The sequence below is a fragment of the Vibrio sp. PSi01 genome (genome assembly GCF_054960695.1).
This window is the reverse complement of sequence record NZ_JBHNYN010000022.1, coordinates 1-57,067: the sequence shown is the minus strand read 5'-3', so window position 1 is coordinate 57,067 and position 57,067 is coordinate 1. Positions and strand designations below refer to the sequence as shown.

General features: G+C 43.6%; 55 protein-coding genes and 1 riboswitch. Of the genes, 38 read left to right on the top strand and 17 right to left on the bottom strand.

What is annotated here, in order from left to right:
• Nucleotides 1-621 precede the first annotated feature (621 nt).
• The 4 genes from ACFI6G_RS20205 to hemC are packed head-to-tail and all read right to left on the bottom strand — an operon-like array spanning nucleotide 622 to nucleotide 4,718.
• Complete coding sequence (locus ACFI6G_RS20205) at nucleotides 622-1,803, bottom strand: heme biosynthesis protein HemY (protein ID WP_010438807.1); 1,182 nt, start codon at nucleotides 1,801-1,803, stop codon at nucleotides 622-624.
• Nucleotides 1,803-3,029 carry a uroporphyrinogen-III C-methyltransferase gene (locus ACFI6G_RS20200; protein WP_016793356.1) on the bottom strand — a complete coding sequence of 409 codons (1,227 nt, stop codon included), beginning with the start codon at nucleotides 3,027-3,029 and terminating at the stop codon, nucleotides 1,803-1,805. Before ACFI6G_RS20200 ends, ACFI6G_RS20205 begins: the two co-directional genes overlap by 1 nt.
• Nucleotides 3,030-3,048: 19 nt before the next feature.
• Nucleotides 3,049-3,777, bottom strand: coding sequence for a uroporphyrinogen-III synthase (locus ACFI6G_RS20195; protein ID WP_462710443.1), 729 nt, complete (start codon nucleotides 3,775-3,777; stop codon nucleotides 3,049-3,051).
• 2 nt (nucleotides 3,778-3,779) lie between these two features.
• Complete coding sequence (hemC, locus tag ACFI6G_RS20190; RefSeq protein ID WP_010438801.1) at nucleotides 3,780-4,718, bottom strand: hydroxymethylbilane synthase; 939 nt, start codon at nucleotides 4,716-4,718, stop codon at nucleotides 3,780-3,782.
• A gap of 344 nt (nucleotides 4,719-5,062) precedes the next feature.
• On the opposite strand from hemC, the gene ACFI6G_RS20185 reads away from it, so the two are divergent.
• Nucleotides 5,063-7,591, top strand: a complete 2,529-nt coding sequence (locus tag ACFI6G_RS20185) for a class I adenylate cyclase (protein WP_010438799.1) — start codon at nucleotides 5,063-5,065, stop codon at nucleotides 7,589-7,591.
• A gap of 68 nt (nucleotides 7,592-7,659) precedes the next feature.
• Here the strand turns inward: ACFI6G_RS20185 and cyaY are convergent, their stop codons facing one another.
• Entirely contained in the window at nucleotides 7,660-7,974 is a 315-nt protein-coding gene (cyaY, locus tag ACFI6G_RS20180) for an iron donor protein CyaY (RefSeq protein WP_010438796.1), read from the bottom strand.
• A 75-nt stretch (nucleotides 7,975-8,049) separates the two neighbouring features.
• On the opposite strand from cyaY, the gene lptM reads away from it, so the two are divergent.
• The 8 genes from lptM (at nucleotide 8,050) to ACFI6G_RS20140 (ending at nucleotide 18,021) form a co-directional block, all read left to right on the top strand.
• Nucleotides 8,050-8,166: an LPS translocon maturation chaperone LptM gene (gene lptM, locus ACFI6G_RS20175; RefSeq protein WP_022570868.1), complete on the top strand. Its 117-nt coding sequence runs from the start codon at nucleotides 8,050-8,052 to the stop codon at nucleotides 8,164-8,166.
• 42 nt (nucleotides 8,167-8,208) lie between these two features.
• Nucleotides 8,209-9,462 (top strand): diaminopimelate decarboxylase, encoded by a 1,254-nt coding sequence (gene lysA / locus ACFI6G_RS20170; protein ID WP_010438789.1) that lies wholly within the window; start codon nucleotides 8,209-8,211, stop codon nucleotides 9,460-9,462.
• A gap of 11 nt (nucleotides 9,463-9,473) precedes the next feature.
• Complete coding sequence (dapF, locus tag ACFI6G_RS20165) at nucleotides 9,474-10,304, top strand: diaminopimelate epimerase (RefSeq protein ID WP_462710442.1); 831 nt, start codon at nucleotides 9,474-9,476, stop codon at nucleotides 10,302-10,304.
• A 45-nt stretch (nucleotides 10,305-10,349) separates the two neighbouring features.
• Nucleotides 10,350-11,048, top strand: coding sequence for a DUF484 family protein (locus tag ACFI6G_RS20160; protein WP_010438784.1), 699 nt, complete (start codon nucleotides 10,350-10,352; stop codon nucleotides 11,046-11,048).
• Entirely contained in the window at nucleotides 11,017-11,949 is a 933-nt protein-coding gene (gene xerC / locus ACFI6G_RS20155; protein ID WP_010438782.1) for a tyrosine recombinase XerC, read from the top strand. Before ACFI6G_RS20160 ends, xerC begins: the two co-directional genes overlap by 32 nt.
• Nucleotides 11,950-11,964: 15 nt before the next feature.
• A complete protein-coding gene (gene yigB / locus ACFI6G_RS20150) occupies nucleotides 11,965-12,681 on the top strand; it encodes a 5-amino-6-(5-phospho-D-ribitylamino)uracil phosphatase YigB (protein ID WP_016791841.1) in 717 nt (238 codons plus the stop codon).
• Nucleotides 12,682-12,849: 168 nt separating this feature from the next.
• A complete protein-coding gene (locus tag ACFI6G_RS20145; protein WP_016791842.1) occupies nucleotides 12,850-15,348 on the top strand; it encodes a bifunctional diguanylate cyclase/phosphodiesterase in 2,499 nt (832 codons plus the stop codon).
• Nucleotides 15,349-15,540: 192 nt separating this feature from the next.
• Complete coding sequence (locus tag ACFI6G_RS20140) at nucleotides 15,541-18,021, top strand: bifunctional diguanylate cyclase/phosphodiesterase (protein WP_462710441.1); 2,481 nt, start codon at nucleotides 15,541-15,543, stop codon at nucleotides 18,019-18,021.
• A gap of 132 nt (nucleotides 18,022-18,153) precedes the next feature.
• Here ACFI6G_RS20140 and ACFI6G_RS20135 read toward each other — a convergent pair whose 3' ends face one another.
• Entirely contained in the window at nucleotides 18,154-18,750 is a 597-nt protein-coding gene (locus ACFI6G_RS20135) for a tRNA-uridine aminocarboxypropyltransferase (protein WP_010438769.1), read from the bottom strand.
• Between the two features lie 2 nt (nucleotides 18,751-18,752).
• Entirely contained in the window at nucleotides 18,753-20,297 is a 1,545-nt protein-coding gene (locus ACFI6G_RS20130) for a COG3650 family protein (protein WP_010438767.1), read from the bottom strand.
• A gap of 39 nt (nucleotides 20,298-20,336) precedes the next feature.
• Between ACFI6G_RS20130 and ACFI6G_RS20125 the strand changes: the two genes are divergently transcribed.
• Nucleotides 20,337-20,804 carry an EVE domain-containing protein gene (locus ACFI6G_RS20125; protein ID WP_004740480.1) on the top strand — a complete coding sequence of 156 codons (468 nt, stop codon included), beginning with the start codon at nucleotides 20,337-20,339 and terminating at the stop codon, nucleotides 20,802-20,804.
• 87 nt (nucleotides 20,805-20,891) lie between these two features.
• Here the strand turns inward: ACFI6G_RS20125 and ACFI6G_RS20120 are convergent, their stop codons facing one another.
• Both ACFI6G_RS20120 and ACFI6G_RS20115 read right to left on the bottom strand, forming a co-directional pair.
• On the bottom strand, nucleotides 20,892-21,719 hold the full coding sequence (locus ACFI6G_RS20120; RefSeq protein WP_462710440.1) for a Cof-type HAD-IIB family hydrolase: 828 nt from the start codon (nucleotides 21,717-21,719) through the stop codon (nucleotides 20,892-20,894).
• A gap of 186 nt (nucleotides 21,720-21,905) precedes the next feature.
• Complete coding sequence (locus ACFI6G_RS20115) at nucleotides 21,906-22,886, bottom strand: alpha/beta fold hydrolase (RefSeq protein WP_016790961.1); 981 nt, start codon at nucleotides 22,884-22,886, stop codon at nucleotides 21,906-21,908.
• A gap of 81 nt (nucleotides 22,887-22,967) precedes the next feature.
• Here ACFI6G_RS20115 and rhtB point away from each other — a divergent pair, with 81 nt between their 5' ends.
• The 7 genes from rhtB (at nucleotide 22,968) to ACFI6G_RS20080 (ending at nucleotide 29,369) form a co-directional block, all read left to right on the top strand.
• The gene (gene rhtB / locus ACFI6G_RS20110) at nucleotides 22,968-23,585 is read left to right on the top strand and encodes a homoserine/homoserine lactone efflux protein (protein WP_016787982.1); all 618 of its coding nucleotides are present in this window, start codon (nucleotides 22,968-22,970) and stop codon (nucleotides 23,583-23,585) included.
• A gap of 45 nt (nucleotides 23,586-23,630) precedes the next feature.
• Nucleotides 23,631-24,851: an EAL and HDOD domain-containing protein gene (locus ACFI6G_RS20105; RefSeq protein ID WP_010438750.1), complete on the top strand. Its 1,221-nt coding sequence runs from the start codon at nucleotides 23,631-23,633 to the stop codon at nucleotides 24,849-24,851.
• Between the two features lie 99 nt (nucleotides 24,852-24,950).
• Nucleotides 24,951-25,292, top strand: coding sequence for a metalloregulator ArsR/SmtB family transcription factor (locus ACFI6G_RS20100; RefSeq protein WP_010438748.1), 342 nt, complete (start codon nucleotides 24,951-24,953; stop codon nucleotides 25,290-25,292).
• A gap of 41 nt (nucleotides 25,293-25,333) precedes the next feature.
• Entirely contained in the window at nucleotides 25,334-26,335 is a 1,002-nt protein-coding gene (locus ACFI6G_RS20095; protein ID WP_016768437.1) for an ArsJ-associated glyceraldehyde-3-phosphate dehydrogenase, read from the top strand.
• A gap of 23 nt (nucleotides 26,336-26,358) precedes the next feature.
• Nucleotides 26,359-26,868 carry a cyclin-dependent kinase inhibitor 3 family protein gene (locus ACFI6G_RS20090; protein WP_016784001.1) on the top strand — a complete coding sequence of 170 codons (510 nt, stop codon included), beginning with the start codon at nucleotides 26,359-26,361 and terminating at the stop codon, nucleotides 26,866-26,868.
• A 97-nt stretch (nucleotides 26,869-26,965) separates the two neighbouring features.
• Entirely contained in the window at nucleotides 26,966-28,186 is a 1,221-nt protein-coding gene (gene arsJ / locus ACFI6G_RS20085) for an organoarsenical effux MFS transporter ArsJ (RefSeq protein ID WP_010438743.1), read from the top strand.
• 169 nt (nucleotides 28,187-28,355) lie between these two features.
• Nucleotides 28,356-29,369 carry an acyltransferase gene (locus ACFI6G_RS20080; protein WP_010438741.1) on the top strand — a complete coding sequence of 338 codons (1,014 nt, stop codon included), beginning with the start codon at nucleotides 28,356-28,358 and terminating at the stop codon, nucleotides 29,367-29,369.
• A 74-nt stretch (nucleotides 29,370-29,443) separates the two neighbouring features.
• On the opposite strand, the gene ACFI6G_RS20075 is transcribed toward ACFI6G_RS20080, so the two are convergent.
• Nucleotides 29,444-29,773 (bottom strand): DUF2500 domain-containing protein, encoded by a 330-nt coding sequence (locus ACFI6G_RS20075; RefSeq protein WP_010438739.1) that lies wholly within the window; start codon nucleotides 29,771-29,773, stop codon nucleotides 29,444-29,446.
• 244 nt (nucleotides 29,774-30,017) lie between these two features.
• Between ACFI6G_RS20075 and ACFI6G_RS20070 the strand changes: the two genes are divergently transcribed.
• The 4 genes from ACFI6G_RS20070 (at nucleotide 30,018) to ACFI6G_RS20055 (ending at nucleotide 33,067) form a co-directional block, all read left to right on the top strand.
• On the top strand, nucleotides 30,018-30,392 hold the full coding sequence (locus ACFI6G_RS20070; RefSeq protein WP_010438737.1) for a hypothetical protein: 375 nt from the start codon (nucleotides 30,018-30,020) through the stop codon (nucleotides 30,390-30,392).
• Nucleotides 30,393-31,319: 927 nt separating this feature from the next.
• On the top strand, nucleotides 31,320-31,940 hold the full coding sequence (locus ACFI6G_RS20065; RefSeq protein WP_016790199.1) for a lysoplasmalogenase: 621 nt from the start codon (nucleotides 31,320-31,322) through the stop codon (nucleotides 31,938-31,940).
• Nucleotides 31,941-32,030: 90 nt separating this feature from the next.
• Nucleotides 32,031-32,267 carry a YecH family metal-binding protein gene (locus ACFI6G_RS20060; protein ID WP_010438731.1) on the top strand — a complete coding sequence of 79 codons (237 nt, stop codon included), beginning with the start codon at nucleotides 32,031-32,033 and terminating at the stop codon, nucleotides 32,265-32,267.
• A gap of 215 nt (nucleotides 32,268-32,482) precedes the next feature.
• The gene (locus tag ACFI6G_RS20055) at nucleotides 32,483-33,067 is read left to right on the top strand and encodes a YhgN family NAAT transporter (protein ID WP_010438728.1); all 585 of its coding nucleotides are present in this window, start codon (nucleotides 32,483-32,485) and stop codon (nucleotides 33,065-33,067) included.
• A 117-nt stretch (nucleotides 33,068-33,184) separates the two neighbouring features.
• Here the strand turns inward: ACFI6G_RS20055 and ACFI6G_RS20050 are convergent, their stop codons facing one another.
• Entirely contained in the window at nucleotides 33,185-33,451 is a 267-nt protein-coding gene (locus ACFI6G_RS20050) for a DUF1145 domain-containing protein (RefSeq protein ID WP_009848233.1), read from the bottom strand.
• Nucleotides 33,452-33,461: 10 nt separating this feature from the next.
• Nucleotides 33,462-34,064, bottom strand: coding sequence for a 16S rRNA (guanine(966)-N(2))-methyltransferase RsmD (rsmD, locus tag ACFI6G_RS20045; protein WP_016787986.1), 603 nt, complete (start codon nucleotides 34,062-34,064; stop codon nucleotides 33,462-33,464).
• 230 nt (nucleotides 34,065-34,294) lie between these two features.
• Between rsmD and ftsY the strand changes: the two genes are divergently transcribed.
• The 6 genes from ftsY to glpG all read left to right on the top strand — a co-directional run bounded on the left by ftsY (nucleotide 34,295) and on the right by glpG (nucleotide 39,909).
• Complete coding sequence (gene ftsY, locus ACFI6G_RS20040) at nucleotides 34,295-35,524, top strand: signal recognition particle-docking protein FtsY (RefSeq protein ID WP_016783998.1); 1,230 nt, start codon at nucleotides 34,295-34,297, stop codon at nucleotides 35,522-35,524.
• A gap of 77 nt (nucleotides 35,525-35,601) precedes the next feature.
• Entirely contained in the window at nucleotides 35,602-36,279 is a 678-nt protein-coding gene (gene ftsE, locus ACFI6G_RS20035; RefSeq protein ID WP_004736585.1) for a cell division ATP-binding protein FtsE, read from the top strand.
• Complete coding sequence (ftsX, locus tag ACFI6G_RS20030; RefSeq protein WP_010438718.1) at nucleotides 36,266-37,234, top strand: permease-like cell division protein FtsX; 969 nt, start codon at nucleotides 36,266-36,268, stop codon at nucleotides 37,232-37,234. Before ftsE ends, ftsX begins: the two co-directional genes overlap by 14 nt.
• Nucleotides 37,235-37,411: 177 nt before the next feature.
• Nucleotides 37,412-38,269, top strand: coding sequence for an RNA polymerase sigma factor RpoH (rpoH, locus tag ACFI6G_RS20025; protein WP_010438716.1), 858 nt, complete (start codon nucleotides 37,412-37,414; stop codon nucleotides 38,267-38,269).
• Between the two features lie 418 nt (nucleotides 38,270-38,687).
• Complete coding sequence (gene glpE, locus ACFI6G_RS20020; RefSeq protein ID WP_010438714.1) at nucleotides 38,688-39,011, top strand: thiosulfate sulfurtransferase GlpE; 324 nt, start codon at nucleotides 38,688-38,690, stop codon at nucleotides 39,009-39,011.
• A gap of 55 nt (nucleotides 39,012-39,066) precedes the next feature.
• A complete protein-coding gene (glpG, locus tag ACFI6G_RS20015; RefSeq protein WP_462710439.1) occupies nucleotides 39,067-39,909 on the top strand; it encodes a rhomboid family intramembrane serine protease GlpG in 843 nt (280 codons plus the stop codon).
• Nucleotides 39,910-39,999: 90 nt separating this feature from the next.
• Here the strand turns inward: glpG and ACFI6G_RS20010 are convergent, their stop codons facing one another.
• Entirely contained in the window at nucleotides 40,000-40,407 is a 408-nt protein-coding gene (locus tag ACFI6G_RS20010) for a flagellar basal body-associated protein FliL (RefSeq protein ID WP_010438708.1), read from the bottom strand.
• 162 nt (nucleotides 40,408-40,569) lie between these two features.
• On the opposite strand from ACFI6G_RS20010, the gene ACFI6G_RS20005 reads away from it, so the two are divergent.
• Both ACFI6G_RS20005 and ubiA read left to right on the top strand, forming a co-directional pair.
• Nucleotides 40,570-41,112 carry a chorismate lyase gene (locus ACFI6G_RS20005; protein ID WP_010438706.1) on the top strand — a complete coding sequence of 181 codons (543 nt, stop codon included), beginning with the start codon at nucleotides 40,570-40,572 and terminating at the stop codon, nucleotides 41,110-41,112.
• Nucleotides 41,113-41,967 carry a 4-hydroxybenzoate octaprenyltransferase gene (ubiA, locus tag ACFI6G_RS20000; protein WP_010438705.1) on the top strand — a complete coding sequence of 285 codons (855 nt, stop codon included), beginning with the start codon at nucleotides 41,113-41,115 and terminating at the stop codon, nucleotides 41,965-41,967.
• A 101-nt stretch (nucleotides 41,968-42,068) separates the two neighbouring features.
• On the opposite strand, the gene plsB is transcribed toward ubiA, so the two are convergent.
• On the bottom strand, nucleotides 42,069-44,492 hold the full coding sequence (plsB, locus tag ACFI6G_RS19995; protein WP_016791847.1) for a glycerol-3-phosphate 1-O-acyltransferase PlsB: 2,424 nt from the start codon (nucleotides 44,490-44,492) through the stop codon (nucleotides 42,069-42,071).
• A 221-nt stretch (nucleotides 44,493-44,713) separates the two neighbouring features.
• Here plsB and ACFI6G_RS19990 point away from each other — a divergent pair, with 221 nt between their 5' ends.
• The 4 genes from ACFI6G_RS19990 to dinF all read left to right on the top strand — a co-directional run bounded on the left by ACFI6G_RS19990 (nucleotide 44,714) and on the right by dinF (nucleotide 48,241).
• On the top strand, nucleotides 44,714-45,076 hold the full coding sequence (locus ACFI6G_RS19990) for a diacylglycerol kinase (RefSeq protein WP_010438699.1): 363 nt from the start codon (nucleotides 44,714-44,716) through the stop codon (nucleotides 45,074-45,076).
• A gap of 94 nt (nucleotides 45,077-45,170) precedes the next feature.
• Complete coding sequence (gene lexA / locus ACFI6G_RS19985) at nucleotides 45,171-45,791, top strand: transcriptional repressor LexA (protein WP_022570862.1); 621 nt, start codon at nucleotides 45,171-45,173, stop codon at nucleotides 45,789-45,791.
• Between the two features lie 98 nt (nucleotides 45,792-45,889).
• Entirely contained in the window at nucleotides 45,890-46,768 is an 879-nt protein-coding gene (locus ACFI6G_RS19980) for a class I SAM-dependent methyltransferase (RefSeq protein WP_016768444.1), read from the top strand.
• A gap of 117 nt (nucleotides 46,769-46,885) precedes the next feature.
• A complete protein-coding gene (dinF, locus tag ACFI6G_RS19975; protein ID WP_016768445.1) occupies nucleotides 46,886-48,241 on the top strand; it encodes an MATE family efflux transporter DinF in 1,356 nt (451 codons plus the stop codon).
• Between the two features lie 189 nt (nucleotides 48,242-48,430).
• Here the strand turns inward: dinF and sthA are convergent, their stop codons facing one another.
• Nucleotides 48,431-49,831 carry a Si-specific NAD(P)(+) transhydrogenase gene (gene sthA / locus ACFI6G_RS19970; protein ID WP_010438694.1) on the bottom strand — a complete coding sequence of 467 codons (1,401 nt, stop codon included), beginning with the start codon at nucleotides 49,829-49,831 and terminating at the stop codon, nucleotides 48,431-48,433.
• 327 nt (nucleotides 49,832-50,158) lie between these two features.
• Here sthA and fabR point away from each other — a divergent pair, with 327 nt between their 5' ends.
• Nucleotides 50,159-50,800: an HTH-type transcriptional repressor FabR gene (gene fabR / locus ACFI6G_RS19965; protein ID WP_010438693.1), complete on the top strand. Its 642-nt coding sequence runs from the start codon at nucleotides 50,159-50,161 to the stop codon at nucleotides 50,798-50,800.
• Nucleotides 50,800-51,171: a YijD family membrane protein gene (locus ACFI6G_RS19960; protein ID WP_004736696.1), complete on the top strand. Its 372-nt coding sequence runs from the start codon at nucleotides 50,800-50,802 to the stop codon at nucleotides 51,169-51,171. The genes fabR and ACFI6G_RS19960 overlap by 1 nt, the downstream gene beginning before the upstream one ends.
• An 80-nt stretch (nucleotides 51,172-51,251) precedes the next feature.
• Here ACFI6G_RS19960 and trmA read toward each other — a convergent pair whose 3' ends face one another.
• A complete protein-coding gene (gene trmA / locus ACFI6G_RS19955; RefSeq protein WP_016783992.1) occupies nucleotides 51,252-52,361 on the bottom strand; it encodes a tRNA (uridine(54)-C5)-methyltransferase TrmA in 1,110 nt (369 codons plus the stop codon).
• Nucleotides 52,362-52,515: 154 nt separating this feature from the next.
• Nucleotides 52,516-52,719: riboswitch (cobalamin riboswitch) on the top strand.
• Nucleotides 52,720-52,759: 40 nt separating this feature from the next.
• Between trmA and ACFI6G_RS19950 the strand changes: the two genes are divergently transcribed.
• Genes ACFI6G_RS19950 through murI form a run of 3 tightly spaced genes read left to right on the top strand, consistent with a single transcriptional unit; the run spans nucleotide 52,760 to nucleotide 56,161 of the window.
• The gene (locus ACFI6G_RS19950; protein ID WP_010438683.1) at nucleotides 52,760-54,580 is read left to right on the top strand and encodes a TonB-dependent receptor domain-containing protein; all 1,821 of its coding nucleotides are present in this window, start codon (nucleotides 52,760-52,762) and stop codon (nucleotides 54,578-54,580) included.
• A gap of 48 nt (nucleotides 54,581-54,628) precedes the next feature.
• On the top strand, nucleotides 54,629-55,294 hold the full coding sequence (locus tag ACFI6G_RS19945; protein WP_016793352.1) for a Dph6-related ATP pyrophosphatase: 666 nt from the start codon (nucleotides 54,629-54,631) through the stop codon (nucleotides 55,292-55,294).
• A gap of 60 nt (nucleotides 55,295-55,354) precedes the next feature.
• The gene (murI, locus tag ACFI6G_RS19940; protein WP_016768449.1) at nucleotides 55,355-56,161 is read left to right on the top strand and encodes a glutamate racemase; all 807 of its coding nucleotides are present in this window, start codon (nucleotides 55,355-55,357) and stop codon (nucleotides 56,159-56,161) included.
• Here the strand turns inward: murI and ACFI6G_RS19935 are convergent.
• On the bottom strand, nucleotides 56,124-56,576 hold the full coding sequence (locus ACFI6G_RS19935) for an RNA recognition motif domain-containing protein (protein ID WP_010438674.1): 453 nt from the start codon (nucleotides 56,574-56,576) through the stop codon (nucleotides 56,124-56,126). The two genes, murI and ACFI6G_RS19935, sit on opposite strands and share 38 nt — an antisense overlap.
• Between the last annotated feature and the right edge of the window lie 491 nt (nucleotides 56,577-57,067).

The following is a 57,067-nucleotide window of genomic DNA, read 5'->3' as shown; positions in this document are numbered from 1 at the left end:
GTGTTTTGCTTTTAGATTGTATGAGTGCGGTAAAGGCATCGAGCCCCTGCACTTAACGCTATGCCGGCACATATTAGAAAGCCTAGTCTGACGACTAGGCTTTCGTCGTTTACGACGTATGAGTTTGAATATTCGTTTCCGAGTTCTGTCGAAGTGTTGTTCGCTGATCATGACCTTTCATTGGTTAACCTTTCAGAGTGTCTAAGAACGGCTTACTTATTATTAAGCTGAGCGTCGATAAAAATAACAAGCTTTTAACGTTCTATAGCTGGATATGGATAGTTACTTAATGGCTAACTTACCCGTGGTTTGAATTTACTGGTAAATATCTTTAAACATCTTCTGTTACTCTCGAAATGAACGTCATTCACTGTGGGGGTATAGGTATCACTTCATCGACTAAGCTTCTTGAATCTCTTTTAAAGAGCTTGCTCAAAAAAAACGAGACACAGCTAAAGTAGCTTTCCGTGTGTTTAGGTGCCTCTATTGAATAATACTTGTTTTGGTTATTTTGGGTGTGTAGGGAGGTGGTTTATAGATAGTGTAGAGGCGATCTTGGGATAAACAGAAGATACAAAAAAGCCGATGCTAGGCATCGGCTTCGTGTTAGTTATTATTAGCTTAAGATGGTTGAACTAAAGTCAGAGCTTTACGAGAAACTTCGTGGGCTGCTTTCGTTAAGTTCTGTTTTTCTAACGCGTCGGATAGGTATCCGTAATCTGATACGTTTGAGCGAAGTGCCAATGCCTTTTCAAAATGGTTTTGTGCTTCCGCCCATTTCTGTTCTCTGAGGTAGAATTGAGCTAATGCGCTATGCGCTTCAGCATTGCTATCATCCTTACTGATAGCACGTTCTAACATCACTACTATTGGGTGGTGATCGGCCAGGTTAAGCTCAGGTAAAAGCATGTAAAGCTCATTTGAACCATTCTTCGCAATGTTCTCTTTAATCACTGTGAACGCTTCTGAGTCAGCTTTACGAGCTATCAGTTGTTTAACAAAACATGACACTAAGTGTGAGCTTTGTTTCTGTTTTCTAGAAAGCCTATTCCAATGGCTGATTAAACCTTCGCTGCCTTGTTGTTGTGCGACATCGTGAAGCAAACCACACTGAGCTTTCTGTTCTAACTCAACTTGCTCATCAGCCGTAAGAAGCTTGTTTTTAGCTAGCTTAGGCGTTAACTCTAGTAATGGCTGCCAGAGTTTAAGCTGCGTGTAAGTGGCTTTTAGTAGGCCAAGTACAGCCGTGTTGTTTGGGTAGGAGCCTTTTAGGGTAGAAAGTGTATCGAATGCGGCTTCGTAGTTCGACTCACTGATCTGTTGTTTTGCTTTAGTTAGCTCAACGGCTAGTAGAGAGTCCTCTTGTTGGCTAGCAAGTTCGATGTACTTATCACGGTCACTGGTATTACCTTGTTCATGAGCAGCTTGAGATGCGACTAAATAACAAAGCAGAGGCATGTCGTGATGGTTAGCCCAACGAGTCACTTTTTTCTCTGCGCCTTTCCAGTCACCTTCCAGAAGTTTGATGATTCCTTCATTGGTATAACGACGAGAGCGTTTTAGCTTGCGTACGCTGAACCAGTTCCAAGTTGTTGAGCTTGCGTAAATTAGCTTTTTAAATAGGTACTCTAGGCCGAATAAAGCGGCTAAAAGAGCAATCACAAAAATAACCAGGGTCGTTACACTCATCTCGATAGTCTTATTAGCAATCGAGATCAATACATAACCTTGTTGACCTGAGAACTGGGTACCAACAAACAGACCTGCACCCAGTATGAGAAAAAGAAAAATCCAACGAATCATTATTTTTCCTCCGTGGTCATAACGGTCATTTCACGACGCAGACGTTCGCGTATTACATCTGACAACTCATTTTGAGAATCAAGTTTCACTGGGTATTTTACAGAGATGTTTTGTTCGCTTAACTGTTTGATAGCCTTCTCAAACTCGATTACCGACTGGTTGTCTTGGTTTAGGTAAGCCGTCGACCATTCGTTAGCCGTTTTAAGCGCTGCGTTATAAACATCACCTTGTTCTTTGTACACAGCACGAATAGCGGTTTCGAGTTTGCCTTTAATGTTTTCACGTAGGTAGAAGTGTTGTTCTGGAGACAGTAGTGGTATTACTTCGCCATCACGGCTACGAAACGTAATAAAGTTTTCTGAGAAGTCTTTCATCGACGTCATTAGGTTGTTTTGCCAATCATTAATATCACCTGATACCGCTTTTTTCTCAACAACGGCAGCCTCAGGCAGGATTGCATTGGCAAGCGGTAGGTGGTCGACTTGTTGTTGAAGACTTGTAATTCGCAATACTAGGCCATCACGATCGATCAGAGGGATCGTACGAAGCTTGGTAATGTCATTAGTCATTGATTGACGGAGAGATACTAAGCTAGGGTCATTTAACGCTGCGATACGTTGATCGGCACTTTCCATGAGTTTGGTTGCGCTAACGGCATCATGTTCGAGAAACAACTTGCGGCCAGCAAGTTTCACAAGGTAATCGGCTTCGGCAAGTAACCAGTCATTAGGGCGACGGCCTTTTACATCAGCAACGGCTAGTTGAAGGCTTTGAATGCTCTTTTGCTGTTGGGATTGCACTACCTGAGTTTTCTCTACTGCATGTGATGCTTCTTGGATGGTCTCTTGCTTGATAGTTTGGAGATCTTTATTTACTGCAGACTGAGTATTTTTCAGTTCAACTTGTAGGGCTGCAATTTCCGCCGAGTATTCAGCACTCTTTTGCTGCATTTGAAATGCGATACCGCCACTGAAAATAATAGAAATAGCGATCGCAATTGCGCCTAATTTGACACCGCGCTTACCTTGTTTCTCGGCTTTTTCTATTTGCTCTTGGTGCTCTGCTTGAGTCTCATCATTTTGAGCTACATTTGACACTGAGCCATCAAGCTTATCTTCTGGCTGTTTTGTCTCTTCAGATTCAGCTTTTTCGTTTTCAACAACTACTGTCTGAGTCTCTTGTTTCTTTTCAGGTTCAATATGCTCGTTATTTTTTTTGCTTGTCATGCTTATTTCCTGTTTCTAGCTAAGGCCGGAGAGCAGCCAGTAATATTTGGTTCGTAGCACTGTGAGTATTAGTTACGTCAGCGAAACCGAGTTGTTGTGCTCGTTCCACTATGCGCTGGCTTGGGACAAATAGTTGTCTTGTTGAAAGCCAAGCCAAATACTCATCAGGAGTAATTGAGCGGAGATATTCCAATTGCTCCTGACTAGTGATGACAACTTTGGATGTTTTTTCGTTTATCCATGCTTGATAGGTATTGTGGTCGCTAATAGGAATATATTCTCTACGGTAGGTCTCACAATAAGAGACTTGTGCGCCTCTGTTAAGTAAAGAGTCTCTAATGAGCTCGCGTCCACCATTACCACGCAGTATCAAAATGGATTTATTATTTACATCATTAAGTTCAGTAAGTTTAAGAAGATGTTCACTATCACTAACTTGAGGATAGTTTACTTTTTGTTTACAGACTTTGCTTAAAACGTGCGCAGTTTTTTGACCAACGCCAAGATAAAGCGGCGAAGATGGCCAAATAGATGCAGTTTTAGAAAGGATGTTTTGGGCCGCGGTCACAGCGTGATGGCTGACGGCGATTATAATATCGCTGTTCTTAAGCAGGGTGCTTAAATTCGATGAGGGTGGATTATCAACGATGCGAATAAGCGGATGGTGGATTGCTTGAATCCCTTCATCCGCTAGTTGTTGGCAAAGCGATTGTCCCTCTGGGCCGGGACGAGTTACCAACACTGTCATGGCTAATCTTGGTCTGCGTATAGTTTGGTTAAGATTTCTCTCGCACCGTCATCTAGCAATTGATTTGCCAGAGTAACGCCAAGTGCTTCTGCATCTTTGCGAAGGCCAGAGATCTCACCACGAACCATTTTAGAACCATCCGGTTCGCCAACTAACGCACGTAGCCAGATATTATCGCCATCTAGTAGTGAGTAGCTGCCAATAGGAACCTGACAACCACCTTCTAGGGTAAGGTTCATTGCACGTTCGCATAGTACGCGATCAGCGGTATCTTTGTGGTTTAGTGGTTCAAGAAGCTTAATTAGACGTTCATCATCAAGACGGCATTCAATACCGACAGCGCCTTGGCCTACTGCTGGTAAAGACTGCTCTGGTTCGATAAAGCTACGGATACGCTCTTCTAGCTCTAGTCGCTTAAGACCAGCTGCCGCTAGGACGATAGCATCGTATTGGCCGTCATCGAGTTTACCTAGACGAGTTCCTACGTTGCCGCGTAGTTCTTTGATGATCAAGTCAGGGCGGTATTCCAGTAGCTGACATTGACGACGCAGGCTGCACGTACCAACGACAGCGCCTTGTGGCAATTCATCAATGTTGTTGTATGTGTTTGATACGAAAGCGTCACGAGGATCTTCACGTTCACAAATCGTCACCAGACCTAGACCTTCAGGGAAGTCGACAGGCACATCTTTCATTGAGTGAACCGCTAGGTCAGCACGACCTTCTAGCATGGCTACTTCGAGTTCTTTAACGAACAACCCTTTACCACCTACTTTCGCAAGAGGAGTGTCTAGGATGATGTCACCTTTGGTCACCATAGTTACCAACTCAACCTCTAAACCAGGGTGAGCAGCTTGCAGTGCATCCCTTACAAAGTATGCCTGCCAAAGGGCAAGAGGGCTTTTTCTGGTTGCGATACGGATTGGTGCTGAATTTGTCATGGTGTTTCCGATATAGGTTCTGTAATAACCTAATCCTACCATTGTGAGGCGAAAATTCTTACTGTTTGATCGCTTCCCCCTTTTATAGCTGAGGGATTTTCACTAGTTCACCAAAATAGTGTGATTGGTATCTCATTTGAAACATGGGCTATTATTAGAAATAGTCAATACAGAGGACACTACGGCGCCGTGAGTTTAACTTTTTGTCATTAAAGAATTGGCCAGCATGACAAGCTCCTTTGCTTTACCATTAGGGGTAAAAGTGTTAAATTGATCACGTTTTGTTGCTCCTTTCGTTCAGTAACTAAACAGAAGTGCATTTAATCTCAAACCAAGGACTTACCTTGCAGGCTTACACTCAGACTTTGATTCAACGATTAGACAATCTAAATCAGCAGCGCATTGATCGTGCGTTGGCGTTGATGAATGTCCAAGGTCAGCGAGTTTTTAACCTTATTCCCACACTGCTTCATTTCAATCATCCCATGATGCCTGGTTATTACGACCAGCAAGTTCCTTTTGGAATTCATAGCTTCACGCTTAACTCATTCCAAAAGCAATTTGTCTCAGATACTGAATTAACACTTGGTGGCAAGCTGACCAAAGCGGCTGAACCTGCAATTCTTGGTCTTTACACCATGGGTAGCACTTCTTCTATTGGCCAAAGTACCTCAAGCGACCTCGATATCTGGGTTTGTGTTTCTCCAGATATGGACGGTGCATCGCGCGATAGCCTGACTAACAAATGTTTGCTTATTACCGATTGGGCTGAAACCTTAGGGGTTGAAGCAAACTTCTTCTTAATGGATGGAGAACGTTTTCGTTCAAATCATTCTGAAGAGATGACTGGCGATAACTGTGGTTCTTCACAACATTTGCTATTACTTGATGAGTTTTATCGCTCTGCAGTTCGTTTGGCTGGCCAGCGTTTGTTATGGCAGATCATTCCACCAGAAATGGAGGAGTGTTACGACCAATATGTTCAAGGTTTATGTCAGGATGGTTATCTTGATTGCTCGCAGTGGATCGACTTTGGTAAGTTGAATCGCATTCCTGCCGAAGAGTACTTTGGTTCAAACCTATGGCAACTTTATAAGAGTATCGACTCACCGTATAAATCGGTTTTGAAGGCTATTCTGTTAGAAGCTTATTCATGGGAATACCCACATACTCAACTGCTTAGCATTGATACCAAGCGTCGCTTCTTTGCGGACGAACCTGATCTTTACGGCATGGATAGCTATTATCTGATGCTTGAGAAGGTAACGCGCTATTTAGAACGCATTAACGACCATACTCGATTGGATTTAGTTAGACGTTGTTTCTACCTCAAGACCCACGAAAAGTTGTCGCGCGAAGCAGGTAATGGTTCTGTTGCATGGCGTCGTGAAGCCTTGACCGAGATGACTAAATCTTGGAATTGGGGACATGAAACGATCGCTGAGCTCGACAACCGCCGTAACTGGAAAGTTGAGCAAGTTAAAGTGGTGCACCATGCACTGCTTGATGCCTTGATGTTGAGCTACCGTAACCTCATTCAATTTGCACGTCGCAATGACATTACTTCAGCTATCAGCCCACAAGACATCAGTATTTTAGCTCGCAAGCTCTATGCTGCGTTTGAAGTTTTACCTGGCAAAGTGACGCTATTGAACCCTCAAATTTCCCCTGATTTACATGAATCGGATTTGAGTTTTATTGAGGTGCGCCAAGGCCAGGCGAACAAAGCGGGCTGGTACTTGTATAAACAACCATTGATTGCACACCGCATTCTTGGTCAGCCATCTTTAGAGCATCATGAGTACTTGAGTAAGTTGGTTGCTTGGTCATTCTTTAATGGTTTGATTACCGAATCGACTCGTTTACATTCTGTTGTTCGTGATGCTCATATTGATATTGATAAGTTCTATCAAATGGTCAGTGACCTGAGAAATACTTTTTCTTTGCGTAAGCGCCGCCCAAGCATGCAAGCGCTGGCCAGTCCATGTGAAATAAGCCAGCTGGCGATGTTCATCAACTTTGAGAATGATCCGACTTCTGAGTTGAGTCCTCGTGAATTGAAGCTTGATCTTAAGAATGCCGATATCTTCAGTTTTGGTGAAGAAGGTAAGAGCTTGGTTGGGAGTGTTGATCTGGTTTATCGTAATTCTTGGCATGAAGTGCGTACGCTTCATTTTCAAGGTGATACCGCGATGTTGGACGCCCTTAAAACTGTACTGGGTAAAATGCACCAAGATGCTTTACCGCCAGAATCAGTTGATGTGTTCTGTTACAGCAAAAACCTACGTGGTGTGATGCGTAACATGGTGTATCAGTTGTTGGCTGAGTGCATTGATTTGCGATTGAAACCGATTGAGCCTGAAAAGCGTCGTCGTTTTAAGGCTATCCGTTTAGCTAACAAAATGTTTGGTCTGTTCTTTGAACGTCGTGGTGTCTCGGTACAGATGCTGGAAAACTCGGTTGATTTCTATCGTAGTATTTCAACCAACAAGCTGAAGGGCTCGCCTTTACAGATGCTAGATAAAGAGCAAGAGTATCAATTACCCGAAGTGGTTGATGGTTTTGCTAGTGAGGGTTTAATCCAGTTCTTTTTTGAAGACACGGATAAAGGCTTCAATATTTATGTATTGGATGAATCGAATCAAGTTGAGGTGTACCACCAATACAGTGGTGAAAAAGATGAGATGATCGCAAGCGTGAACTCTTTCTACACTTCAGTAAAAGATGAAACGAAGGTGTCCTCTAGGTTGATTAATTTCAATCTACCTCAGTACTATCAAATTGTTCATCCGGAAGAAGGCAACTCTTATGTCGTGCCTTATCGTAACGATGCTACTTTGTCTTCTCGTAGCTCGAAGATAGTCAATATCTAAGTTTTTGAGCCGACAGATATTAAAAAGGAGTGATTGATTCACTCCTTTTTCCTTTCGCTTACAAATGATTAGACCCAATTGATCTCTTCACCTGCATGTTTCACGCATTCTTCTTTCACCATCTCAAACAATTCCATGCCTGTTTTTGAGCATGTCCATTTGTCATCAATTAACTTGAAGTGAAAGCCACCAGATTTAGAGGCTAACCAGATTTCACGCATTGGTTCTTGGCGGTTGATAATAATTTGGCTGCGGTTTTCAAACTCTAGTGTCATCACGTTACCAGTCACTTCGTAATCAACATCTGCCTCTGATTCATCGATAGCTTCTTCGATGTTTTGCATCTGTATATCGACCAGTTGATGAAATTCAGTATCGTTCATCCTTTCTATCCTATTGCTTTTCCTGAGTGTGGTGCGATTATAGGGGGCATTGAGTTAATAATCACGATATGCAAAATGAAAAAATTAATTACCGCTCTGTTTATGGTGTCCGTTATTGGACTTTCTGGTTGTGGTCAAACGGGTCCGTTGTACGATCCTGAAGATGTTCAACAGACCGAACAACCACAATAAGTGAAAACACGCAGAAATCGTTATTTATAAGGGATAAGAACTTTGGATTACTTCAACTATCAGGAAGATGGCCAGCTTTGGGCTGAGGACGTCGCACTTTCACAACTAGCAGAGCAATATGGTACGCCGCTGTATGTATATTCTCGTGCAACATTAGAACGCCACTGGAATGCGTTTGATTCATCGGTTGGTGAGCACCCACACTTAGTGTGTTATGCCGTTAAAGCTAACTCAAACCTCGGCGTATTGAATACTTTGGCTCGTTTGGGCTCTGGTTTTGATATTGTTTCTGGTGGTGAGTTAGAGCGTGTGGTTGCTGCAGGTGGCGATCCAGCTAAAGTTGTGTTCTCTGGTGTTGGTAAGACAGCCGCAGAAATGAAGCGTGCGCTTGAGTTAAACATTAAGTGTTTCAATGTAGAGTCTGAGCCAGAACTAGAGCGACTAAATAAAGTGGCAGGTGAACTTGGTGTTAAAGCGCCGATTTCTCTGCGTATCAACCCAGACGTTGATGCGAACACTCACCCTTACATTTCTACAGGTCTGCGTGACAACAAGTTTGGTATTGCGTTCGACCGTGCCCCTGCCGTCTATGCTTTTGCAAAAACACTCGATAACTTGTCTATCCATGGTATTGATTGTCACATCGGTTCTCAGTTAACCGATATCGAACCTTTTATCGATGCCACTGATCGCCTGCTCGCGCTGATTGATCAGCTGCGTTCTGATGGGATTAACATCAAACACCTTGATGTCGGCGGCGGCCTTGGTGTGGTTTATCGTGATGAATTACCACCACAGCCTTCAGATTACGCAAAAGCTTTATTGGCTCGCTTAGACAATCATTCTGATCTAGAGCTGATTTTCGAGCCTGGAAGAGCGATTGCTGCTAACGCTGGTGTATTATTGACGAAAGTCGAGTTCCTCAAGCCAACAGAGCATAAGAACTTTGCCATCATCGATGCGGCAATGAACGACCTGATGCGCCCCGCACTTTATCAAGCTTGGCAAGATATTGTGCCAGTCAGCCCTCGTCAGGGTGAAGCCGTGACTTACGACTTGGTTGGTCCGATCTGTGAAACGGGTGACTTCTTAGGTAAAGATCGTGACCTTGTTCTCGAAGAAGGCGACCTACTAGCAGTTCGTTCAGCTGGTGCTTATGGCTTCGCGATGTCATCTAACTACAACACTCGTTCGCGTGCGGCTGAAGTGATGGTGGATGGCGATAAAACTCACTTGGTTCGTCAGCGTGAAGAGCTTACGAGTTTGTGGGAACTTGAAAACATTCTTCCGGAGTAATTTTAAGCGTTATGCACTTCCATTTTTCTAAAATGCATGGTTTGGGCAATGATTTCATGGTCGTGGACTGCATTACTCAAAATATTTTCTTTTCTCCAGATTTGATCCGTCGTTTGGCGGATCGTCACACTGGTGTGGGGTTTGATCAGCTACTTGTGGTTGAGGCTCCTTATGACCCAGAAACTGACTTCCATTACCGCATATTCAATGCGGATGGCAGTGAAGTGGAGCAGTGTGGCAATGGTGCTCGTTGTTTTGCACGATTCGTTCGCATGAAAGGCTTAACGAATAAGTACAGCATCAACGTAAGCACTAAGAAAGGTAAAATGGTTCTTAAGATTGAAGACAATGACCAGATCACCGTAAACATGGGTGTTCCTGAGTTCGAACCAGGCAAGATTCCATTCAAGGCGAAACAGTCAGAGAAGACATACATCTTAAGAACGGATGCCCACACTTTATTCTGTGGTGCCGTTAGCATGGGTAATCCACATGTGGTTACCGTTGTTGATGATGTTGATACCGCTGACGTAGACACCTTGGGCCCACTTCTTGAAGCGCATGAGCGTTTCCCAGAGCGAGTGAATGCTGGCTTTATGCAAGTGATCAGCCGTGATGAAATTCGTTTGCGTGTTTACGAACGTGGTGCGGGTGAAACTCAAGCATGCGGTAGCGGTGCATGTGGCGCCGTTGCGGTTGGTATCACTCAAGGCTTATTGGCTGAGAATGTGAAAGTTCGTCTGCCTGGAGGTGATTTACAGATCAGCTGGCAAGGTCCGGGTAAGCCTTTGTTTATGACTGGCCCTGCAACGCATGTGTTTGATGGTCAACTTTCTTGCTAAGAACGATTCATCACTCATCGATTCATAAAACATAAAGGATAGGTTTTGTCTTACGTTGAAGCCGACGCACTCACCGCAGAAGTGGTCGCGGAATATTTACGTGATAACCCAGATTTTTTTCAAGACAGGAAAGATTTGGTTGATCGCCTTGCTATCAATAACGTTGAGCAGGGGGCTGTTTCTCTGGTTGAGGTTCAGCTAAAACGCCAACGCCACAGAATCGAAGAGCTCGAAGAAGAGATCACCGGTTTGATGTCGTTGGCTGCAAATAACGATAAAACCTTCTATGAATTTATGGATCTGCAAGCGCAGGTGCTGAAATGCAGTGACTTCATGCAGGTGATAAAAGCTGTTGAGCAAAAAGCGTTAGATCTAGGGCTTAAGGCTCATGTTCGAATCCTTTCGCAATCAGGTTTTTATCAGCTCAATGAAGAGCGTTACTCTAAGTTCTCACTTAACCATTTCAATGGTAAAGATGCTTACTTAGGGCGTTTGAGAAAAACCGACAGACACGATTTGTTTGGTGATTTTCCCGTTCCAGAGCTAGGCTCTTATGTAGTACTACCGCTCGCTAAGCTGTCTCCATTGGGTTTGCTCGCCTTTTCTAGTGAAGATGGCGGACATTTCCAACCCCATATGGACACGCTCTTTTTACGCCATTTAGCGCTGGTAGTAGCTCATTTGGCGGATACCTTACCTTGGCAGATAAATAATGAGCCTAGAGCCCAAAACACCTCTTCCTAGCAGCCTTCAAAAGCCACTTTCTCGCTTCTATGAATATCTCAGAAGCGAGAAGGGACTCAGCCTACACACCCAACGTAATTACAAACAACAGCTTGAAACCATGGCCGCTCATTTAGTAACTCTTGGCCTAAAAGACTGGGGCCAAGTCGATGCGGCGTGGGTAAGACAACTTGCCAGTAAAGGCATGCGAGAGGGAATGAAGGCGAGCAGTATTGCGACGCGCTTATCTTCACTGCGCAGCTTCTTTGATTTCCTTGTGTTACGTGGTGAAATGAACGCTAACCCAGCAAAAGGGGTTTCAGCTCCACGTAAACAACGTCCTTTACCTAAGAACCTCGATGTTGATGAAGTGGGTCAACTGCTTGAAGTGAACGGAGATGACCCATTATCGATTCGTGATCGAGCGATGATGGAAGTGATGTATGGTGCAGGCTTGCGACTCGCTGAATTAGTCGGAATCAACCTTAAAGATGTATTAGGCCGGCAGGGTGAAATCCGAGTGATTGGTAAAGGTGACAAAGAACGTAAAGCGCCGTTTTCTGGTTTAGCTAAAGAGTGGGTCGATAAATGGCTTAAAGTTCGTGGTGAATTGGCTTCACCGGGTGAAACCGCCCTGTTTGTGTCAAAACTAGGGACCCGTATCTCTCATCGCAGCGTACAAAAGCGTATGGAAGAGTGGGGTAAGAAGCAATCCGTCGCGAGTCACATTAGCCCACATAAATTGCGTCACTCTTTTGCAACACATGTGCTTGAGTCGAGCCAAAATCTTCGCGCAGTTCAAGAGTTACTTGGACATGAAAATATCTCGACGACCCAAGTGTATACCCACTTAGATTTCCAGCACCTGGCACAAGCTTATGATCAGGCTCATCCGAGAGCTCGTAAGAAGAATAGAGACTAGATTAAAGGGTTTACTATGCGAATTTATCGAGGGTTAAAGCCCATCAAAGCCATGACCTTTGACTTAGATGACACCTTGTATGACAACTGGCCTGTGATCATGAAGGTTGAGAAGGAGATGGCACAGTGGCTTTATCAAAAGCACCCTGTGTCGGCTTCTTTATCGCTCGAAGAGTGGCAGGGCATCAAGCAGCAAGTCGCATCTGAAAATCCAACCTTAAAACATGATGTCACTGTGTGGCGTGAAACTCAGATTAAAATTGGTTTGCTGCAATTGGGCTATTCTCTGCGGCAAGCAGAACAAGCGGCTCGAGAGGGTATTGAGCATGCCTTGTGGTTGCGTAATCAAGTCGATGTGCCTCAAGAAACACACCGAGTGATGACAGAACTCAGCCAGCGTATTTCGCTCGTTGCGATTACTAATGGTAACGTCGATCCGCATAAAATAGGGTTAGGACAGTACTTTCAGTTAATCCTCAAAGCTGGTCCTGACGGCAAAGCAAAGCCTTACCCTGATATGTTTGATACCGCTCAGCAGTACTTAGAGTTCGATGCTGAGAATATCCTTCATGTTGGTGACCATCTCAGAACTGACGTCTATGGGGCGAAGCGAAATGGCTTCCAAGCATGCTGGTTTAATGATACGGGTTCCAATTTATATCTATCTTCTAAGGCAAGTGTGTTACCTGATGTTGAAATAGATCAGCTCAGCGACCTTATGCGACTCATTTAATCGCCACTATAAGCTTATCGTGTCGCATTTATGATAATGAATTGTTACAGTGGTCGCCATTAAAAGCCGGTTTAGGCTAGGATAATTGGCGGCTATTTTTATAGATTCATTTCAGTCAAGCAGAGGTTGCGGGTTATTCAATTCACTCGATTTTGAACAAGGGTTGGCATGCAAACATTTACATTTCTCGCAAATACTGAGGAGTTATTTAAGTCTCAATTTAATCTGCGAGAGTGGAGTGACAACAAACAATACCTTATCCAGCTCTTTTCTGCTCAATCTTCTGATGTCGCTCGTGGAATCGCGAGTATTGCCTTAAAGCGTTTAAATCGTGCGACGCTAATTGGGCAAAGTGCACGCCATGTTATTTGTGACAACTGCCTTGAAAGTACGTGTACGTTAATCATTATCAGTGAATTTAACGAAACTCGTTTATCTACTGCTGTTCAGCCTTTTACTGGCAACCCTAATTATGACAGCCAAGCGTTAACTGCTCAGTTAAACCTATCTGAAGATACCAAGACCGTGATCAGTCTATGTGATCAGGTTGAAGGTCGTGATTACCCTATCTATAACGCCTTTGAGAATCTGCCTTACGCTTTGCCGGTGGCTGGTGGGTTATGTCATGAGAATGAATTTGGTCGTTGGGTGATGCACAACGAAGAAATTTATCAGCACGCTTGTGTCGCTGTTGCTTTGAGTAACCCTAAATTAAAAGTTTGGTCAGATGCTTATTCTGAGTGGAACCCGATCGGGATGAAGCTGCGAGTAACGCGCGCTGAGGGTCATCGCTTATATGCATTAAATGATAAGCCTGCCATTGAGGTTTTCAAACATTACCTTGCCGATGGAAAAGATCTTCCCTTTAGTCAACTGATGAGCTTTCCACTTTATCGAGAACTTGGCAGAAAGAAGGGGATATCGACACCTTTGCGTATCAACGATGATGGAAGTATCGAGTTTGATAGCCCTTGGCATATCGGTGAAGAAGCGCAGTTCTGCTATAACCATCCGTCTTTGACCGCAGAAAAGGTGCGCCACGGTGCCGAGATGCTGGCCATCCATCAGCCTGAGTCTGTGATTATCTATAACTGCGTCTCTCGACTTGAATTCATCGATAGTAAACTTGAACTGAAGCCATTCGAAGGAATCGTGAATACGTGCGGAGCATACTGCATGGGTGAGCTATATCGTAATGAAGATCGCCAAGAGATACTTCATCATAGTCTTACTTATATTGCGATGAGAGAGTCGGACGAGATCGATGAGTTTCGCTGTGGGGGTTATCAGCGTGACTCTACAGTATCACCATTGCTTAATTTAGTAAGAAATGCCGTTGCTGATCTCGATAGCATGAATATTCAGATGGAGGAAAAACTTCATCAACAGGCACGTCGTTTAACGGAAAGTTATCGTATTGACTCTCGTACCGGGCTGCCTAATCGCATTGTATTAAAAGAACGCCTCAATATGATTCTCTTCACTGAGCACCTGTTGACGCTCAAACTGACCAATTTCCACCAAGTGAACGAGAAATATGGCTACCAAGTAGGGGATCAGTTATTACAGGATCTCTCTAATTACTTTGTAGAGCGATTGCACCTTCGCGTGGTTAAGGAATCCAAGGTAAAGGTAGAGCTGTTCAGTATTGGTGTTGGTGAGTGGGCTATCATCTTTAATGCAAGTGTTGATAGTACAAAGATAGAGCAACGTTTCGTCGAGTTCGCTGATGATATCGAACACACCAACTTTGAACCCTATGGACTCACTGATATTGATTATCTCTCAGTATCGTTATGCGGTGGTTTTGCGAGCCGTTGTGATTTCTTAAGCGACAGCGGTGATCAGATCTTATTAAAGGCCATTGAAGCTCGTCGTTATGGTGTGCGAAATAATACTCACATTACTAATGCTAAGAATATTCAAGTCAGCGAAGAAGATCGTAAGGAGCAACTTGGTTGGTTGAGTTGTGTAAGCCGAGCGATCTTAGATCAGAACATAATTACCTACTCACAACCTATTGTAGCGGCGGGGACTCATGAAATGATCGCTCAAGAGTGCTTGGTCAGAATCATGGAATCAGATGGCTCGATTATCCCTCCTGGTAAGTTCTTACCTATCATTGCTGATACGCATCTTTATACTCGTCTTAGCCGACATATGATTAAAAGCACCATCGGTTATATGGCGGATAAGCAGAGCTCGTTCTCTATCAATCTATCCCCGCAAGATTTATTGAGCGATAAGACGCTTGAGGTTCTTGAGGCGGCGATTAGCGGTATGAATGATCCGACTCGACTTGGTTTAGAGGTTTTAGAATCAGAGCAGATTAAAGACTATGGCCGAATGATTGAGGTATGTGATCACTTCCGTGCTCTAGGGACGAGAATCATTGTCGATGACTTTGGCTCAGGCTATTCCAATATTGATGAAATCATCAAGCTTGAACCGCAAGTCATTAAGTTGGACGGCAGTTTGATTCGCAACATTGATAAGGACGAAAAACAGAGAAATATCACCTCTCAACTGGTGCGTTTATGTCAGGTGTTTAATGCTAAAACAGTCGCTGAATTTGTTCATAACCAACAGGTTTGTGATATCGCGGAGCAAATGGGTGTCGACTACCTACAAGGTTATCACTTTGGTGAGCCTAAGCGATTGTTTTAAAATACAAAGGTCAGGCTGTTATACGATATATCTATTGAACGGCGCGCAATCACAGCTCACCGCCTGGTTTTATTGAAATGAATGATGTTTAACTAACGTCACATTATTAGTACGACGATCGTAATTATTCCGTGCAAGCTGTATTTATAATAAGCACAATGACGAATCATTAACGTAACGATTAATGTGAATATGCAGTCGACCTCTCTCCTGATACAAGACATAGAACAAACCCAACATGAATTGGACAAGATAGATTTTCATAAACATGAAAGTTTGCTGATTCAGGTGTTCTCTTCTTTCGAGAAAGGTTCGGTTTTGGCTGCCTGCCAAGTGATTAAATCGATTTTCCCCAACGCCAAACTCATTGGTTGTAGTGCAAACCACTACATCAGCCAAGGTGTCATCCTGCATCAAGGCCTTTATCTTATTGTCACTCGCTTTGACGCGACGTCTTACACTTGCGGTATTGTGGAATACAGTGAGCAGCCTCTACTCGATAGTGGAATGATGGCGGAGCAGCTGCAGTGTCATGCCGAAACTCAAAGTATCATCTGTTTCGCAGATTGCTTGCAGATAAACAACCGAGCTCTGTTTGCAGCGTTTGAGCAATCGAGGTACTCATTACCTATTTGTGGTGGTGCCTCTACCATTACAGAGGGGGGCCGATGGGTAATGCTCAATGGTGTCTGTTATGAAAATGCCTATGTGATGGTGGCGTTGCACAGCTCAAAGCTTGCCATTACCAAAGGTTATTACACTGAGTGGAATCCAATCGGTCGAACCTTTCGAGTGACGGGCGCTCAAGATAATCGGTTAGCAAAATTGGATGGAATACCGATTCGTGATCTTTATAATCGTTACCTTGCTGATGGTCTGGAAGTCCCTTTTGAACAGTTGCACAACTTCCCTTTGATGGTTGGCGACCCAAAAGAGCAAAATATTCACCTGCCACTTGAGGTCATGGAGTGCGGAGAGATAGAGTTCAGTGGTCAGTTTCAGGTGGGCGATGAGGTCAGATTTTGTTATGACCACCCCTCATTGACTTTAGAGCAAGTTAGGCTTGGCGTTCAACAAATTGCCTCACATAAACCAGAACAGCTCTTTATCTATAACTGCACTTCTCGAATCGACTTTATCGATGGTAACCAAGAGGTAGAGGTTTTCCAAAAGCTGGCGGATACTTACGGTGTTTATTGTATGGGCGAGCTTTATCAAGATACGGGTCAACAAAGAATCTTGCATCATAGCTTAACTTATCTCGCCCTAAGAGAAGGGGAAGGTAAGGCTGCGTTGCCACTCGAAACACAACCAGCAACCAATATATCCCCGCTATTTTCACTGATTCGAAACGCACTGCTTGATGTCGATGATATGAACAACAGTATGGCCAGTAAGATTCAACAGCAAGCGACTGCATTGACTGCGAGCTACCGAATTGATCGCCGTACTGGCTTACCCAATCGAAGTGTTCTGCGTGAAGCATTGTCGACAATGAGTTTTTATAGCCATTTATTAACGCTGAAGGTCACCACCTTTGGTCAAATCAATGAGAAGTACGGTTATCGAGTAGGTGATAAGCTTCTGCATGATTTGAGTGAATACCTTCAAAAAGCACTTTTGAAGTTCTTTGATGAGAGTTGCCAACTTTATAGTATTGGCATTGGCGAGTGGGCCGTGGTTTTTGACAGTTGGGCTAGTCAAGAGCAAATCCACCAGCGTTTCTCTGAATTTGCAGATCAAACCGAGCATGTCAACTTTGAGCCAATGGGGTTACCGGATATCGATTATCTTTCGGTTTCAGTCTGTGCTGGTGTCGCGAGTCGTCGCGATTTCCCTACGACCTCCATTGATGATTTATTACTGAAAGCGATTGAAGCTCGACGCAGCGCGGTGAGTCAGAATAAACATCTGGTGAGTGCTAAGGCGTTAATCCAATTAGAGAAGCATCGCCAAGAACAACTCGGTTGGCTATCGTGTGTCAGCCGCGCGGTGCTCAACCAAAATATTGTTGCTTGCTCGCAACCCATTGTGTCGGCACATAGTCATCAATTAGAAAGCTACGAGTGCTTGGTTCGAATCGAAGAAGATGGCCAGTTGATCGCACCGGGTAAGTTCTTACCTATTATTGAGGGTACCCACCTCTATACACGCTTAAGTCGCCAAATGATAACGCGCACCTTTGATTTCATGAGCCAGAGAACCGATTCGTTCTCAATTAACTTAGCGCCACAAGATTTCAGCAATGAGAAAACCATTTTACACCTTGAGCAAGCCATCAAAAAAATTAGCCACCCACAGCGTATTGGTTTAGAGGTGTTAGAAACTGAGCAAATTCAGGATTACGGTCGCTTGATCGAGGTGTGTAATCACTTTCGCGATCTTGGGGTGAATATCATTGTCGATGACTTTGGTTCTGGCTATTCGAACATCGATGAAATATTGAAACTGGAACCACAAGTGATAAAGCTCGATGGCAGCTTGATTCGCAATATCGATAAAGATAAGAAGCAACGCAAAATAGCTCAACAACTCGTCAGTCTGTGTCATATCTTAAACGCTAAGACGGTAGCGGAGTTCGTACATAATGAACAGGTATGTCGAATAGCAGAGGATATGGGGGTTGATTACTTGCAGGGGTATCATTTTGGTGAACCCAAGCGTCTGTTTTGATGGGGCGATTGACGTAGCCGATCGTTTCACGTGAAACACTCATTGGTTCAAAAACTAAAGTGCGATGTAAAAAGGGTGAGCTTATGGCTCACCCTTTGTTTTTAGCTATTTATCTCCAGCATCTGCACTCAACTATTTGAGTGAGTGGCCACACTTATCGGCTTGGAATACTTTTAGATAATGTTGGAAATAGTCATCAATCTGTCGCGCTTGCTCTTCTTCACCTAATGCCTTGAGCAGTTCAACGCCAACCTCACAGGTACACAAATGACCACTGTCTTGGTTGCGGCGCAGAGTGTATGAGGATTCACTGGTAATGTTGAGGTGAGCTTGTGGAATCGCTTGTAACCAAACACTCTTGTTGAGTATTTTCTTCGCTTCTTGCCATGTACCATCCAAAATAATGAATAGCGGCTTACGATCTCCAGCTACAGATGACACGGCTTGCTGACATTCGATGCTTTTATCACTTGGAAACAATAGAAAAGGCTGTCGTGTTTCATCTTCAAGTAATGCCATTAGATCGGCAGGTGGCGTCTTTCGTTGCCACACGAACGCCTCGCACTTCTCAAGCGATTGTTGCAGCAGTTTCCCTGTATTAGTGTCTCGCGAAAACTCATTCTCGTGAGTCAACAGTACAAGGTCGACTTGGCTCTTAATACTTGGTATTAAATGACAAACGCATTGGTGAGTAAAACCACAACCACCACAAGCTTGTTGGTTACTCATGTTTATAACTTAACTCCGATTTTTGCTGGTGAGATACCATCCGCGAACAAAACCACATCGCTGATATTAGCATTATCTGCGACTGGCGCTACGCTTGGGTTAAGTGGGTAGCTGACACCAGAGTAAGACAGTGTATGTTTCGCCGGTGTTGCCCCACCTCCGCTGACATTGAAGATAAGATCGTGCCAGCCGTGGCTTTGTGATTTGCCAAGGCGGATATCCCCTTTGACCAATGTTACCCGGCTGTTGAAACGCCAGTTGTCTTGATGGTTTTCAAAAATGAGTAAAGTACAGCCTCCAGAGCCACACCAGTTGAGTTGAGCGAGTAACTCTTCTTTACCGTCACCGTTAAGATCGTAAGTCAGCCAACGATACTTAGTGTTGTCCGGTGAGGTGTTATTGATCTTGAAATACTCACGGATCGCTTGGTCGACTTTTTGATCAAGTTGATCGCTCGAGTTAACCTGTTTTGCGGTTAGATCCACGGCCGTGGTCGTGTTTACTTGCGCCTGTTCACTCTTGGCTTCAAATAACACCAAACCGCCATTGGCAATCGGGTAGACAACGTTGCCTACTTTCTCTTTTTCAGCGACCAGCTTGCCGTTGTCGAGCGTGAAGATACGTTCAGAGATTAAGTATTGTTGCTGGTGGCGAGTCATTACCACTTGTACTTGATTTTGGTTCAGTTGCTGCCAGAAGCCTTGTTCAACAATTGAAGGGTCGCCATTGCTGTACGAGTATGTGGTCACAGCGCTGTGATCATCGTTGAGTTCAAGGTTGATAGAGAACCCTGTGTTCTTCGTTGAACTTGCGAAGTAGAGCCCGCTCCAGTTCAGCGTTGGATCTTGATTTGATAATGTCGCACAGCCACTGTAGCTACTGTCATTGAGATTGAGCTTGGCTTCCAAGCCGTAGATTGAGTCGCTCATGCCATCGCTACAGCTTTCTTTTTTGAGATTGAGTTTTCCTTGCGCCGTTTTACCTTCTAATTGGTAATCACGACTGTTTGGTGTGGTGCGGCTTGATTCAATATTTAGGCGTTGTGGTTCTTCGCCCATCTGAGCGTATTTGAGTTGGTCTTTATCGAAGGCTGCGGACCAGAAAGGTTCATTGCCAAATACGCGTGTTGAACGTAGGGGTTGGTCACAACGGTTAGGGTTTTCTGCGGTTAGGATATTCACTTGATCAACCACGAAACGTGCCGTGAAATCTGCGTTATAACCCGTTTGGCTCGGCACAGTTAGGTATCCAATCAGCTCGCCATATAAAGCTTGGTAAGGTCGGGTTGCTAGCCCTTGAGCTTCCAGTGCTAATTCTGGTGATAAATCTAACCAGTATTGTTGTTGGCTACCGCAAGGAGTGAAGGTTCGGCTTTCATGGCCAACCACAACCTGACCACGCATGATGAAGGTTTGCGGTTGGATGCTCAGTGGCTCATCCAAGGTTGCTGGTGGTAGTTCTGGCTTTTGGGGGACATTTGGCGCTGTGACACAGCCTTGTAGAGCGAATGCGACTAGCCATGTCACTGGGTTTTTTATTACCTTCATGTTATATCTTCCTCGGAGCAACCGTTAATTGGATTTATTATGGCATATTGGTTATTTAAAACAGAACCTGACACCTTTTCTATTCAGACTCTGAGAGTACAAAAAACCTCTTGTTGGGAGGGTGTACGCAACTATCAGGCTCGAAACATGATGCGCGATGAAGTTAAGCTTGGAGACCTAGTGATGATATACCATTCATCATGTAAGAAAGTTGGCGTAGCAGGGATCGCCAAAGTAACCAGAGAAGCCTACCCAGACCACTTTCAGTTCGACCCAGAGAGTGATTACTACGATCCTAAGTCTTCACCAGATAACCCGCGCTGGATAATGGTGGATGTCGAGTTTGTTCGAGTGACTGAACGCTTGATTCCCTTAGCAACGCTTAAAGCCATGCCTGAACTATCAGAGATGCCATTGGTGAAGCGCGGTAATCGCTTATCTATCATGCCGGTTACCGAACAAGAGTGGCAGGCAATCTTAAGCAAAGAAGTGCTAGGTTCTCGATAGCGTTAGAGAGAGCTTTTTACGTAAGGTTCAAAAAGGCAGCCAGTTGGCTGCCTTTTTATTTATTAAGATGGCTTCGACGAGACAAGGTTAGAGCAGATGTTTTTCTAAGTAGCGTGCAACCGCATCGTCGGCGTTGCTGCCAATCACTTCATTGTGTGGCAAAGCTTTGAGGACCTTCTCATGCGATGTACCCATCACTAAGCCTTTTCCAGCCATTGAAAGGAGTTCGACATCGTTCATGCCATCACCAAAGGCAATACAGTTCTCAAGTTCTAGGTCTATAGATTGTGCAACGGCTTGTAGCGCATCACCCTTAGACACTTCTGCTGCCATCACTTCTAAACACCAAGGCGTTGAGAATGCGATATTCAGCTTGTCACCAAACTGCTCGTTCAATTTATCTTCGAACGGAACAAGGTGTTCATGTTCTTGATTTGGGTGAGTACAGAAGATTTTAGCAATGCCTTCGGTCGGCGCATTGTCGACGTCATACAGTCGGTATGTAAAACCAGTTTGATCGTGGAAATTCTTCATGGTTTCGTCTTCACGGTTTAGCAACCATTCGTCGTTCATGTAGATATGAATAAAGATCTCAGGGTCTTGTTTGAGAACATCAACTACGCTTTGTACAAGATCCACTGGCAGGTTTTTGGCATACATCAGGTTGTCGTCTTGATCATGCACACGCGCGCCGTTCGAGGTGATCATGTAAGCGGGGATGCCTGTTTGTTTACGAATGCCTGCAACATCAACATGGTGTCGGCCAGTAGCGAAGATAAAGGTATAACCTTGTCCATGTAACTTCGTGAGTGTCTGATTAGTAAAGTCGCTGAGCTGATGGTTTGGCGCTAACAGCGTACCATCTAAATCGGAGGCAACAATTTTCACGGAATCTTTTAGTGCAGGAATAGTCATTTAACCCTCATTGCAAAATGCTTAACTAAAATCGACACTAGCTAACGCTAGTATTCTCTTTAACTACAATATCTGTACTTGGAAATTGTATGCCAAATTTGCGTAAGAAAAGAGGGCAAAGCTCGCCTACTTCTCTTCCTCTTTAGCACCTCAATTCTTAAAGGCTTGCCCTCTTAATCGTCCTCGTTAAGCAAAGAATTGATTGATGGCGTCTAGTGTTTGATTACGGTATTCATCTTGTTCAAACAATACTTCATGCCTAGATCCTTCAATGACCTTAAACATGCAATCTGAGTTGGTTTTCTTCAATTTATTGATGAATTTTACTTGAGCATCGTTACTGACAATTTTTTCTTCCCCTGCCTGAATCAATAACAGCGGGATTTTTATTTGACGAGTTTGTTGTATCGCCTGTTTAGCGGCCATTAACCCTTGCCATACCCAGCGTGTGCTTGGTCCGCCAACCTGCAAAGAGGGGGAGCCGTCATACAGGCAACGAAACCACTGATAACGCACCTTACTGTGGCTTAGTAGGTTGTTTTCAAAAGGCTTTGAATAATAGGCCTGTTGGCCCGGGGCATACGTTGGTTTAGCGTGAAAAGCCGTTAACGCTTGTCCAACGAGCATCGCGATAGGTTTAAAATACCACTCGGTGTTGATACCAAACATTGGAGCGCACAGGGTGACTTTGTCAAACGGGTGAGCTGGATGAGTTTGCAAGTATCGAGTAGCTATAGTACTACCCATTGAGTGTGCGAGCAGGTAGCAATTGGAATATCGGCTTAGATCAAAACTGGCAATGACGTCAGACATATCTGAAACGTAATCATCAAACTCATGAATGTGACCAATGTCAGAGTCTGTTACCATGCGTTCAGACTGGCCTTGACCTTGGTGGTCAAATGAATAAACGTCATAGCCTTGCTGATAGAAATCATAAAAGAGTTCTTGGTATTTCAAGCAACATTCAATGCGGCCATTTGAAATAACAATGGCTTTGGTGTGCGTTGGTGAGGTTAAGCTACACCAGTACAGCTTCTTTTTGCCAGATGTTGTTAGATACCCATCTTTTCGTTGTTGCCAAAGGGTGGGGATAGGGTGTTTAATCGCTTGTTCGAACTGAGGTTCTTGCGTGTAAGAAAACGGGGCTTCACTGTGGTTTTCCATGGGAAATTACCTGAACTGATGCATGTGAGAGCTTTATTGCTACTAATGTTGTTAGATTAAAGAACTAGTAAGGAAATGCAAATGGATACTCATGTTTGGCTTGCTTATGTCGTCACTGCGATATTGTTTAGTTTGGCTCCGGGCTCAGGTACCGTTAACTCGATCAGTAATGGACTTAGTTATGGCACTAAGAAGTCACTTGCGTCGATCGCAGGCTTACAGCTTGGCCTTGCATTCCACATTTTGTTGGTGGGGGCGGGTATCGGTGCATTAGTGGCAAAATCAGCGCTGGCATTCACCATTATCAAATGGGTTGGTGTAGTTTACCTGGTTTGGTTGGGCATTCAAAAATGGCGTGATAACTCTAACTTGGTGGCTTCAGAAGAGAGCTCTACGCTATCGAGTAGTAAGTTACTTAGAAATGCTGTGCTTATTAATCTCACTAACCCGAAATCTATCGTGTTTTTAGTGGCTCTGTTTCCTCAGTTTATCGACCCGACACAACCTCAAGCACCACAACTGTTAGTCCTCGGTGTGACAACGGTATTCATTGATAGCGTTGTTATGTTGGGTTACACCTCATTAGCTTCACAAATGGGACGTTTTATTCGCTCTGATCGCATAATGGGTAAGATAAATAAAATATTTGGTGGTATGTTCATGGGTTGCGGCGCTTTGCTAGCTGCTGCCAAAGCTTAATGAAAGTAATAGAGTTATAGTTAAATCAATTAGAGTTATCAATAAATGACCGCTACGTACGTTGCTCGACAACCTATCTTAAATCGTAACAAGAACACGCTCGGTTATGAGCTGTTGTTTCGCGATGGAGAGAGGAATGCCTATCCAGCGCATATTGAGTCTAATCGAGCAACGTATCGTCTGATTGTTGAAAACTTTTTGTCGGTAGGGCTTAACCCTTCGATCTCATCTTCGCGCTGCTTTATCAATTTCCCATACCAAAGCCTGATTCGTCGACTTCCTTTAAGTTTACCGAAAGACAAGGTGGTGGTAGAGATCCTCGAGACCTGTAAACCAACCGATGAGTTATTAGATGCGGTAAAAGAGCTTTACCAAGCTGGCTACATGATTGCTCTTGATGATTTTACATCGACGCCTGAATGGGAACGCTTCCTGAGGTATACGCACATCGTTAAGCTCGATATCATGCAAATGGGTTTGGATGAGGCGTGTGATTTGGTTAAAGCCCATCAAGGGAAGAAGTTTAGCTTTCTTGCTGAACGCGTTGAAACCGAACAAGAATTCAAGCAAGCGAAAGAGGCCGGTTTTAAGTTCTTCCAAGGCTACTTCTTTAGTAAGCCGCAAATCATCAAGACCAAGTATATTAGCCCAGAGCAAGTGATTGCCATGGAGTTATTTCAAGAGGTGTGTAAACCGGACGTCGACTTCCAACGTGTTGAAAGCATTGTCGCGAAAGATGTCGCTTTATCTTATAAGTTACTGCGGTTTGTAAACACCATGTCGCCTCGTCTTGAGGTGACTATTTCTTCGTTCCGTCAGGCCTTAGTGTATCTGGGGCAAGAGAAACTGAAAATGTTTGTCTCGTTGGCGGTGGCATCTTATGTCTCTGATAAAAAACCAAAAGAGTTGTATGGCCTGTCTTTACAGCGTGCTCAATTTTGCCAGCGCATGTCTCGTTACCAGGCATTTGCAGGGCACACTGAGCAGGCGTTTATGATTGGTTTGTTTTCATTGCTTGATGCGCTGCTTGATCTGTCGTTAGAGAATCTCGTAGAGCAGTTGCCGTTGTGTAAAAGTATCAAGGTTGCTTTGCTTCGAAGAGAAGGGCCATACGGGACTCTACTGGCACTTGAAGAGAGTTTTGAGCATGCAGATTGGCAACAAATTGATGAGCATTGCGCTGATCTAGGACTTAATGTCGAGCAAGTAAAAACAGAGCTTACCGAAGCGCGACGCTGGAGCCATACCGTTACTAACCAGCTTTGATTTATCTTTGTTAAACTTTAATGACAATTGAAACGCACGCCTTGACGTGCGTTTTTTTATAATTAAGATATATGCATATCCATATATGAGTATGTAATTATGCTTCCTCACCAATTTTTTAAATTACTGTCTGATGAAACGCGAGTGCGTTGCTTAATGCTGATTGTGCGCAATGAATGCCTTTCTGTTGGTGAGTTGACTCAAGCATTACAAGAAAGTCAGCCAAAGATTTCCCGTCACCTAGCGCAGTTGCGCTCAAATGGTATTTTGACGGATGTTCGCCAAGGGCAGTGGGTGTTTTATCGTCTGTCACAAGATTTACCCGGTTGGATGCTCAAGTTAATTGATGACCTTATCGCATCGAACTGTTTGAAAACGGAATACCAGCAAGATATTGAGCGTTTAGAAGCAATAACTTCACGCCCTCAATGTTGCGTTTAATTGAATATTTTTAGATTCACCACTGACTGAGAGAACACACAATGACAGTTAAAGTAGGTATTAATGGTTTTGGCCGTATCGGCCGTCTAGCACTTCGTGCCGCATTCGATTGGGCTGAGCTAGAGTTTGTTCAGATTAACGATGTTGCTGGCGATACATCGACATTGGCTCACTTGCTTGAGTTTGATTCTGTTCAAGGCCGCTGGAACCACGCAGTGAATGTTGAAGGCGATGAGATGATCGTCAATGGACAGCGTATAAAGACGACTCAAGAACGCGATATTGATGCTGTTGATTGGTCAGGTTGTGATGTTGTTCTTGAAGCGACTGGTGTTCACCGTAAAACCTCTTTCCTTAATAAATATCTTGAGCAAGGCGTGAAGCGTGTTGTGGTATCGGCTCCAGTGAAAGAAGACGGTGTCGCCAACATCGTAGTTGGTGTAAATGACGCTATCTTCGATCCAGCGGTACATAAGATTGTGACAGCTGCATCTTGTACTACTAACTGTCTTGCGCCTGTTGTGAAGGTGATTAACGAGAAGTTAGGCATCGAGAACGCAGCCTTTACCACTATTCACGATCTAACCAATACACAAACTATATTAGATGCGCCGCACAAAGACCTACGTCGTGCTCGTGCATGTGGTATGAGTCTTATCCCGACAACGACAGGCAGCGCTAAAGCGATTGTTGAGATCTTCCCAGAGCTTGAAAACCGCATCAACGGCCACGCGGTTCGTGTACCACTAGCGAATGCTTCTCTGACAGATATCATCTTTGAAGTGAAGCAAGACACCACAGCCGAAGATGTTAACGCGATGCTGAAAGAAGCGTCTGAGAATGAACTTAAAGGCATTCTTGGTTTTGAAGAGCGTCCACTGGTTTCTATCGATTACAAAGGTGACCAACGCTCAACCATCGTGGATGCACTATCAACCATGTTAGTGGGTAAGCGCATGGTCAAGATTTACGCTTGGTACGACAACGAGATGGGCTACGCAACACGTACTGCTGAGCTAGTTCGTACTGTTGGTCTGGCTTAATTTACAAGATTTTTAAGAGATAGATGACGATGACAAACTCTCAAGTACATCCAACATGGCAACTAGATTTAGAAACTGGTGCGTTAGTGCTTACTCCATGTCCAGGTACAAAAGGTGCTGACTTAGATGCATCTCTAGCGCAACTGAAAGCACAAGGCGTGGAAGCGATTGTGACGGCTCTAGACAGTGAAGAACTGGCGAGCAAGAACGTATCTGAGCTAGGCGAGAAAGCGCAAGTACTAGGCATGCAGTGGTTCCAAATCGAAATCGAAGACGATTGTGCTCCGGGTGCTGATTTTGCTGCGAAATGGCAGGCGGCTAGCCCTGCGCTACACCAAGTGGTGGATAACGGCGGCAAGGTAGCAATGCACTGCATGGGCGGTTCTGGCCGTACTGGCTTGCTTGCTGCACACTTGCTGTTAGAGAAGAGTTGGGATCTGAGTAAGATTGTTCAAGAAGTACAATCACTTCGTCCGGGCGCCTTCACTAAACCGATCCAGATTGAGTACATTAATGGCGTAGCGAACGGCTAATAAGCCATGGTTGTTATACAAGGAGCTTTTGGTATCTGGAGTGTTGAACTTATCATGATCCAAAAGCTCTTTTTGTTTAGATTGCAGAGATAGCATTATGTTTTCAAACCTAAGTAAGAGCGTTCGCCAATATATGTTGGTGACATTCAACTATTGGAATTTCACCATTACGGATGGTGCACTTCGTATGCTGGTGGTTCTGTATTTCTATGACCTTGGCTACAGTTCGTTAGAGATCGCCTCACTGTTCCTTTTTTATGAATTCTTTGGTGTAGTGACTAACCTAATCGGTGGTTGGTTAGGGGCGCGTCTTGGCCTCAATAAAACCATGAATATCGGCTTAGGGATGCAGGTTGTCGCCTTGAGTATGCTCGCGGTGCCAAGCGCAATGTTGACCATCCCTTGGGTAATGGCGGCGCAGGCGTTGTCTGGTATCGCTAAAGACCTCAATAAGATGAGTGCCAAGAGCTCAATCAAAACTTTAGTCCCTGATGAACAGCAAGGTGCGCTTTATAAGTGGATTGCGGTTCTAACCGGATCTAAGAATGCACTGAAAGGTGCCGGGTTCTTTATCGGTGGTTTACTGCTTTCGATGATTGGTTTCCAGTACGCTGTGCTCGCGATGGCTGCTGTGCTGACATTGGTCTTCATTGGCAGTTTGGTGAGCTTAGAAGCGGACATGGGGAAAGCGAAAACTAAACCCAAGTTCAAACAGATTTTCTCCAAATCTGAATCCATCAATATCTTATCGGCTGCGCGTATGTTCCTATTTGGTGCTCGTGATGTGTGGTTTGTGATTGCTCTGCCGATTTATCTAGGCAGCGTGTTTGGTTGGGATCACTCATGGGTTGGTGGCTTCTTAGCGGCTTGGACCATCGCTTACGGCTTTGTACAGGGCATTGCACCAAAGATTACCGGTAAAGCGCAAGGTAAGGTACCTGATGGCCATGCAGCGCTATTGTGGGCGGGGGCGTTGGCTATTGTGACCGCTGGTATTGCCTATGCGGTGCAAATTGGCTGGCAACCAGAGTTAGTGATCATCGGTGGCTTGATGGTGTTTGGTGCCGTTTTCGCGGTGAACTCATCATTGCACTCATACTTGATTGTGAGTTATGCGAAAGGCGATGGTGTGTCGCTTGATGTCGGCTTCTACTACATGGCGAATGCGATGGGCCGTTTGATTGGTACGATATTATCAGGCTTGGTTTTCCAAATGGCCGGCTTGTCTGCGTGTCTTTGGGTCTCCTTCGCGTTCTTAGCGATAACGACACTGATCTCTTTGCGTTTACCGAAAGTGCCACAAATCTCAGCGGCATAAGCTTCAGCCGCATGAGCCTTAGTCGTAAGAGCGAGGCTTGTATAGCCTAAAGTCGAATGAACTTAATTCGCGATAAGCCTCTCCTTTAACACTAAGCTGACTTGGTATTTATTCCGGTCAGCTTTTTTATTGCTATAGTAGAATGATTGAATATTAATCAGGCATTTACATGAAGCAGCGAATTCTCTTTTTTGATTTAGCACGATGTGTCGCGGCCGTAGCGGTTATCGCGATTCATGTTTTGGCTCCTTATCGTAATGAATTGAACACCATTCCTTTCGGCGAATGGCTTACCGCCATCACGGTGAACAGTTTCAGCCGCTGGGCGGTGCCGGTGTTCATCTTGATTACTGGTGCCCTGATGCTCAGTGACCAACGCCCGTTTGATGCGAAATACTACCTTAAGCGTCGATTGGGCAAGGTACTGATCCCTTTCATTGTCTGGTCGCTTTTCTATACCTACCTATCTGGTTGGTCTGCGATGGGTTTTGATGCTGATGTGAGTTGGGATATTTTGCTCAATAGTTACCATCACTACACGTACTACCATCTTGGTTTCTTCTATTACTTTATCCCGCTCTACTTTGTGATTCCTTTCTTACAGATCATGGTTAGAAAGTATGGGGACAAAGCGGTTTATGGTTTCACTGCAGTGTGGCTATTTACCACTTTGTTGTTCTTACTCAGGATAGATGGCCCATGGAGTCACGAGCTGTGGCTTTACACTGGGTACCTACCTTTGGGGTATATGCTGTATAAAATCGTTCCGCTTAACAAGGTGACGGTCGGTGTGAGTGTTTTACTTGGTGGGTTAGCATTACTAACCACGGTCTACATGGTGGTTGATGCAAGCCTGATAGCTGAGGAATACACGGTAGGTCGTTGGTTATCTTACAAAACATTGAATACGGTATTAGCTGCAAGCATGGTGTTCATGCTGTGTCGTTATTACGGAGAGGGTTTATCTGATAAGAGCAATCAAGTGGTTGGTTTTATCAGTAAACACAGTTTAGGTATTTACCTGCTGCATCCTATCTTTTTGTGGCCAATGAAAGAGTTCGGTTGGTTCCAAGGACATCCTGCTTGGGTGATTCCATTATGGATCGTGGTTAGTGGTGCAGGGGCTTTATGGATGAGCTGGTTAGTATCTAAGTCAGAGAAGACACGTTGGCTTTTACCTTAGCGATTAGTACTAAGGCTATTCTTGCGAACTGTGCTTGGCTTGCTTTGATGACAGATGGTTGAGGCGGTTTATGACTAGCGTTTCAAAGCAAAGTGCAAAAATTTATCGCCTTGGTAAGTTAAGGTTCCTTTATCACCAGGATTAAGTGCGTGGAAATAGTGGATACCGACTTGGAATTCTCGCTTCGGACCAACAACCCCACGTTGAACGTAAATCCAGTATTCTTGATCTTCTTGGCCCGGTTCGGCGTCAGGAAGATCGATGGATTGTTTGTCTAACACAGTGACATTCACTTTCTTTTCTGGCGCATTTTCACCTTGCGTGTGTTTTCGATAGAAACCAAGAAATACCCAAGCTGCTAGACCGGCGAGTGCAAAGATGGCAAAAAAGAGTGAATTAGGCATATAACCTCCATGTAGTCGTGATGGTTATTCTAGTCTTTCAAGCAATAGGGATATGTGTTTGAAGCCGTTATTCGTGAAGTGTTGTAAGCCAAGCTGATTATTTTTCGGCTGATATCACATTTAATGGCTAGTTTGGGATAAAGCGTTGTTATTTATTGTCTCTTTCTCTCGTAAATAACAATGATTTTGTATAAGAATAAGGAAATGCTCGACTAGAATTATAGTGTGGAGTGGGAGGGCCAAGATGACCGATATTGAAAAAGTGGTGAATAGAACTCGCAATATAGAAAAATTATTGAGACTTCAATATCACGCTGAAGGCGAAGGATTGCATGAGCTTGTAACAAGCTGTGAAGAAAGGCTACCGCACGATATGGTAATCAAGCTGCGTTATATCGCAACGTGTCGTAACAAGGTAGTGAATGAACATGAGGCTCAGCTGGAAGACCAGCAAAAATTTATAATGATGTGTAACGACTGTGAGAAGGAACTGACACCTCGTAGCGGTCGTTTTATTTGGCGAGTTGCGATCTTACTGATGATGGTAATGACTTTGGCTGCTGCTGGTTTCTATTATGCGAACTGGGATGTATTAACATTACATTTGTTTTCGAAGTGAAAAATCTGAACAAAAAAAGGGACGCTCATGGCGTCCCTTTTTTTATCTGTAACTTGCTTAGTACATCATCGGTAGTGTCATTAGACCTACAACTACCGCGATCATTACAAGTCCTTGTCTTTGCGAAGATGAAATCATAACACTACTCCTAAATTTGGTTGTCTCTCGCTATGTTTAAAAGAATAGCACTACTTATGGCTTTAGATCAAGTATTACTTTCGAAAGCTTTAAAAGTAGAAGAAAAGTGCCAGTTTTTAAGTTGTAAATCTCGATTTAACTGTATTTTTTGGTGTGTTCTTATTTTGTTCGTTGTGATTCATGTTTGTTCTTATTACATTTAAGTTGTTGTTTTTGTTGTGGTGTATTGTGTAATTGATATTGTTAAAAGTTGTTAAACTGTATTAATAGGGGTTGGGTATGTCCAGGTTGTTTTTGGCTGTGTTTTCTATTTTTTGTTAGGTTTTAAGTGGTAGTTTTTACATAGGTATAGGATTGTTCTGACAATTAGACGTTAAATCAAAGCAAACCTCTTACTTTAGTGGGCTAGTGCTACTTGGCCTTTTGTTTTTCTGTTTTATTTTTGTTTTTTTGTTTTAAGTTGCTGTTTTTGATTGCTTAATTTATTTTTGGTTTGTATTTAATATCATGATTTTAGCCGGTTTTTGCTCATTTTTGACAGTTTCGTTAGACTAGAATTGTCCAAATGACAAGTTGAAGGGCTGGAGTCGAGCTTTAAAGAGGTTTTGTATGAAAGTGTTCTAGTTTTAAACAAATATCAATGAGAGCTAAGGGATTTCTTATTGCTTGGGGGAAAGAGGTGCTTTTTTAGTGGAAGCGTAATCAAGATCCAATTTTGAAAGGCTTAGGCTTTACATCAACACTCGTGTGCCTAGACTGGCGACGTTTTAAAGCAATAGGGTAAATGATATGTGGAGTTGGTTAGCGGTTTCCTTGTCTGGTATTGGAGTAATAGCAGGAACGAAACATGGACATATCGGTCAGGCCTTATCGTATAAGGTTTTTACCTTTGTATTATTAGCGATCATTGCTTTAACTCAATCTGTTGTTGCTGATTTTACCTATTGGGTAGTGGCTGGGTTGGCTATCTCTGCGATTGCAGATGTTCTTCATACTTTCACTCAAAAACGTTCTCTACATTTTGTTTGTTTCTTGGTTGCTCAACTTTCTTATAGCAAAGCATTTTGGTTACAGTTGTCAGGAGAAATGGTCTGGTGGCTGTTCGCTTTGTTGTTAGCGGCATGTATTGTTGCTTTCTTCTTATTATTGCCTCGCTTAGATAAACTTGTCTTTCCTGTTGTTATCATGGGGATGGTGCTTATTCAGCTGGCATGGGCTTCTGGTGAGGTTTGGTTGCTTGATCCTAAACTGTCCCATGCGGTGGGCTTTGCTGGCTGTAGTGTGTTGCTGCTTTCTGCATTGGCTTATGCACTGAACTGTTATCGTAGCCCAATCAAAGGTGCTTACTTTTGGGTGACGGGCAGTTATTTATTTGCACATGCACTTATTGTGGCATCTCTGACCATTTAGGGTAGAGCTTACTCAATTCTGAGCTACATCAAGGCAGCCTTGTTGAAAGTCTGTACTCTACGCTTAATTCATTAAACATGAGATTGAGTTATGACTATCGAAATTCACGCACACAACGTTTTAAATTTGCTTAGTGAAAAACCACTGACTCGTGAAGAGCTGACACAAGAACTGGCTCTGACGTATGGAGCAAAAGCTCGCTTTCACACTTGTAAGCTAGACGGTCTAGATTTGGATGCTTTGTTGAAGTTTTTTCTGAAGATGGAAAAGGTCGTGATTGTTGATAACAAGCTTTGTACCAATCGCGAGCGCGTGTGTAATCATTGATCTTTAGTAGGTACTGAGTTTTAGATATTTTTGGTTTCAGAGCCTTTTGATCTTCAGATATTGGGCGAGTGGATGAGAGGTTTTGACTCCACTCCTATATTTATTTCCGTATCACTTCCCTCTGTAAATTCCCTCTTAACGATGCCAACTACTGTGTTCGAAAATCAATGTGAGGCTGTTATACTCCGCGCACCTTCGCTTTTCGAGACCAACTTATGGAAATCTTATCTGCAGCAACCATGCTGTTTCTTATTATGGACCCGCTTGGTAATCTACCAATTGTGCTCTCTATCCTTAAGCACCTCGATCCGAAGCGTCGCCGTATTGTTCTTGTTCGTGAACTGATGTTTGCACTGATTATCTTGCTGTTGTTCTTGTTTGCTGGACAAAGCATTATGAACTTCCTGCACGTACAACCTGAAACCTTGAGTATCTCAGGTGGTATTATTTTGTTTATCATCGCGATTAAGATGATTTTCCCAAGCGCAGGTAGTATTACAGGCCTCGCGGCAGGTGAAGAGCCGTTTATTGTGCCTATGGCGATTCCGATGATTGCAGGCCCGTCAGTGATTGCGGCATTGATTCTGTTGTCGACCCAGCATCCTGACAACATGCTAGAGCTCTCAGCTGCTGTGATGCTGGCTTGGGGCGCGACCTTCTTTATTCTGATGTTTAATGGCTTCTTCCTGCGAGTACTGGGAGAGAGAGGTCTTAAAGCCATCGAGCGCTTGATGGGCTTGTTGCTGGTTATGCTGTCGACGCAAATGTTCCTAGATGGTGTAAAGGGCTACATGGGCTAACATCAGTATCAACGATGAATAAAAAAACGCCGCTCAAATGAGCGGCGCTTTTGTATCGACTGTTTCTGTCATGATGTTTTCTGTAGTTCAGTATTTTGTATCTGAGCTTAAGCTTGATTACATCATGTGTTTGCGTCGGATATCGAGTAGGGCAAAGACTCCGAAAATCAGTATTGACCATTTCTCCCAACGTGACATTTCGATCTTATCGCCAAAAGCACCGATGAAAATCAGCATCTGCAGGCCGTGCATGAAGAACAAAAATGCTGTCATGATATAAAGCGCAATCGCAGCATTACCCGGGAATGGGTAGAAAATATTGGCGATTAAGATAAACCAAACAAAGGCGATGGCTGCTTTTGCTAGTGGAAGCAAGAACTTCATTCAATAACTCCTATTCTTCAGTGATTCGATTGAACAGTCGGTAGCTAGACTGGCCAGTGGTCTTATCGCGATGCAATTCCCAGTTATCTGGCATAGCTTCGAGTTTCAGTTCTTTCTCTGTTTCAACGTAAATGATCGCATTGTCTGCAAGCCAACCATTACTCTCAAGCAGTTGTACTGTTTCTGCCAGCAAGCCTTTACGAAATGGTGGATCAAGGAAAACCATATCGTAAGGAGTGCCAGGCTTCTTAAGGAAAGAGATAGCATCAGTATTCACGACATTGATGTTGTCTGCCTTAAGCTCTTTCGCGTTATCAGAAAGCTGTTTAGCTGCCTTTTGGTTCATTTCGAGCAGTGTCACCATTTTTGCTTGGCGAGAAGCTGCTTCAAAACCTAGACCACCAGAACCGGCAAATACATCCAAGCAAGTTGAATGTGGGATATCTTGAGCCACCCAGTTAAAGAGTGTCTCTTTTACTCGGTCAATGGTTGGGCGTAATCCTTCTAAATCATGAACGGGCAGTTTTCTACCTCTCCACGAGCCACTAATAATTCGAACAAAGCCTCCGGATGGCTTTTTTTGTGATGTGTTTTGCTGGCGACGTCTTACCATAGATTTTTTGACCGCTAATAAAGTGATACTATACCGAGCCCAATTTAAGTGGGTTCGTGTATTAAATAAATTTACAATGACAAAGTGTATCAAGCTAAAAGCAAACTTATCACTGCTTTGTCATTTTTCTTTACTATTCGTTTATACAAGCTTGTATTGTATAACAATAGCAAAGAGTCGACGTGTATTAAGTCAATACAGCTAATTAGTAGATCTAGGAAACTCCTCTGATGACGGAAAAAAAGAAGCGCGGATTATTATCGTGGCTTGGTTTTGGTGAAGAAGAACAAAGCCCAAAAACTCAGAATGAAGCGAACGTAGAAAACGTTGAAGATCAAACTGAAGTTGAATCACAAGTTGAGGCTGAACAGGTCGCGCCTGAAGCTGAACAAGCTAAGCCAATTGAATCTAAGTCAGTTGAACCTGAGCAAGCGCTTGAAGAGATTCAACAAGAGCAGCAACCTGTCGAAGTAGAAGCAGAGCAGGAAGAAGTGGCAGCTCCTCAAGCTAAGGTTGAAGAAGTACAAGAAAAGCCGACAGAAAGCTTTTTTGCACGCCTTAAGCGTAGCCTTAGTCGCACCAAAGCCAATATTGGTGCTGGCTTCTTTGGTTTATTTAAAGGTAAGCAAATCGATGAAGATCTATTTGAAGAGCTAGAAGAGCAACTTCTGATTGCTGACGTGGGTATGAATACCACCGTAAAAATCATTGAAAACCTAACAGAAAAAGCATCTCGCAATGACCTAAAAGATGGTGAAGCTCTATATGGTCTGCTCAAAGAAGAGATGGCCGATATCCTAAGCCAAGTTGAACAGCCTCTTGTGGTTGATACAACAAAAACACCTTACGTTATCTTAATGGTCGGTGTGAACGGTGTCGGTAAAACAACCACTATCGGCAAACTGGCTAAACAGTTCCAAGGTGAAGGCAAGAAAGTGATGCTTGCTGCGGGTGATACCTTCCGTGCAGCAGCGGTTGAGCAACTTCAAGTTTGGGGTCAGCGCAATGATGTTCCCGTTATCGCTCAACACACTGGTGCTGACAGTGCGTCTGTTATTTACGATGCGATTGAAGCAGCGAAAGCTCGTGGTGTTGATGTTGTGATTGCAGATACTGCAGGTCGTTTGCAGAATAAGAGCAACTTGATGGAAGAGCTACGCAAGATTGTTCGTGTAATGAAGAAGATTGATGATTCTGCACCACACGAAATCATGCTAACACTAGATGCCGGTACTGGTCAGAATGCTATCAGCCAAGCAAAGCTGTTCAGTGAAGTTGCACCAGTAACGGGTATTACGCTAACGAAGTTAGATGGCACTGCAAAAGGTGGTGTGATTTTCTCAATCGCGGATCAGTTCCAGATTCCAATCCGCTACATCGGTGTGGGTGAAGGTATTGACGACTTGCGTCCGTTTGAGTCGAAAGACTTTATTGAAGCACTATTTAGTCGCGAAGAGTAACGCGCGTAGCAAAGTGGTTTATCCTTAACCTGCTACCGTTTTAAATTTGATATGAGTGATCGTAAGAGGAATTTTCGGTGATCAAATTTCAGCAAGTGAGCAAAGCCTACCGAGGTGGGCGACAAGCGCTCCAAAAAGTGGATTTTCATCTTAAACGTGGAGAGATGGCTTTTTTGGGTGGTCACTCTGGAGCTGGTAAAAGTACCTTGCTGAAGTTGATCTGTGCTATTGAGCGTCCGACTGATGGCCGTGTTTGGTTCAATGATCACGATATCACTCGGATTCCAGCCAAAGACATTCCTTTTTTACGACGTAATATTGGGATTGTTTTTCAAGATCACCGCCTGCTGATGGATCGCTCGATTTTCGATAACGTCGCTCTGCCTATGCGTATTGAATCTATTTCTGAAAACGAAATAAAACGTCGAGTTAGTGCTGCGTTGGATAAAACCGGATTACTTGATAAGGCGCGTTGCCTACCAAGTCAGTTATCTGGTGGTGAACAGCAACGAGTAGGTATTGCTCGCGCCGTGGTTAACCGTCCAACGCTGCTGTTAGCGGATGAACCCACAGGTAACCTCGATCCTGAATTGTCTAATCGTGTGTTGCGACTCTTTGAAGAGTTTAACCGCGCGGGCGTCACCATTATCCTAGCGACGCACGATATCGGGTTAGTAAACACTCGCCCTCAATATCGTCACCTTGAATTAAACCAAGGATTTTTGAGCGAGGTTGAAGACTATGGCCGCGAATAAGCGTATCAAGAAACCTCAATCTAACCGAGCAGCAAACCGCGCTTCAAGTGACGGCTTTTTTGTTATTCATTGGAAGCAAGCAAAATCATCTTTCACGCAAATGTGGCAACGACCTTTGGGTAACTTGCTGACGCTTGCGGTTATTTCAATGGCTTTGGCGATGCCAGCTTGTTTATACCTACTGGGTAAAAATGTTGGTGAAGTAGCGCAAGATGTCACTAGCCCGTCACAAATAAGTGCTTATATAGAGGATGGCATTCCTGAGCCTAGAGTTATGGTGCTTAAGGATGAAATCGAAAGTTGGGATCAAGTTGAGCTGGTGGAGTACATCTCTCCGCAACAAGGGCTTGCAGACCTCAGCCAATACTCTGGTTTTGAAGATGCTCTGACTATCCTAGACGATTATTCATTACCAGGTGTGTTGGTGATTACACCAAGCGTACACAGCGATACCCTAATTAAAGAACTGGCAGGCACAGTTAAACAACAAGAATTAGTGACCGATGTTCGTTTAGACGAAGATTGGTTAGCGCGATTAGATGCGATCAAAGCATTAGCGGCTGTCATCGTGATTACCTTAACGGTATTGATGTTGGGCGCGGTGTTTTTAATTATCGGTAACACATTGCGATTTAATGTATTGGCGCATAAAGAAGAGATTCAAACCATGAAGCTGATTGGTGCGACCGACAGTTTTATTCTCCGACCATACCTTTATGCAGGGATGTGGTTTGGTGTTTTAGGTTCGATTAGTGCTTGGATCATGACGGCATTGATTACCATATTGCTCAACAGCGCAGTAGATGACTTAGCTCAGCTTTATGACAGCCACTTCCGCCTAATTGGCTTGAGTTGGGATGAATCCTTACTGCTTTTGATCGTTGGAACCCTGCTTGGTAGCGTGGCTGCGAAGCTTTCTGCGCAGCGTCACCTAAAAGAAATTGAACCTGTTTAGGTGAATAGAGTCATAATTAGACGAAAAATAGGCACTTCTTAACCAGTTTTAGCCTTGTATAGACGAATTGATTATGCATAATTACTTCCCCCTCCTTGAAACCTGTTCATTTTAGGTTCAAGATTGTTGGGTTTTAATAGATGTATTACTCCAGATCAGAGATTGATGAGGAACCGAATGGCAAACCAAGCGTATCAAATGGCTTTAGTCACACAAGATAGTTTAGATAGCTATATCCGATCAGCGAACAGCTACCCAATGCTGACCCCTGAAGAGGAACGTGGACTTGCAGAGCGATTACATTACAAAGGTGAGATCGATGCTGCGAAAGGCTTGATCCTTTCCCACCTACGATTCGTGGTACACGTTGCAAGAGGATATTCTGGCTACGGGTTACCAATGGCTGATCTTGTCCAAGAAGGTAACATCGGCTTAATGAAGGCTGTTAAGCGCTTCAACCCAGAAGTTGGTGTTCGTCTAGTATCTTTTGCTGTTCACTGGATCAAAGCTGAGATTCATGAGTACGTATTGCGTAACTGGCGTATTGTTAAGATCGCAACGACTAAAGCACAGCGTAAATTGTTCTTTAACCTACGTAAGTCTAAAAAGCGTTTAGGTTGGTTCAATAATGGTGAAGTCGAGACTGTTGCTCGTGAATTAGGTGTCGAGCCTTCAGAGGTTCGTGAAATGGAATCTCGTTTAGCGGCTCAAGATGCTACGTTTGAAGCGCCTATGGATGATGACGACGGTGGCTCTGCTTATACTGCACCAGTTTATTACCTTGAAGACAAAGCATCAGATGTTGCTGAGACAGTTGAAGCCGCTAACTGGGAATCTCATACCAACAATCGTTTAGGTCTCGCATTGAAGAGCTTAGATGAGCGTAGCCAACACATTGTTCGCTCACGTTGGTTAGATGACAACAAAGCGACGCTGCAAGACCTTGCCGATACTTACAGCATTTCTGCAGAACGTGTTCGTCAGTTAGAAAAGAATGCGATGAAGAAGTTGAAGCAAGCTGTTGGCGACTTTTAAAGGCAGATAAGCCTGAAGCGGTAAAATAAGCTGAATTTGAAAAGGCCGAGATCGAGAGATCTCGGCCTTTTTATTTTCGATCGATTTCTCAACTTTTGCGATCGAAATTTGCAAAATGATTTTGTGGATAACTCTGTGAGAAGTTTATTCGTCAGTTGTCTAAAAGCAGGGTGTAGTAAGGCTTTGTGAGGGTTTTTGATGTGGGGATATTTTTCATAACACCCACAGTTAGATCAGGATCATCACTACATGTTGTGGATCTATTTTAAAAAAAACACTTTATTCACGCAATCCACAGATTTATCCACAAACGGTGTAAAAGTGATCGCTGGTGGATAACCTTATTAAGTGGATGTGATTGTTAGCCTTGGGATAGGTTACAATGGCAGCAAAGTAAATCAGCATAAAAGAGAAAGTCATGGACCAGTTTAAACATATCGATGTTAAAAGCGCTCAAGCCCTTATAGAACAAGGCGAAGCAAGACTTGTCGATATTCGTGACCCGCAGTCTTTCGCGGTGGCTCACTCAAAGACAGCTTATCACCTTACCAATGATACGATGGTGTCGTTCATGGATGAGGTAGAGTTCGAACAACCTATTTTAGTCATGTGTTACCACGGCATTAGTAGCCAAGGTGCTGCACAATATTTAGTGAACCAAGGCTTTGAAGAGGTATATAGTGTTGATGGTGGCTTTGAAGCTTGGCATCGTGCTGAACTTCCAGTGATCGCTGGGTTATAGCCTTTAGCACTTTAGCCACTTCAAGCCTTTCTAATAGCATGAATAGGAAATAACAATGATTAGACTGATGGTGTTAGACAATCCTCGTCTTGCGCAATCATTTATTGATTATATGGCTTCTCGTCAGATCCCTATTCAAATGTCTGCTGAGGGAGAGGGACGTTTTGCTCTTTGGCTGATAGACAGTCAATACCAGGTGGAAACTGAGGCGGAGCTGAATCGTTTTCTTGCGGAACCTAATCATAAACGCTATCAAGCGGCCTCTTGGGACATGGCAGAGACTAGAAAGAGCAACTTCCATTACCATACTCCAAGCTTTATGGGCATGATCAAAGCGAAAGCAGGCCCTGTGACACTAAGCCTGATGTTGGTGTGTGTTGTGATTTTTGTGCTGCAACAGATCGGTTTTGGCCAAGCTATTTTCAATGCTCTGCATTTTCCAGCAGTCGATGGGCAGCAATGGCAGCTATGGCGCTGGTTGAGTCATGCCGTTTTGCATTTCTCTGTTATGCACATCGCATTTAATATCTTGTGGTGGTGGCAGTTAGGTGGAGACATCGAGAAAAAGCTAGGTAGCCTCAAGCTACTTCAGATATTTGCTATATCTTCTGCGCTTTCTGGCGCTGGACAGTATTGGGTTGAAGGAGCAAACTTCGGCGGCTTGTCTGGTGTTGTTTATGCTCTGGTTGGCTACTTATGGATTTTAGGGTCGAAAGCCCCTCAGCTTGGTTTGAGTATCCCAAGGCAGATCGTAGGCTTTATGCTGTTGTGGTTAGTGCTTGGTTACATGCAGCCGTTCATGGCTATCGCGAATACTGCTCATTTAGCCGGTTTGGCGGCAGGTTTAATTATCGGTTTAATTGATTCAATGAAAGCACCTCGCTCTGCAACAAGCTAACTCTCGTATCATCGAGAATAGACAAGTGCTAGAGACAAAAAAGCGGCCAGATGAGCCGCTTTTTTATTTGGATTTCTTTTCACATCTTCATTATTGATAAAGGTATTTGGTAAACAATAAGTCAGCAATGAGGGTTTTACCTGTCTCAGGAAGCAGAATCTTGTTGAGATGTTCAACTAAGGATTTTCTTAAATCTTCGCGACCAGACAGAGATTTGATGGTTTCTTCGTTTTGTTTGCCAAGCAATTCAATCACTGCATCGCGAATCAATGGTTGGTGATGCTCAATGGCCGCCAAGTCATCGCTATTCGCGACCATGATATCGAGGCGAACTTGAATATAGCCCAGCTTTTTACCTTTGGTGTAAAAATTAGTGGTCAGGTCTGGCTCTAGCGTGAAGTAGGCTAGTTTGGGCCCCGACTCCTCTTCTGCGAAGCTAGATGCTGAAAAGAGTAGAGTAATCGCAAGAAATATTTGGGCTACATAACGTTTGTGCATATTTGTGACTTTTCTTTAGTTTATTCGCGATATTCGAAACGCATTAGTCTTGTTACAATGAGCGGTCTAAATCTAAATACGTTTACGATTCGAAGAACGCTTTAATTTTGTTCGAAAGTTGAAGCTTTATTGTACGTGTAAAGTCACCTATTGAATACTAGTATGAATCAGCCAATATCGCTGTATCTTAATTCGTTAATGAATGTAGATTGGCAAAGTACAGAAACATTTGATTTTCCTAATAAAACCACCAAAGAGTGGCTTATGGAGCAAGGTTCTCTTTCCCGCAAGTTGGGGAAGTGTTGTCAGCACCTGTCTGTTGAGTTGCTTCATAATCAAGTTGTAGAACGCTCAATGTTGCAACAAGACGAGGAACATCTTTTATCATCATTTGATTGCTTGCTGCGTAAAGTGATTTTGAAGGGTGATGATGCCCCATGGGTGCTAGGTCGAACCTTGATTCCCCGTGTGACGTTAGAAGATCATCAACACTCCGACCTTTCTCAACAAGGAAATGTCCCGCTTGGACTAACGGTGTTTAGTGCTGAGAATGTCGAGCGGGATGCGCTGCAAGTCGGTTGGGTTATCGCAGGTGATGAGTGTTTACTCGCGCGTCGCTCTCGATTATGGATGAACCATAAACCGATGCTTGTGGCAGAACTGTTTTTACCAACATCACCCATTTACTCTAAGGAGAGTGTGTAAATGTTTGCCACCAAAGCGAAGGCGTACTGGCAATTAACGCGAATGAATCGCCCGATTGGTACTCTGTTACTCCTTTGGCCGACTTTGTGGTCGCTGATTATCGCCGCACAAGGTATGCCTGATTTTGATGTCTTGGTTGTTTTCGTACTCGGCGTCGTGTTGATGCGTTCAGCTGGCTGTGTGATCAATGATTTTGCGGACCGTAAAGTGGATGGCCATGTTAAACGCACCAAGCAGCGTCCATTACCCTCAGGTTTGGTTTCCAGTAAGGAAGCGATTCTGCTCTTTTTAGTGCTAGCCGTAGTTTCATTTTTGCTAGTACTCACCATGAATCCACTGACCATTAAGCTCTCATTTATTGGTGTGGGTCTGGCGTTCATTTACCCTTTCATGAAGCGTTTTACACATCTTCCACAGTTGTTCCTCGGCTTAGCGTTTAGTTGGGCGATACCAATGGCATGGGCTGCACAAACCAATGAACTACCAAGTATTGTTTGGTTTATCTTCGTTATTAATGCTTTGTGGACGGTTGCTTACGACACGCAATATGCGATGGTAGACCGAGATGATGACCTGAAGATTGGTATTAAATCGACGGCTATTTTATTTGGTCGCTTCGATAAGCTTATCGTCGGCTCTTTGCAACTTGTTACTCTAGCGATGCTGATTGTGTTAGGTATGCACTACCAATTGGGTGATACTTTCTATTGGGCATTGTTAGCCGCAGGCAGCTTGTTTGTGTACCAACAACATTTGATGCGGCATCGTGACCGAGACTTATGTTTTCAAGCTTTTCTAAATAACAACTATGTTGGCATGGCCGTAACGGTCGGTTTGTTCGTTACCTTCTGGTAAGCATCAGTTTTTATCAAACGAATATTCAAGAAAAAGGCACCCAGTGGGTGCCTTTTTTGATCGCGTTGAATCTGCTATCAGAGCCCTGCTATATACAGGAATTACTCGACTTGGTGAATACTCTCTTGAATAGTCAGACGGACTTCTGGGTAAAGCATCGAGTAAAGAAGCTTAGCGAATTGCTGAGTCTTCTCTAAATCGCAGTTGCCGTCGTTATCTAGGTACTGTTGCTGCTTCAACGTTGCGAACATAGAAGCAAACACGCCTTTATCGAAGAATTCGGGAGCATTGATACCATGCAATCGACCAAGTCGCTGTGCGATGTCTTGGCTTTTCTGCTCAAGGTCAGATTTGTCCAGTTCCGGATTCTCTGCCAGCAAGTTTAGAGCAATAGAGTAGCGCTGTAGCGTTTCTGAAATCGTACGGCCTAACAGCATAAGAGCTTGGCTGTTCGATTGGTTGATCGTCACTTCATTGTCAGACACAACAATCATGCCCTGGCTAACAAGTTCATCAATGATGTTTGATACTACGCCTTCAAGCTGTGATTCGTCGTAGCTTAAGAACAGCTCTTTCTTTAAGAACGGGTAAATTGCTGCAACATTCTTTTGAATCGCTTCAATCGATAAACCGCGCTGACGAATGGTCATCTGGGCAATTAAAGATGGCAGAGCGAACAAGTGAATGATGTTGTTTCGGTAGTAGGTCATCAGAATTGACTGGTGACGGTCTAGCGAAATAATGTCGCCCATTGAGTCTGATTCAATCAAGAACTTGTTCAGTGATTCAGCATGTTTTACCAAATCTTCAGCGCTGTCTTTTGGCACAGTGAACGTTGCTGAATATGGAACGTTCTTAAGCAGAGACAGGTAGCAATTGATCTGAGAAACCAAAGAGTCACGAGACAATGCGCGCTGTCTTGAGGCCAATAGCGCGGTTGCACAAAGGGTCAATGCGTTGGTCGCCGCGGCATCGTTAATGTGCGTCATCATTTTGGTCGCCAGGTCATTAACCACTGGATTCATCCATTGTGGTTTACTGGTGCCCATTGGGTCGATGTCTTTGGTCCACTCAGGTGAGTGTTCATTCAGGTATTGGTTCAGTTGAATCGGCTCACCGAAGTTCACGTAGCCTTTACCAAAGTTACGTAGCTTACGAATGGTACGAATCACTAAGCTCGCGTTTTCTTTCTCTTTACGCTTGCCACGAAGTTCTTTCGCGTAAGTCGCCACTTCCATCACGTGTTCATAACCAATGTACACAGGGACCAAAGTAACAGGACGGTTCATACCACGTAGCATTGCCTGAATGGTCATCGCTAGCATGCCCGTTTTCGCTTGCAGAAGACGACCCGTACGAGAACGACCACCTTCACTGAAGTACTCTACTGAGTAACCTTTAGCGAACAATTCCGCTAGGTATTCACGGAAAATCGTCGAGTAAAGCTTGTTGCCTTTGAAGCTACGGCGAATAAAGAACGCACCACCATGACGGAAAATAGGACCGGCAGGGAAGAAGTTGAGGTTAATACCCGCCGCGATGTGCGGAGGCACCATGCCTTCATGATAAAGCACATAAGAAAGCAGTAAGTAATCCATGTGGCTGCGGTGACAAGGGACGTAAACAATCTCGTGACCGTCTTGAGCTAGCTTACGAACCGTTGAAGCGTTGCTAATATGCAGACCTTGGTACAATTTATTCCACAACCAACCAAGAATTTTCTCACCGCGTTTAATTAACGAGTAAGAGAAGTTAGCTGCGATCTCATCCATGATGTCCTGAGCTTCTTTGCTCGCTTTCTCGATCGAGATGTTCTTTGTTTGTGCTTCGTCTTCAATTGCTTTCTTGATTGCTTCTGATTTGAGTAGACGATCAAACAGAGCTTGGCGGCTTGGTAGGTTAGGGCCTGATGCAGCAAGCTTTTGGCGAGAGAAGTGAATACGTGCCACACGCGCCAGTTTGTGCGCGATGGTGCTGTCGGTACCGTGTGAATTAGCCATGTAGCGAAGAGATACCACAGGACTAAAGCGAACTAGACAGTCACGACCAGCGAGCAATACCGCTTTTGATTTCTCTAAGCCATTCATTGCTTGTAGGTAAGGTTTCTGGTTAGTCTCTTTACCAGGTTTACGTCCCCAAAGTACAGTGGTAGGGATAACTTGAACATCGAGCTCAGAGTCTTCAGCATGCAGTGAAAGCAACTCAGAGAAAACTTCAATTGAAGAGCTTGGTACATAATCATCGTCTTGAAGCAGAGTTTTGCGAGAAGAGATAAAAACGTAGCGTTGCAGTGATTTGCCGTTGATTTCAAGCTTGCTTAATGGATCAGGTAGACCTAATTCAAGTGCATGTTTTTGCAATGTAAGAATGTCGACACTTGAGCGAAACGGTAAGGCGTATACAATCGGTTTGCTCAAATCAATGTTCAAATCCTCAACAGGGTTTGAAGGAATTGATGTGCCCTTTACCAATACGGATAAAGGTAGCTTCATTAATGAACGTGAAAAAGATTGTCCAGAAGACATATAGGTTCACTGCCTCAATAGTTATTTCAATGTGCTCAAGCGTATCTCTATTTCTATGATGAAAAAGGATAAATCCTATGAGTGAAATAGGGATAAGCCTAGGCGTAAATTTAATCGATGCAAGAATACCAGAAACTGGTCTAACCTTTTAATGGAAATAGTCATATTGCCGTTAAGTTTGTGGAAAATCATTCATCGACTGATTGAGTATAGAGTTAAAAATGACCAAAAAATCAAACACCGGATTCAAACGCATCATAAAAGCAGCAGGCTTTTCATGGCAAGGCCTCACAAGTTCGTTTAAAAGCGAGGCTGCATTTCGGCAAGAAGTGTTCATGGCAGCAATACTGATTCCGTTGGCATTCTATTTGGACGTAAGCCAAGTTGAGCGAATCTTGATGATCTCAGCTGTTGTGTTAGTGATGGTTGTCGAGTTAATCAATACCGCGATTGAAGCAGTTGTTGATCGAATCGGTAGTGAGCATCATGAGCTTTCTGGGATGGCGAAAGATGTCGGCTCGGCGGCTGTTCTCATCTGTCTAATACTTGCGGGTTACGTGTGGCTAGAGATCCTATTTTTGTGATTCTTGAAAAATGAACTAAAAACAACCAATTGCTTTGCTTTTGTTCAGTTACTGGATATACTCACAGTCAACTGTATAAAAAGACAGGTGAATCATGAAGCCGTTAACGCCGCGCCAACAACAAGTTTTTGATCTTATCAAAAGTAAGATTGACGATTTCGGTATGCCACCGACACGTGCAGAAATTGCACGAGAACTAGGCTTCCGCTCTGCTAATGCTGCAGAAGAACATTTAAAAGCTCTTGCTCGTAAAGAAGCGATAGAGATTATCCCGGGTGCGTCTCGTGGTATTCGTATTTTGCTTGAAGATGCAGCAAATGAGGAACAAGGTTTACCATTAATCGGTCAGGTTGCCGCTGGTGAGCCTATTCTGGCTCAAGAACATGTAGAAATGCATTACCAAGTAGACCCAGGTATGTTTAAACCTCAGGCTGACTTCTTACTTCGTGTAAATGGCGAAAGTATGAAAAACATCGGTATTATGGATGGTGATCTACTGGCTGTTCATAAAACACAAGACGTACGCGACGGTCAGGTTGTTGTAGCTCGTGTTGATGATGATGTAACGGTAAAACGCCTAGAACGCAAAGGTTCAACGGTTCTGTTACATGCTGAAAATGAAGAGTTTTCTCCAATTCACGTCGATCTAGAATCTCAACATTTGTCTATTGAAGGGCTGGCTGTTGGTATTATTCGTAACACCGACTGGATGTAGTCATTGCAAAAAAGCTTATTGATATTTATTCTCAATAACTTGTTATTGTAATTGATATTCATTATCATCTTCTTTGTCTAGATACAAGGAAGATGATGATGCCAAATCCAACCAAACCTCAAATGAAGCCGCTTATTCGTAAGCCGCGCTCCTCTGTTCAAAAGGCTTCTTCTAATCAAGGGTCTGCACATCAAGAATTCCAAGTTCCGACGAATCTCGTTCAACATCTTTGGTTTCGCAGCCGCGAAAGCCTTGCCGATGACGGCCTAGTCTATGACCCTATCGCAGCTCAAGCCTGCAAACGCTGCCAATTAGCACCAGAATGTCTTACTGGTGAACTCGACCAACAACAACTCCTTTACGCGACACTGACTCAACTTTGTGATTCTCAAGTTCAACAGTTTTTATCTCATAACCCAGATGCTTGGATTATTAACGTGGGAGCAGGGCTCGATACCCGTTTCTACCGTTTAGATAATGGCCGCTGTCATTGGGTTGAGCTGGATGTAACCGAGAATCTGCTTTGGCGACAACGCCTGTTCCACAAAAATGAACGCTATCGTTTAGAGTGTGGCTCTGTTGACGACTTAACTTGGTTAGATGAACTTAACATTCCAGAGCAAGCTTCTGTGATGGTGGTGTGTGAACATGCTCTGCTTGATTGTAATGAACAGCTGACGGCGCACTTTATTCAGTCATTGAGTCGTTACTTTACTCATGCACACGCGTGTTTAGTGTTAGCTGGAGACAAAAGCTCGAGTGCTCTTGGGCAAAAGCTCGGTTCTGGAAAGTATGCTCACGGGTTGTCTTCACCAATAGACAGTGTTCTCAATTGGTTGCCATGGGCGCAATGGGTTAAGTCATTTTCACCATTAGAGCAGCAATGTAATCGTTGGAAGTTGTGGCAGCGATTGTTGTGTAAGATTTCTCAGTTTAAAAAGCGTTTAACTCCTCAATTAGTACTCGTTAAATGGTAGCGTTAGCTTCTTCTATCAACACATAGTTTGGTAAAAGCTAACCAATACACAAAGTACACAACATAGTGAAAGCCCACCCACTAGGTTAAACTATCGCCTCTAAACTAAGAGGTGATCGTGAAGCTATTTAATCCCCAAATTATTTTTCAAACGCTATCCAATCAGGCGATGCACAAAAAAGTGTTGTTGCTCGCGATCCCGATGGTTCTCTCTAATATTACGGTTCCACTGCTGGGCTTAGTCGATGCGGCGGTTATTGGTCATCTAGAGCATTCTTGGTATTTAGGTGGTGTGGCATTAGGCGGCACTATGATCAGTGTGACCTTTTGGTTGCTTGGCTTCCTGCGTATGTCGACAACAGGGCTAGCCGCACAATCCTATGGTGCGAATGATGGCAAGCAACTTGGCTTAGTCTTTGTGCAAGGCGTGACTATGGCCTTAGGGTTTGCTGGTGTCTTTTTGCTTTTACACAGTCTAGTCGCCGATTTAGTTTTCTCATTGAGTAGCGCCAGTGATCAAGTTAAGCACTATGGTCAGCAATATTTCTCAATCCGCGCTTGGAGTGCACCTGCTGCGCTAACTAACTTTGTAATTTTAGGTTGGTTACTCGGAACTCAAAATGCCAAAGCGCCAATGTGGATGGTGATTATCACCAACATCACCAATATCATTTTGGATATCGTTTTTGTTATCGGTTTAGGGTGGCAAGTGGAAGGTGCTGCATTGGCATCTGTAATGGCGGATTATGCTGGTCTAACATTTGGCCTGATTTGTGTTTACCGAATCTGGGCGAAGAAACAGTTACCATCGCCATGGGATCTGCTTAAGAAAACTAGCCAAGGTTTGAGTCGTTTCGTGAAACTGAATCGCGATATCTTTCTTCGTTCATTGTGTCTACAAGCGACTTTCACTTTCATGACTTTCCAAGGTGCAAGCTTTGGCGATGATGTTGTTGCGGCCAATGCCGTGTTGATGAGTTTCTTGATGATCATCTCTTATGGGATGGATGGCTTTGCCTATGCAATGGAAGCTATGGTCGGTAAGGCGATTGGCGCGAAAGACAAAGATGAACTAAACCAGTCATTGATTGGTACTTTCTTCTGGAGCTTCAATACTTGTTTAGTACTGACCATAGCGTTCGTAATCGCTGGCTCTAGCTTAATCAATATGATCACCACAATCCCAGACGTGAAGAGCCAAGCCGAGGTGTATCTGCCATGGCTGATTGCGATGCCATTGGTATCTATGTGGTGCTTCTTGTTGGATGGTATTTTCGTTGGGGCCACTAAAGGCAAGGATATGCGCAATAGTATGTTTGTTGCGACTTGCAGTTTTTTCGCGATTTTCTACTTAGCATCAGGCTTAGAAAACCATGCACTGTGGCTAGCGATGCTGAGCTTTATGGCAATGCGCGGAATTGGTCTTGGTGTGTTGTTTGTTTCTCAGTGGAAAAAGGGTGAGTTTCTCGCTTAGCTTACTTAGATAGCTCAGTTCAGGGAGCAACAAATAGAGGCTGTACAGGAAAAGGTGTATTTAGAACATCATGATCTAATTACTATTAATGCTTTAATGTTCAATATCTTAAATAAAAACAGCAAGCGCGCTGCTTGCTGTTTTTGTATTTGGCCTATGGATGGTCAAATACTCCTATTGGTTCTTTGTCTAGAATAAACGGTTAAGCCCGTTGAGTGCTGCAACACGATAAGCTTCTGCCATCGTTGGGTAGTTAAAGGTTGTATTTACAAAGTACTCGATGGTATTCGCTTCACCTTTCTGCTCCATAATCGCTTGTCCGATATGGATGATTTCAGCGGCACGCTCACCAAACACGTGGATACCTAAAATCTCTTTGGTTTCGCGATGGAACAGAATCTTCAAGCTACCAATGTCTTTACCCGCAATTTGAGCACGAGCTAGGTGCTTGAAGGAAGAACGTCCCACTTCATACGGTACTTTAGCTGCGGTAAGCTCTTGCTCAGTTTTACCAACAGAGCTGATCTCCGGGATGGTGTAGATACCTGTTGGAATGTCTTCGATAAGGTGGCGTTCAGCTTCACCTTTCACTATTGCTTGAGCCACAAATCGACCTTGGTCATAAGCAGCGCTTGCTAGGCTAGGGTAGCCAATCACATCCCCGACAGCATAAACATGATCAACATTGGTTTGGTAATTGGTATTTACTGAGACTTGCCCACGAGAGTCCGATTCTAGCCCAACAGCACCAAGGTTTAGTCTGTCTGTGTTACCTGTTCGGCCATTGGCATACAGTAGGCAATCAGCACGCATTTTCTTACCTGACTCTAGGTGAATGATTACACCGTCATCAGTGCCTTCAATTTTCTCAAAGGTTTCATCGTTACGAATGACTACGCCACTGTTCCAGAAGTGGTAAGAAAGCGCATCTGAGGTTTCATTGTCTAAGAATGACAGTAAGCGGTCTCGAGTATTGATGAGATCGGTTTTTACGCCCAAACCACGGAAAATCGACGCGTATTCACAGCCAATAACGCCAGCACCATAGATGATGATATGTTGCGGGTCGTGTTTAAGAGAAAGAATCGAGTCGCTGTCGTAAATACGTTCATGCAGAAAATCGACATTATCTGGTTGATAAGGACGAGAACCTGTCGCGATAACAAATTTGTCCGCACTGTAATGTTCTTCAGTACCATCGCTTTGCATTACCGAGACAGTGTTAGTATCGATAAAACGTGCAGTACCAAACACTAGCGTACACTGGTTGCGGTCGTAGAATCCTTGGCGCAAGCGAGTCTGTTTGTCGATGACTGATTTAGCATGCCCCAAGATGTTAGAGAACGTTGAGTGAATGCTTTTGTTGTTCTGACAAAACAGCGGATTGCTGTTGAATTCGATAATACGACTAACAGCGTGACGCAGTGCTTTTGACGGAATGGTTCCCCAGTGAGTACAACCACCACCAACGCTGCTTTCTTTCTCAATGATTGCAACGTTCAACCCGGCTTTGGTTAATCCCATCGCTGCCCCTTCTCCTCCGGGGCCACTACCAATTACGATTACATCAAAGTGGTTGGAGTGTGGCATAGCTATCTTCCTTGTTATATTTGATTAACATTGCTTTAGCGAGATTTTAACTGATTCTGTTCTTGGGTACATGAAAAGGGTATCAGAGAGTCGGTGAGATCACGCCGAGTCATCGAAAAAAGAATATTTGGTATGTCGTATGTCTCCAAATGACAGTGTGGATATTGAAATTTTTTCTTCGAACGTATTTACTTCGATACGTGAACAAAGAGGTGTGTTTAGTGTCTTATATAACCAGAGTGCCTTATATAAAGAAGTGATTCGCGTTATATTAACCAGAGAATCAGACATGCCTGTTTAGGCTGTAAAAGAAGAAATTGATAAAGTATGAAACCAATGGGCATTCGCGCACAGCAAAAAGAAAAAACTCGTCGTAGCTTAATTGATGCAGCATTTAGCCAACTCAGCGCCGATCGTAGTTTTTCCAACCTAAGCTTGAGAGAAGTCGCTCGTGAGGCTGGAATAGCACCGACTTCCTTTTATCGTCACTTTAAAGATATGGATGAGCTCGGCTTAACCATGGTTGATGAAGGTGGTTTATTATTACGCCAATTAATGCGTCAAGCTCGTCAGCGTATAGTAAAAGAAGGCAGTGTGATTCGCACATCGGTTGAAACCTTTATGGAATTCATTGAAAGCAGCCCAAACGTATTCAGACTGTTATTACGCGAGCGCTCAGGAACTTCATTTGAGTTTCGTGCAGCGGTAGCTCGTGAGATACAACACTTCTCTGCTGAATTAACCGAATACCTGATAACGACAGGCATGACAAGAGATGAAGCTTTTACTCAAGCAGAAGCCTCGGTCATATTGGTTTTCAACTCAGGGGCAGAAGCATTAGATTTAGATCGACGTCAGCGAGATGAATTGGCTGAACGCTTGATCATGCAATTACGAATGATGGCCAAAGGGGCTTTTTGGTATCGTAAAGAACGTGAACGTAACCGATTAAAAGGCGGGATTGAATAATGTCGAATGAAAATAATACTGTAAACCGTGGTTCTGAAAGAAAGACACTCGTACTTGCTGTTGTTGCAGGTGTGTGTGGTGATGCACTGTTATCTTGGGTAACAATGAGCGAAGTGGGCTTCTCTATTTTCCCGTTGATTGCTTTAGTTTTGGCTGTACAAGCGCTTTACCAAGAATACCTAACTAATCCAGTATCTGAAGATATTCCGTTAGTGGGTTTGGCTTGTTTCTTTGTAGGTGCATTTGGCCACTCGGCTTTTGTGAAAGCACAGCACCCTGATGCAGGTTCAAACTTCTTTGCGATTATTGTCGCGATGCTGCTTTTAGCTTGGGTAGGTAAGAAGTTAGGCTTTATCGGCAAGACAGCTTAAGCCAACCTATAAATAAAAAAACGAGCCGATTGGCTCGTTTTTTTGTATCTGCTGTTTGTCTTAGGTCGAGAAAGCGTGTTTTATGCTTTACGTTCTAAGAACACACCTGCTTCCATGTGGTGCGTGTAAGGGAACTGGTCGAACAGAGCAAAACGAGTGATATCGTGGGTTTCGCTTAAGATCTCTAGGTTCTCTTTCAGTGTTTCAGGGTTACAAGAGATGTACATGATGCGCTCGTAGCCTTGCACCATCTTACAAGTATCAACGTCCATACCTGAACGCGGTGGATCAACAAAGATAGTGTTGCAGTTGTAGCTCTTTAGATCGATGTTTGCTTGCTGTAGGCGGCGGAATTCACGCTTACCTTCCATTGCTACGGTAAAATCTTCCGCAGACATACGAATGATCTGAACATTATCAATCTTGTTCGCCGCAATGTTGTATTGAGCAGATTCTACAGATGGCTTCGCTAGCTCTGTTGCAAGTACACGCTCAAAGTTTTGTGCCAGAGCTAATGAGAAGTTACCGTTACCACAGTAAAGCTCAAGCAAGTCACCTTTGCTGTCTTGAGTACAGTCGACAGCCCATTCCAACATTTTCTCTGCTACTTTGCCGTTTGGTTGAGTAAAGCTGTTCTCTACTTGCTGGTATATATAGCTATCACCATTCACATCTAGCTTTTCAATGACGTAGTCGCGATCCAGTACGATTTTCATCTTACGCGCACGGCCAATCAGGTTTAGGTTAAAGCCTTCATCATTTAATTGCTGCTTAAGCGCTTTAGCATCTTGAATCCACTGTTCACCTAATTGACGGTGGTAAAGCAGTGACACCAAAATCTCACCGCTTAACGTAGAAAGGAAGTCTACTTGGAATAGCTTGTGGCGTAGAGAGTGGTTGCTCTTCATTGCATCCGTTAATAGAGGCATTAGATCGTTGATAAGACGACTAGCCGCAGGAAACTGGTCTACGCGGTATTTTTCTTTGGTCTCTTGATTGAACATGACGTAATACATATCGTCACCTTCATGCCACACGCGGAATTCAGCACGCATGCGGTAGTGTTGTTCTGGAGATTCATACACTTCCAGCTCAGGCACATTGTATTGTGAGAACATTTCAGTAAGACGTTCAGTCTTTTCTGCGAGCTGTTCTTGGTAGCGTTGCGGGTTTACATCTAAATTCGCCATTGTTATGCCTTTTGCTGTCGTGCTTTTAAATCAAGAGCGCAGATTTTATTCAATCACAGGCGCTTGTCCAGTGTTGAGAGCTATTCAATGTAAATCGACCTTGAAAACTATAGCTTATAACTATCTTAGACTAGACAAATGATTCATAGGTTAATACTATCTCCGACAAGCTGGTGCCATTTGGATGTATAGATGGCTGAAGAGGGAATCTGGTGTGAATCCAGAACTGACGCGCAGCGGTAAAAGAGAACGAATATTCATAAGACACTGCAAATAGCTTTTTGTGGGAAGTCGAATATTAGGTAACCATAAGGTTGTGCTCTTGAGTCCGAATACCTGCCAGCGGCTAAGCCACACAATGTGGTTTGGTAGGACTTTACGCGATTTAGGATCACAACATGAACAAATCCCTTTTAGCGGTTGCTGTAGCATCGCTGCTTTCACCTATCTCCAATTTACATGCCCAAGAAGCCACTGCCGACGAAACCATGGTCGTTACAGCTAACCGTTTTGAGCAACCTCTCAGTGATGTTATTGCATCAACGACTGTTGTATCAAAACAAGAAATAGAAGAAACCCAAGCTAAATCTCTAGTGGATGTTTTGAAACGAGTACCTGGCGTTGAAGTTTCTCAAAATGGCGGACGTGGACACAGCGCATCTGTTTTTATGCGCGGCTACAATAGTGATCAAGTATTATTTCTAGTTGATGGTGTTCGTATTGACTCTGCTGCTGGCGGTATTAATTTTAACCACATCCCAGTAGGCATTATTGAGAGAGTTGAAGTGATTCGTGGTTCTGGCGGTGCTCTTTATGGTTCTGATGCTGTAGCGGGTGTAATTAATATTATTACAGCCTCTGGTAGTTCAAGTGAATCGACAAGGATTTCTGTTGGAGCTGGTAGCGACGCTCAAAAGGAAGCTAACTTTTCAACGACCCGTAATTTGTCTAATGGCGGAACATTAAAGCTCGCTGGTGGTTTTGATGAGACTGAAGGTTACGATATCAAAGATCCTGCTACTGGACTTAATTATGGCTATGAAAGCCAAAATCTCTTTGCATCGTATTCTCAACCTATTAATGAGGCCTTTTCAGGCAGTGCTTCAGTTCGTTGGTTCGATAGTTTAACTGAGTACGACTCTAGTGGTAAGAACTATGGCTATTCTGAGAATCTGAGTGTTACAGCTGCTCTTGATTATAAAGGTGATAACTTAAGCTCGACTCTTAGGGCTAATCAACAAGCGATCGAGAACCTAGACTATTCACAAACTCAGGGCAAAGATAATGCTGGTACTAAAAAGAAAATAGACCTAACGAACTTACAGTTCTTAAATCAATATTACATCAACGAGAACGTTTCTGTTGGTGCTGGCGCAGATTGGCGTAGAGAAAAGCTTGATGATGATGCTTTGTCATATGGGTTTCCTGATGCTCTAGCTGGCGAGTCACGAGACACGACGGGTGTTTACGCTTCTTCTGAACTTAGGTTTGGTGATGTGCAAATCGTAGGTAGTGTGCGTAACGATAAACACGATACATACGACAATCATACGACTTGGTCTTTAGGTACTCGTTATTACCTAACGGAGAAGCACTCGTTAAGAGCTGCCGCGGGTACATCATTTAAAGCTCCGAGCTATTCTGATCTGACAACAAACTCAGACCTGAAGCCTGAAGAAGCTGAAAATCGCGAAATTGGATACACCGGTGAATTCGATTTATTCAAACTGGACATAACAGCATATGATAATGAAGTCGATAACTTGATTATTTGGTATGAAGGTAGCCCATTTTGGTACCCTCAAAACGTAGATGCAAAACTGAAAGGGTTAGAAATTACAGGTAATTTCGACACGTGGTTCATCCATCATACGGTTGTTGCTGAATTTAAAGATCATAAAGACTCAGCTGGCAACAAGTTAGCGAAGCGTGCTGATGAAAACTACAAGTGGTTGATGGATGCTTCATATGAAGATTTCGATGTAAATCTTACTTATACATATACAGGTGATAGAGCGGGTAACCCAAAAGAAACCACCGACCCAGATAATATCTTGCCATCAGTGAGCTTGTGGGATGTTTCTGTGGGGTATTGGATTTCCCCTGAGTTGGTTGTTCGTGGCCGAGTTGATAATCTAACTAATGAAAAATACCAGACAACGCTAGGATATAACGCACCTGAGCGCAGGTATTTTGCGAATCTAGCTTACCAATTCTAATTTACACCTAAACCGCCTCCGGGCGGTTTTTTCTTATTGGGTATATCAATGAAAAAGAAAGTCGTCATAAGCTGGTCGTCAGGTAAAGACTCGACATTAACGCTAGAGCGTCTACTTGAAAGCTCCGAATATGAAGTTGTTGCTCTCTATACGACATATGTTGGAGATGAGGTTCCTTTCCAAGTGACTCCGATTGATGTTGTTGCCATGCAGGCGCAATTAGTCGGTTTGCCATTAATCACGATTGAGCTTCCAGAAGTGTTTCCTAGTAATGAGATTTATCAAAGTACTATTGTTTCCGCACTTAAAGGTTCTGGCTTATCAATTGATGCGGTCGCGTTTGGAGACATGTTTTGTAATGGCATTGCAGATTATCGAAAGAGCTATATAGAACCAGCTGGTTGGGAGTGCGTGTTCCCTCTAATGGGAGAGAGCAGTCAGGCATTAGCGACTGAAATAATAGGCAGAGGCATCGAAACCTTTCTCGTCACGGTCGATAGCGATGCATTAGATATGAGCTATTGCGGGAAGGAGTACACACTTGAGCTCATAGGTAGCTTACCGAGTCATGTCGATCCATGTGGCGAAGATGGTGAGTTCCACACCTTAGTGACGTCAGCGCCATGCTTTAAAGGTAAGCTCAAGATAGATCTAGAAAATGTAGATCAAGGTGAGCGCTTTGTTCATCAACGCTACCGAGCTTGCATTATGTAGAGTGATGATTGGCGAAAACTAAGTGAAGGGGTATCATTGCTGCGGAACTTATTATAGGTAATGGTTGTGGCGGAAAGCATACAAAAAAACATATTGATCTTTGATTCTGGAGTTGGTGGCCTGTCTGTATATAAAGAGATAAGTCAGTTACTACCAAATCACAATTATATCTATGTATTCGATAACGAGGCTTACCCATATGGCGAGCTCGATCAGCAAGTTCTTATCCAGCGAGTCCAAAGTATCGTCGCTAGCTTTGTGGTGAGTCACGCTATTGATATTGTAGTGATAGCTTGTAATACGGCCAGTACGATAGTCTTGCCTACACTTCGCGCTAATAATCTAATCCCAATTGTTGGCGTTGTTCCGGCAATCAAGCCAGCATCCCTACTTGCCAATAAAGCGTTGGGTCTCATTGCTACTCCTGCAACGATTACGCGAGAGTACACACACGAGCTCATCAACAATTTCTCGAGTAATAAAAGAGTCGAACTTTTAGGTTCTACTCGGCTGGTGGATATGGCCGAAGATAAACTCAGAGGCGAGGAAATTTGTATTGAAGAGTTGCAGCAGATTCTTCAACCGATGATCAACATGGTTGATGTGGCCGTATTAGGGTGCACACATTTCCCGCTGATAAAATCTGAGATTCAACAAGTCTTGGGTAAGAGTGTTTTATTGGTTGATTCCGGTAAAGCGATTGCGAAGCGAGTTCAAGATTTGTTGGATTTGGATAGTGGTGATAAAGAGAGAGGATTGCGTGAAGTTTTTTGTAGTGCACCTCCTAAAAAAGAAAGTGCACTAAATAGTATGTTAAAGCAGTTAGGGTTTAGCTCAGTTCAGATTCGTCCGTTTCAGGATGTTTAGGATCATTTGCAACTCGTACTTTTAAAGTTCGTTGCATGTAATCTTTATCGTTAAGTGCAGAGATTGCATGATTCACATCATCACTTGCCATAACAACAAATCCAAAGCCTCTTCTTTTACCAGTACGTTTGTCTTTCATTAAACGTACTGCAAATACTTCACCATGCTCTGAGAATAATTCACGTACATGTGATTCATTCGCTTTGTATGGAAGGTTACCCACATAAAGTGTTTTTGTTGAAGCCTTAGGTTCAGAATCAGATTTTGAGTCGGTGCTTGAAAAGTTAACAACAAAAGCGGAAGCCAAGACACCAAGGATAAAGGTAATTGCAGGCGATATATCTACCTGAGAGAAAACAATGCCGCCTAATACAGCCAGTGCGACAATTAACAACATCGATTTTTTTGAGTTCATATCGGAATACTACATATTAATAAACGAAATAGACGCATCTACTATTAACAAAATAGACACATGAATCTTACGTTCATGGCTTCCATATTTCCAATGTATTGCTGTGATACGTCTCAAATGTTTAGTTTTTATTCGAAAAATGCGAATCTGGTGGCTTTTTAGACGAACGAAATTTTTATTTGAAAAAGTCCTTGTGCTCCATATCAATCTCTCTATAATGCCGCCTCACCGACACGGAGTGAGACGAGAGTCACACAGCGAAATCGGTAGAGGAAAAGAGTTTGAAAATAACCCTTGACTCTCAAAGTGGTGCAGGTATAGTACGCACCCCTAGCGACTGAGATGTGAATCACAAAACGCTAGCGCTCTTTAACAATTTAAACCTATCAATCTGTGTGGGCACTCGTTGATGAATATCAAAACGTTTTATTCTTTTGGATAAAACAGTTACTTCGGTAACAAACTTGATTTCAATGAACTGAGTGACCAAT

Coding starts and splice junctions, on each gene's coding strand:
- ACFI6G_RS20205 (WP_010438807.1), bottom strand. CDS start 1,803: ATGATTCGTTGGATTTTTCTTTTTCTCATACTGGGTGCAGGTCTGTTT.
- ACFI6G_RS20200 (WP_016793356.1), bottom strand. CDS start 3,029: ATGACAAGCAAAAAAAATAACGAGCATATTGAACCTGAAAAGAAACAA.
- ACFI6G_RS20195 (WP_462710443.1), bottom strand. CDS start 3,777: ATGACAGTGTTGGTAACTCGTCCCGGCCCAGAGGGACAATCGCTTTGC.
- hemC (WP_010438801.1), bottom strand. CDS start 4,718: ATGACAAATTCAGCACCAATCCGTATCGCAACCAGAAAAAGCCCTCTT.
- cyaY (WP_010438796.1), bottom strand. CDS start 7,974: ATGAACGATACTGAATTTCATCAACTGGTCGATATACAGATGCAAAAC.
- lptM (WP_022570868.1), top strand. CDS start 8,050: ATGAAAAAATTAATTACCGCTCTGTTTATGGTGTCCGTTATTGGACTT.
- dapF (WP_462710442.1), top strand. CDS start 9,474: ATGCACTTCCATTTTTCTAAAATGCATGGTTTGGGCAATGATTTCATG.
- xerC (WP_010438782.1), top strand. CDS start 11,017: ATGAGCCTAGAGCCCAAAACACCTCTTCCTAGCAGCCTTCAAAAGCCA.
- yigB (WP_016791841.1), top strand. CDS start 11,965: ATGCGAATTTATCGAGGGTTAAAGCCCATCAAAGCCATGACCTTTGAC.
- ACFI6G_RS20145 (WP_016791842.1), top strand. CDS start 12,850: ATGCAAACATTTACATTTCTCGCAAATACTGAGGAGTTATTTAAGTCT.
- ACFI6G_RS20140 (WP_462710441.1), top strand. CDS start 15,541: ATGCAGTCGACCTCTCTCCTGATACAAGACATAGAACAAACCCAACAT.
- ACFI6G_RS20135 (WP_010438769.1), bottom strand. CDS start 18,750: ATGAGTAACCAACAAGCTTGTGGTGGTTGTGGTTTTACTCACCAATGC.
- ACFI6G_RS20130 (WP_010438767.1), bottom strand. CDS start 20,297: ATGAAGGTAATAAAAAACCCAGTGACATGGCTAGTCGCATTCGCTCTA.
- ACFI6G_RS20125 (WP_004740480.1), top strand. CDS start 20,337: ATGGCATATTGGTTATTTAAAACAGAACCTGACACCTTTTCTATTCAG.
- ACFI6G_RS20120 (WP_462710440.1), bottom strand. CDS start 21,719: ATGACTATTCCTGCACTAAAAGATTCCGTGAAAATTGTTGCCTCCGAT.
- ACFI6G_RS20115 (WP_016790961.1), bottom strand. CDS start 22,886: ATGGAAAACCACAGTGAAGCCCCGTTTTCTTACACGCAAGAACCTCAG.
- rhtB (WP_016787982.1), top strand. CDS start 22,968: ATGGATACTCATGTTTGGCTTGCTTATGTCGTCACTGCGATATTGTTT.
- ACFI6G_RS20105 (WP_010438750.1), top strand. CDS start 23,631: ATGACCGCTACGTACGTTGCTCGACAACCTATCTTAAATCGTAACAAG.
- ACFI6G_RS20100 (WP_010438748.1), top strand. CDS start 24,951: ATGCTTCCTCACCAATTTTTTAAATTACTGTCTGATGAAACGCGAGTG.
- ACFI6G_RS20095 (WP_016768437.1), top strand. CDS start 25,334: ATGACAGTTAAAGTAGGTATTAATGGTTTTGGCCGTATCGGCCGTCTA.
- ACFI6G_RS20090 (WP_016784001.1), top strand. CDS start 26,359: ATGACGATGACAAACTCTCAAGTACATCCAACATGGCAACTAGATTTA.
- arsJ (WP_010438743.1), top strand. CDS start 26,966: ATGTTTTCAAACCTAAGTAAGAGCGTTCGCCAATATATGTTGGTGACA.
- ACFI6G_RS20080 (WP_010438741.1), top strand. CDS start 28,356: ATGAAGCAGCGAATTCTCTTTTTTGATTTAGCACGATGTGTCGCGGCC.
- ACFI6G_RS20075 (WP_010438739.1), bottom strand. CDS start 29,773: ATGCCTAATTCACTCTTTTTTGCCATCTTTGCACTCGCCGGTCTAGCA.
- ACFI6G_RS20070 (WP_010438737.1), top strand. CDS start 30,018: ATGACCGATATTGAAAAAGTGGTGAATAGAACTCGCAATATAGAAAAA.
- ACFI6G_RS20065 (WP_016790199.1), top strand. CDS start 31,320: ATGTGGAGTTGGTTAGCGGTTTCCTTGTCTGGTATTGGAGTAATAGCA.
- ACFI6G_RS20060 (WP_010438731.1), top strand. CDS start 32,031: ATGACTATCGAAATTCACGCACACAACGTTTTAAATTTGCTTAGTGAA.
- ACFI6G_RS20055 (WP_010438728.1), top strand. CDS start 32,483: ATGGAAATCTTATCTGCAGCAACCATGCTGTTTCTTATTATGGACCCG.
- ACFI6G_RS20050 (WP_009848233.1), bottom strand. CDS start 33,451: ATGAAGTTCTTGCTTCCACTAGCAAAAGCAGCCATCGCCTTTGTTTGG.
- rsmD (WP_016787986.1), bottom strand. CDS start 34,064: ATGGTAAGACGTCGCCAGCAAAACACATCACAAAAAAAGCCATCCGGA.
- ftsY (WP_016783998.1), top strand. CDS start 34,295: ATGACGGAAAAAAAGAAGCGCGGATTATTATCGTGGCTTGGTTTTGGT.
- ftsX (WP_010438718.1), top strand. CDS start 36,266: ATGGCCGCGAATAAGCGTATCAAGAAACCTCAATCTAACCGAGCAGCA.
- rpoH (WP_010438716.1), top strand. CDS start 37,412: ATGGCAAACCAAGCGTATCAAATGGCTTTAGTCACACAAGATAGTTTA.
- glpE (WP_010438714.1), top strand. CDS start 38,688: ATGGACCAGTTTAAACATATCGATGTTAAAAGCGCTCAAGCCCTTATA.
- glpG (WP_462710439.1), top strand. CDS start 39,067: ATGATTAGACTGATGGTGTTAGACAATCCTCGTCTTGCGCAATCATTT.
- ACFI6G_RS20010 (WP_010438708.1), bottom strand. CDS start 40,407: ATGCACAAACGTTATGTAGCCCAAATATTTCTTGCGATTACTCTACTC.
- ACFI6G_RS20005 (WP_010438706.1), top strand. CDS start 40,570: ATGAATCAGCCAATATCGCTGTATCTTAATTCGTTAATGAATGTAGAT.
- ubiA (WP_010438705.1), top strand. CDS start 41,113: ATGTTTGCCACCAAAGCGAAGGCGTACTGGCAATTAACGCGAATGAAT.
- plsB (WP_016791847.1), bottom strand. CDS start 44,492: ATGTCTTCTGGACAATCTTTTTCACGTTCATTAATGAAGCTACCTTTA.
- ACFI6G_RS19990 (WP_010438699.1), top strand. CDS start 44,714: ATGACCAAAAAATCAAACACCGGATTCAAACGCATCATAAAAGCAGCA.
- lexA (WP_022570862.1), top strand. CDS start 45,171: ATGAAGCCGTTAACGCCGCGCCAACAACAAGTTTTTGATCTTATCAAA.
- ACFI6G_RS19980 (WP_016768444.1), top strand. CDS start 45,890: ATGCCAAATCCAACCAAACCTCAAATGAAGCCGCTTATTCGTAAGCCG.
- sthA (WP_010438694.1), bottom strand. CDS start 49,831: ATGCCACACTCCAACCACTTTGATGTAATCGTAATTGGTAGTGGCCCC.
- fabR (WP_010438693.1), top strand. CDS start 50,159: ATGAAACCAATGGGCATTCGCGCACAGCAAAAAGAAAAAACTCGTCGT.
- ACFI6G_RS19960 (WP_004736696.1), top strand. CDS start 50,800: ATGTCGAATGAAAATAATACTGTAAACCGTGGTTCTGAAAGAAAGACA.
- trmA (WP_016783992.1), bottom strand. CDS start 52,361: ATGGCGAATTTAGATGTAAACCCGCAACGCTACCAAGAACAGCTCGCA.
- ACFI6G_RS19950 (WP_010438683.1), top strand. CDS start 52,760: ATGAACAAATCCCTTTTAGCGGTTGCTGTAGCATCGCTGCTTTCACCT.
- ACFI6G_RS19945 (WP_016793352.1), top strand. CDS start 54,629: ATGAAAAAGAAAGTCGTCATAAGCTGGTCGTCAGGTAAAGACTCGACA.
- murI (WP_016768449.1), top strand. CDS start 55,355: ATGGTTGTGGCGGAAAGCATACAAAAAAACATATTGATCTTTGATTCT.
- ACFI6G_RS19935 (WP_010438674.1), bottom strand. CDS start 56,576: ATGAACTCAAAAAAATCGATGTTGTTAATTGTCGCACTGGCTGTATTA.